General features: G+C 68.5%; 52 protein-coding genes and 1 pseudogene (2 of these 53 only partly in view). 31 read left to right on the top strand and 22 right to left on the bottom strand.

All coding sequences use genetic code 11. The features are described from left to right. Positions 1–530 carry the 3' portion of a MetQ/NlpA family ABC transporter substrate-binding protein gene (locus tag ASF26_RS10675; RefSeq protein WP_056253159.1) on the top strand. It extends 268 nt beyond the left edge of the window, so 530 of the gene's 798 nt are visible here — the last part of the coding sequence; the start codon falls outside the window, past its left edge; the stop codon is at positions 528–530. On the opposite strand, the gene ASF26_RS10670 is transcribed toward ASF26_RS10675, so the two are convergent. Together ASF26_RS10670 and soxC are read right to left on the bottom strand one after the other, a co-directional pair. Beyond that, positions 494–1,102, bottom strand: coding sequence for a c-type cytochrome (locus ASF26_RS10670; RefSeq protein WP_082477583.1), 609 nt, complete (start codon positions 1,100–1,102; stop codon positions 494–496). The genes ASF26_RS10675 and ASF26_RS10670 overlap by 37 nt on opposite strands. Continuing rightward, on the bottom strand, positions 1,092–2,345 hold the full coding sequence (gene soxC / locus ASF26_RS10665) for a sulfite dehydrogenase (RefSeq protein WP_056253156.1): 1,254 nt from the start codon (positions 2,343–2,345) through the stop codon (positions 1,092–1,094). Before soxC ends, ASF26_RS10670 begins: the two co-directional genes overlap by 11 nt. A 466-nt stretch (positions 2,346–2,811) precedes the next feature. Between soxC and ASF26_RS10660 the strand changes: the two genes are divergently transcribed. The 5 genes from ASF26_RS10660 (at position 2,812) to ASF26_RS10640 (ending at position 7,739) form a co-directional block, all read left to right on the top strand. Next, positions 2,812–3,933, top strand: a complete 1,122-nt coding sequence (locus tag ASF26_RS10660) for a methionine ABC transporter ATP-binding protein (protein WP_082477582.1) — start codon at positions 2,812–2,814, stop codon at positions 3,931–3,933. Continuing rightward, complete coding sequence (locus tag ASF26_RS10655; protein ID WP_056253149.1) at positions 3,923–4,588, top strand: methionine ABC transporter permease; 666 nt, start codon at positions 3,923–3,925, stop codon at positions 4,586–4,588. The genes ASF26_RS10660 and ASF26_RS10655 overlap by 11 nt, the downstream gene beginning before the upstream one ends. A 315-nt stretch (positions 4,589–4,903) precedes the next feature. After that, on the top strand, positions 4,904–5,935 hold the full coding sequence (locus ASF26_RS10650; protein WP_056253146.1) for an ABC transporter substrate-binding protein: 1,032 nt from the start codon (positions 4,904–4,906) through the stop codon (positions 5,933–5,935). An 11-nt stretch (positions 5,936–5,946) separates the two neighbouring features. Continuing rightward, entirely contained in the window at positions 5,947–6,852 is a 906-nt protein-coding gene (locus ASF26_RS10645; protein WP_056253140.1) for an ABC transporter ATP-binding protein, read from the top strand. Then, the gene (locus ASF26_RS10640) at positions 6,849–7,739 is read left to right on the top strand and encodes an ABC transporter permease (protein WP_056253137.1); all 891 of its coding nucleotides are present in this window, start codon (positions 6,849–6,851) and stop codon (positions 7,737–7,739) included. The genes ASF26_RS10645 and ASF26_RS10640 overlap by 4 nt, the downstream gene beginning before the upstream one ends. A gap of 16 nt (positions 7,740–7,755) precedes the next feature. On the opposite strand, the gene ASF26_RS10635 is transcribed toward ASF26_RS10640, so the two are convergent. Both ASF26_RS10635 and ASF26_RS10630 read right to left on the bottom strand, forming a co-directional pair. Next, the gene (locus ASF26_RS10635) at positions 7,756–8,385 is read right to left on the bottom strand and encodes an SCO family protein (protein WP_244475892.1); all 630 of its coding nucleotides are present in this window, start codon (positions 8,383–8,385) and stop codon (positions 7,756–7,758) included. Further along, a complete protein-coding gene (locus ASF26_RS10630; protein WP_056253134.1) occupies positions 8,378–9,496 on the bottom strand; it encodes an MBL fold metallo-hydrolase in 1,119 nt (372 codons plus the stop codon). Before ASF26_RS10630 ends, ASF26_RS10635 begins: the two co-directional genes overlap by 8 nt. Positions 9,497–9,906: 410 nt before the next feature. Between ASF26_RS10630 and ASF26_RS10625 the strand changes: the two genes are divergently transcribed. The 5 genes from ASF26_RS10625 to ASF26_RS10605 all read left to right on the top strand — a co-directional run bounded on the left by ASF26_RS10625 (position 9,907) and on the right by ASF26_RS10605 (position 14,142). Beyond that, complete coding sequence (locus ASF26_RS10625; protein WP_056253129.1) at positions 9,907–10,473, top strand: OsmC family protein; 567 nt, start codon at positions 9,907–9,909, stop codon at positions 10,471–10,473. Next, positions 10,470–11,432, top strand: a complete 963-nt coding sequence (locus tag ASF26_RS10620) for a sulfonate ABC transporter substrate-binding protein (protein WP_056253124.1) — start codon at positions 10,470–10,472, stop codon at positions 11,430–11,432. Before ASF26_RS10625 ends, ASF26_RS10620 begins: the two co-directional genes overlap by 4 nt. Before the next feature lie 211 nt (positions 11,433–11,643). Further along, entirely contained in the window at positions 11,644–12,363 is a 720-nt protein-coding gene (locus ASF26_RS10615; RefSeq protein WP_056253446.1) for an ABC transporter permease subunit, read from the top strand. Continuing rightward, the gene (locus ASF26_RS10610; protein ID WP_056253120.1) at positions 12,360–13,094 is read left to right on the top strand and encodes an ABC transporter ATP-binding protein; all 735 of its coding nucleotides are present in this window, start codon (positions 12,360–12,362) and stop codon (positions 13,092–13,094) included. The genes ASF26_RS10615 and ASF26_RS10610 overlap by 4 nt, the downstream gene beginning before the upstream one ends. 34 nt (positions 13,095–13,128) lie before the next feature. Then, complete coding sequence (locus ASF26_RS10605; RefSeq protein ID WP_056253117.1) at positions 13,129–14,142, top strand: NrtA/SsuA/CpmA family ABC transporter substrate-binding protein; 1,014 nt, start codon at positions 13,129–13,131, stop codon at positions 14,140–14,142. 102 nt (positions 14,143–14,244) lie between these two features. On the opposite strand, the gene ASF26_RS10600 is transcribed toward ASF26_RS10605, so the two are convergent. From ASF26_RS10600 to ASF26_RS10580, 5 genes are all read right to left on the bottom strand, one after another. After that, positions 14,245–14,847, bottom strand: coding sequence for a hypothetical protein (locus ASF26_RS10600; RefSeq protein WP_056253113.1), 603 nt, complete (start codon positions 14,845–14,847; stop codon positions 14,245–14,247). After that, positions 14,844–15,992 (bottom strand): YcxB family protein, encoded by a 1,149-nt coding sequence (locus tag ASF26_RS10595; protein WP_056253109.1) that lies wholly within the window; start codon positions 15,990–15,992, stop codon positions 14,844–14,846. The genes ASF26_RS10600 and ASF26_RS10595 overlap by 4 nt, the downstream gene beginning before the upstream one ends. A 475-nt stretch (positions 15,993–16,467) precedes the next feature. After that, positions 16,468–17,898 carry a phosphomannomutase gene (locus ASF26_RS10590; protein ID WP_056253107.1) on the bottom strand — a complete coding sequence of 477 codons (1,431 nt, stop codon included), beginning with the start codon at positions 17,896–17,898 and terminating at the stop codon, positions 16,468–16,470. A gap of 276 nt (positions 17,899–18,174) precedes the next feature. Beyond that, positions 18,175–18,738: a helix-turn-helix transcriptional regulator gene (locus ASF26_RS10585; protein WP_156462943.1), complete on the bottom strand. Its 564-nt coding sequence runs from the start codon at positions 18,736–18,738 to the stop codon at positions 18,175–18,177. A 596-nt stretch (positions 18,739–19,334) separates the two neighbouring features. Then, on the bottom strand, positions 19,335–20,303 hold the full coding sequence (locus ASF26_RS10580; protein WP_056253101.1) for a LysR family transcriptional regulator: 969 nt from the start codon (positions 20,301–20,303) through the stop codon (positions 19,335–19,337). Positions 20,304–20,445: 142 nt separating this feature from the next. Here ASF26_RS10580 and ASF26_RS10575 point away from each other — a divergent pair, with 142 nt between their 5' ends. The 6 genes from ASF26_RS10575 to ASF26_RS10550 all read left to right on the top strand — a co-directional run bounded on the left by ASF26_RS10575 (position 20,446) and on the right by ASF26_RS10550 (position 27,567). Then, positions 20,446–21,468, top strand: a complete 1,023-nt coding sequence (locus tag ASF26_RS10575) for a carbon-nitrogen hydrolase family protein (RefSeq protein ID WP_056253096.1) — start codon at positions 20,446–20,448, stop codon at positions 21,466–21,468. A 75-nt stretch (positions 21,469–21,543) separates the two neighbouring features. Further along, entirely contained in the window at positions 21,544–22,857 is a 1,314-nt protein-coding gene (locus tag ASF26_RS10570) for a substrate-binding protein (RefSeq protein ID WP_056253093.1), read from the top strand. 11 nt (positions 22,858–22,868) lie between these two features. Further along, entirely contained in the window at positions 22,869–23,744 is an 876-nt protein-coding gene (locus ASF26_RS10565) for a branched-chain amino acid ABC transporter permease (protein WP_056253091.1), read from the top strand. Further along, positions 23,744–25,660: a branched-chain amino acid ABC transporter ATP-binding protein/permease gene (locus ASF26_RS10560; RefSeq protein ID WP_056253088.1), complete on the top strand. Its 1,917-nt coding sequence runs from the start codon at positions 23,744–23,746 to the stop codon at positions 25,658–25,660. The genes ASF26_RS10565 and ASF26_RS10560 overlap by 1 nt, the downstream gene beginning before the upstream one ends. Next, on the top strand, positions 25,647–26,351 hold the full coding sequence (locus ASF26_RS10555) for an ABC transporter ATP-binding protein (protein WP_056253085.1): 705 nt from the start codon (positions 25,647–25,649) through the stop codon (positions 26,349–26,351). Before ASF26_RS10560 ends, ASF26_RS10555 begins: the two co-directional genes overlap by 14 nt. Before the next feature lie 214 nt (positions 26,352–26,565). Then, positions 26,566–27,567 (top strand): polysaccharide pyruvyl transferase family protein, encoded by a 1,002-nt coding sequence (locus ASF26_RS10550; protein WP_056253080.1) that lies wholly within the window; start codon positions 26,566–26,568, stop codon positions 27,565–27,567. Positions 27,568–27,875: 308 nt separating this feature from the next. Here ASF26_RS10550 and ASF26_RS10545 read toward each other — a convergent pair whose 3' ends face one another. After that, a complete protein-coding gene (locus ASF26_RS10545) occupies positions 27,876–28,535 on the bottom strand; it encodes a 3-oxoacid CoA-transferase subunit B (RefSeq protein WP_018043206.1) in 660 nt (219 codons plus the stop codon). A gap of 20 nt (positions 28,536–28,555) precedes the next feature. Continuing rightward, on the bottom strand, positions 28,556–29,284 hold the full coding sequence (locus ASF26_RS10540) for a CoA transferase subunit A (protein ID WP_056253077.1): 729 nt from the start codon (positions 29,282–29,284) through the stop codon (positions 28,556–28,558). A 442-nt stretch (positions 29,285–29,726) separates the two neighbouring features. Between ASF26_RS10540 and ASF26_RS10535 the strand changes: the two genes are divergently transcribed. After that, positions 29,727–31,658 carry an AsmA family protein gene (locus ASF26_RS10535; protein WP_056253074.1) on the top strand — a complete coding sequence of 644 codons (1,932 nt, stop codon included), beginning with the start codon at positions 29,727–29,729 and terminating at the stop codon, positions 31,656–31,658. On the opposite strand, the gene ASF26_RS10530 is transcribed toward ASF26_RS10535, so the two are convergent. The 4 genes from ASF26_RS10530 to ASF26_RS10515 are packed head-to-tail and all read right to left on the bottom strand — an operon-like array spanning position 31,646 to position 35,089. Continuing rightward, positions 31,646–32,431 carry an ABC transporter permease subunit gene (locus ASF26_RS10530; RefSeq protein ID WP_056253071.1) on the bottom strand — a complete coding sequence of 262 codons (786 nt, stop codon included), beginning with the start codon at positions 32,429–32,431 and terminating at the stop codon, positions 31,646–31,648. The genes ASF26_RS10535 and ASF26_RS10530 overlap by 13 nt on opposite strands. After that, on the bottom strand, positions 32,428–33,315 hold the full coding sequence (locus ASF26_RS10525; RefSeq protein ID WP_056253068.1) for an ABC transporter permease subunit: 888 nt from the start codon (positions 33,313–33,315) through the stop codon (positions 32,428–32,430). Before ASF26_RS10525 ends, ASF26_RS10530 begins: the two co-directional genes overlap by 4 nt. After that, positions 33,315–34,400: an ABC transporter ATP-binding protein gene (locus ASF26_RS10520; protein WP_056253065.1), complete on the bottom strand. Its 1,086-nt coding sequence runs from the start codon at positions 34,398–34,400 to the stop codon at positions 33,315–33,317. The genes ASF26_RS10525 and ASF26_RS10520 overlap by 1 nt, the downstream gene beginning before the upstream one ends. After that, entirely contained in the window at positions 34,397–35,089 is a 693-nt protein-coding gene (locus ASF26_RS10515; RefSeq protein WP_018043200.1) for a Crp/Fnr family transcriptional regulator, read from the bottom strand. The genes ASF26_RS10520 and ASF26_RS10515 overlap by 4 nt, the downstream gene beginning before the upstream one ends. 400 nt (positions 35,090–35,489) lie before the next feature. On the opposite strand from ASF26_RS10515, the gene ASF26_RS10510 reads away from it, so the two are divergent. Further along, on the top strand, positions 35,490–36,377 hold the full coding sequence (locus ASF26_RS10510) for a UDP-3-O-acyl-N-acetylglucosamine deacetylase (RefSeq protein WP_348271082.1): 888 nt from the start codon (positions 35,490–35,492) through the stop codon (positions 36,375–36,377). A 20-nt stretch (positions 36,378–36,397) separates the two neighbouring features. Here the strand turns inward: ASF26_RS10510 and ASF26_RS10505 are convergent, their stop codons facing one another. After that, the gene (locus tag ASF26_RS10505) at positions 36,398–37,333 is read right to left on the bottom strand and encodes an AEC family transporter (protein WP_056253062.1); all 936 of its coding nucleotides are present in this window, start codon (positions 37,331–37,333) and stop codon (positions 36,398–36,400) included. A 106-nt stretch (positions 37,334–37,439) separates the two neighbouring features. Here ASF26_RS10505 and ASF26_RS10500 point away from each other — a divergent pair, with 106 nt between their 5' ends. The 6 genes from ASF26_RS10500 (at position 37,440) to ASF26_RS10475 (ending at position 44,579) form a co-directional block, all read left to right on the top strand. Beyond that, positions 37,440–39,314, top strand: coding sequence for an ABC-F family ATP-binding cassette domain-containing protein (locus ASF26_RS10500; protein ID WP_056253058.1), 1,875 nt, complete (start codon positions 37,440–37,442; stop codon positions 39,312–39,314). 72 nt (positions 39,315–39,386) lie between these two features. Then, positions 39,387–40,403, top strand: coding sequence for an alpha/beta hydrolase (locus ASF26_RS10495; protein ID WP_056253055.1), 1,017 nt, complete (start codon positions 39,387–39,389; stop codon positions 40,401–40,403). Between the two features lie 74 nt (positions 40,404–40,477). Next, entirely contained in the window at positions 40,478–40,912 is a 435-nt protein-coding gene (locus ASF26_RS10490) for a heme-binding protein (RefSeq protein WP_056253052.1), read from the top strand. An 8-nt stretch (positions 40,913–40,920) separates the two neighbouring features. Beyond that, the gene (locus ASF26_RS10485; RefSeq protein ID WP_056253050.1) at positions 40,921–42,519 is read left to right on the top strand and encodes a peptide ABC transporter substrate-binding protein; all 1,599 of its coding nucleotides are present in this window, start codon (positions 40,921–40,923) and stop codon (positions 42,517–42,519) included. A gap of 13 nt (positions 42,520–42,532) precedes the next feature. After that, on the top strand, positions 42,533–43,456 hold the full coding sequence (locus tag ASF26_RS10480) for an ABC transporter permease subunit (protein WP_056253047.1): 924 nt from the start codon (positions 42,533–42,535) through the stop codon (positions 43,454–43,456). A 10-nt stretch (positions 43,457–43,466) separates the two neighbouring features. Next, positions 43,467–44,579: an ABC transporter permease gene (locus ASF26_RS10475; protein WP_056253440.1), complete on the top strand. Its 1,113-nt coding sequence runs from the start codon at positions 43,467–43,469 to the stop codon at positions 44,577–44,579. A 224-nt stretch (positions 44,580–44,803) separates the two neighbouring features. Here the strand turns inward: ASF26_RS10475 and ASF26_RS10470 are convergent, their stop codons facing one another. Then, positions 44,804–46,528: a sensor domain-containing diguanylate cyclase gene (locus ASF26_RS10470; protein ID WP_018043191.1), complete on the bottom strand. Its 1,725-nt coding sequence runs from the start codon at positions 46,526–46,528 to the stop codon at positions 44,804–44,806. A gap of 535 nt (positions 46,529–47,063) precedes the next feature. After that, positions 47,064–47,318 (bottom strand): hypothetical protein, encoded by a 255-nt coding sequence (locus tag ASF26_RS10465; RefSeq protein ID WP_056149030.1) that lies wholly within the window; start codon positions 47,316–47,318, stop codon positions 47,064–47,066. 124 nt (positions 47,319–47,442) lie between these two features. Here ASF26_RS10465 and ASF26_RS10460 point away from each other — a divergent pair, with 124 nt between their 5' ends. Then, positions 47,443–48,921: an MFS transporter gene (locus ASF26_RS10460; protein ID WP_056253043.1), complete on the top strand. Its 1,479-nt coding sequence runs from the start codon at positions 47,443–47,445 to the stop codon at positions 48,919–48,921. A gap of 33 nt (positions 48,922–48,954) precedes the next feature. On the opposite strand, the gene ASF26_RS10455 is transcribed toward ASF26_RS10460, so the two are convergent. Both ASF26_RS10455 and ASF26_RS10450 read right to left on the bottom strand, forming a co-directional pair. Continuing rightward, on the bottom strand, positions 48,955–49,656 hold the full coding sequence (locus ASF26_RS10455; protein ID WP_056253040.1) for an SDR family NAD(P)-dependent oxidoreductase: 702 nt from the start codon (positions 49,654–49,656) through the stop codon (positions 48,955–48,957). 64 nt (positions 49,657–49,720) lie between these two features. Then, positions 49,721–50,194: a nucleoside deaminase gene (locus tag ASF26_RS10450; protein WP_056253037.1), complete on the bottom strand. Its 474-nt coding sequence runs from the start codon at positions 50,192–50,194 to the stop codon at positions 49,721–49,723. A 139-nt stretch (positions 50,195–50,333) separates the two neighbouring features. On the opposite strand from ASF26_RS10450, the gene ASF26_RS10445 reads away from it, so the two are divergent. The 4 genes and pseudogenes from ASF26_RS10445 (at position 50,334) to ASF26_RS10430 (ending at position 54,599) form a co-directional block, all read left to right on the top strand. Beyond that, the gene (locus ASF26_RS10445; protein WP_026175827.1) at positions 50,334–50,537 is read left to right on the top strand and encodes a CsbD family protein; all 204 of its coding nucleotides are present in this window, start codon (positions 50,334–50,336) and stop codon (positions 50,535–50,537) included. A gap of 139 nt (positions 50,538–50,676) precedes the next feature. Then, a complete protein-coding gene (locus tag ASF26_RS10440) occupies positions 50,677–52,845 on the top strand; it encodes a pseudouridine synthase (RefSeq protein ID WP_156462942.1) in 2,169 nt (722 codons plus the stop codon). Then, a complete protein-coding gene (gene rsmD, locus ASF26_RS10435) occupies positions 52,842–53,399 on the top strand; it encodes a 16S rRNA (guanine(966)-N(2))-methyltransferase RsmD (protein WP_056253031.1) in 558 nt (185 codons plus the stop codon). The genes ASF26_RS10440 and rsmD overlap by 4 nt, the downstream gene beginning before the upstream one ends. 66 nt (positions 53,400–53,465) lie before the next feature. Further along, positions 53,466–54,599 (top strand): annotated as a pseudogene (locus ASF26_RS10430) (spore photoproduct lyase family protein). 42 nt (positions 54,600–54,641) lie between these two features. Here the strand turns inward: ASF26_RS10430 and ASF26_RS10425 are convergent. Beyond that, the gene (locus tag ASF26_RS10425; RefSeq protein WP_056253436.1) at positions 54,642–55,046 is read right to left on the bottom strand and encodes a helix-turn-helix domain-containing protein; all 405 of its coding nucleotides are present in this window, start codon (positions 55,044–55,046) and stop codon (positions 54,642–54,644) included. Between the two features lie 76 nt (positions 55,047–55,122). On the opposite strand from ASF26_RS10425, the gene ASF26_RS10420 reads away from it, so the two are divergent. Then, positions 55,123–55,734, top strand: a complete 612-nt coding sequence (locus tag ASF26_RS10420) for an FMN-dependent NADH-azoreductase (RefSeq protein ID WP_056253029.1) — start codon at positions 55,123–55,125, stop codon at positions 55,732–55,734. Here ASF26_RS10420 and mutL read toward each other — a convergent pair. Beyond that, a protein-coding gene (gene mutL, locus ASF26_RS10415) for a DNA mismatch repair endonuclease MutL (RefSeq protein WP_056253026.1) crosses the window boundary here: on the bottom strand, positions 55,731–55,991 show its 3' end. It continues 1,707 nt past the right edge of the window; the window shows 261 of its 1,968 coding nt (coding positions 1,708–1,968); its start codon lies beyond the right edge, outside the window — the gene reads right to left on this strand; it ends in the stop codon at positions 55,731–55,733. The genes ASF26_RS10420 and mutL overlap by 4 nt on opposite strands.

Genomic DNA, 55,991 nt, shown 5'->3' with positions numbered 1-55,991 from the left:
AACTCGGCACTCGCTTCGCCGTGACGGCGAGCGTGCATGTGGAGCCCCTCGGGCTCTATTCGCGCCGCGTCCGCGGCCTCGCCGACCTGGCGAAGGGGGCGACCGTCGCCCTGTCCAACAACGTCACCAATTTCAGTCGCGGCTTGAAACTCCTGCAGGAGAACGGCCTCATCCGTCTTCGGCCCGGCGGCGACGGCACCTTCGCCACGGCGGGCGACATCGCCGAGAACCCGAAATCCTTGAGCTTCGTCGAGGTGGCGCCGCCGCAATTGCCGCGCTCCCTCGACGACGTCGCCCTCGCGGTCATCAACGGCAACTACGCCCTCGAATCCGGGCTCGACCCCGCCAAGGATTCCCTCGGGCTGGAGCGGGCGGAGGGCAACCCCTACGCCAACGTGCTGGTGACGACGCAAGGCCTGGCCCAGGATGCGCGCATCCTGACGCTCTCCTCCCTCCTGCAATCGGCGGAGGTCGCCGGCTTCATCCGCGAGCGCTATCGCGGCGCCGTGATCCCCGTGAGAGGCGCCTGACCGGCGCGCGCCGGTACGTCGGGGCGGCTGTCCGTGGTGAAGCCGTCCCGGTTCGGCATCCGTATCTTCGGCAGGGAGGCGGCATCGAGTTCGGCTCCCTCCGGCAGGATGCCGTTGAGATGCAGCACATAGGCGCTGAGGGCGTAGGTCTCGTCGGCGCTCAGGGATTGCGGCGCGTCGTAGGGCATGGCGCGGCGGATGTAGTCGAACAGGGTGGTGGCATGGGGCCAGAAGCTGCCCACCGTCCGCACCGGCTTGCCCGTCGCGAGGGTCCCCTGGCCGCCAATCAGCCTGTCGGCGGATGCACCCTCCCCCTGCGCCCCGTGGCAGGCGGCGCACCGCGCGCCGAACAGGGCTTCCCCCTGGCGCACGTTGCCATGGCCGGCGGGCAGGCCCTGCCCGTCGGCCCGCACGTCGATGTCCCACAGGGCGAGGATGCTTTGGCTCGCCGGCTGCCCGATCGCCAGAGGGCCGAGCCCGTTGCCAGGGAGGGAGACGGGCCCGGACGGGTCCGCCAGGGCGGCGCCCGTCGCCGTCAGGCAGGCGAGAAGGCCGAGACCGCTAAACCGCATGGCTCACGCCTCCCTCGGCGGCGATGTGCCAGCCGGCAATTCCGTTGTTGTGGTAGAAGGATTGGGTGCCCCGCACCGAGACCAAAGCCGCGCGCGACGGCTGGACGTAGCCCGTCTCGTCGGTTGCGCGGCTGAGGAGATGCGCCGGGCCGCCCTCCCAGCGCCAAGGGAGCCGGAACCGGGTGAGGCATCTGGGCAGGATCGGACCCTCCAGGGCGGCCGCCTGCCAGCGCGCACCGCCATCGGTGGAGACCTCGACACCCGCGATGCGGCCGCGCCCCGTCCAGGCGAGGCCGCGGATCTCGCGAAAACCGGGCGTGCGCAACTGTTCGCCGCCCGACGGCGTGGTGATGACGGATTTGGCTTCCATCGCGAAGGTGAACTGCCGTGCCGACCCGTCCGGCATCAGGTCCGTGTATTTCGAGGTTTCCTCGCGGGTCTGGAACGGCTGGTCCCCGACTTTAAGCCGGCGCAGCCACTTGATGCTGAGATTCCCCTCGACCCCCGGTACGAACAGCCGCAGGGGGTAGCCCTGTTCCGGGCGGAGCCGCTCCCCGTTCTGGGCATAGGCCAGGATCGCGCCGTCCCGCGCGAGGTCGAGGGGAATGCTCCGGGTCATCCCGGCGGCGTCCGCGCCCTCCGCCAGGATCCATGCGGCGCCGGGCTTCACCCCGACTTCGTCGAGCAGGGTCGCCAGTTCAACCCCGGTCCATTCGGCGCAGGAGAGGAGACCGTGGCTTTCCTGGATGGTCCAGCCCGGCTTGGCCCCGAGCCACGGCGTGTTGCCCGAGCATTCGAGGAAATGGATGCGCGAGACCGACGGCATCCGTACGAGATCGTCCATGGTGAGGACGAGGGGCCGTTCCACGAGGCCGTGGATTGCCAGCCGGTGGCGCTCCGGGTCGATGGCCGGGACACCGGCATGGTGGCGCTCGAAATGCAGCCCATTGGGCGTGATGATGCCGTGCAGGTGCTGAAGCGGCGTGCCGGTGGAGGAGGCGCCGGGAAAAGCCGGCGGCGTCCGCGATTTCCGGCCTAGAACTTCGTAGGGCGATGGTTGTCCATAGGGCGGCGATGCGGACGGCGCTCCGGGCGTGCGGCTCCATTCGGGAACGGCCAGGGGATCGCCGGTATCCAGGGCGTGGGCGGCGGTGGCGATCCCGCCCGCCGCGCCGCCGGCTAGCCGAAGGAAGCCGCGCCGGCTCGAAGACCGGCGCGGTGCGCGCGATGTGTCAGACGGCATGAGGACGGTGTCCGAATGGGCGTTCGCGCGAGAACGCGAAGCGAGACGTGGGGGTGACGGCGAAAGAAGAGCGCAGCTTCGTCTCTCTCGATGTCCTTCATTGGACCGTGTCTAGCCTTCGCAATCAACGGCATGGATTTTTCAATTCTTGCAGAGAAGCGAACACATCTTCCATCGACCCTGGATATCCAGGGGCGATTTTTCCGGATCGCGCCATGCCGATCGAGCGGCGCCGGGTTTGCCGCGCCGGGCGCCGCGCCTTCGGCCCGGCCCGAATGCTGGGCGACGTGGAGGATCGTTCTCTCGTGATAGATGTGCGGGGATCGATCTTGCTGGATGGGCGAAGGATTCGACAGCCGATTCCATTGATTGCGCCAAGTATAGTTCGTAGAATTGCAGCATAGACGATCATCGTTCCGTTCGACCGCTCGGTACCTGCGCGTGCCGGGCGCATGAGGTGTGGCGAGTGCCTGGAATTCAGATCGACCGCGTCGGCGATGCCGTCCCGCCGCCGGATGCGCTGATCCGTTTCGAGCAGGTGGCGAAGACCTACGCCACCCGCGACGGTGCCGATGTCTCGGCGCTCAGCGGGATCGACCTGTCGGTGACGGCCGGTTCGGTGCTGGGGGTGATCGGCCGGTCGGGCGCCGGAAAGTCGAGCCTGATCCGTCTGATCAACGGGCTGGAACGCCCCAGCGCCGGTACGATCAAGGTCGGGGATGCGGAAGTCTCGTCCCTCGACGAGCGCGCGCTGCGCCACGTGCGGCGCCGCATCGGCATGATCTTCCAGCACTTCAACCTGCTCTCGTCTCGCACGGTCTCGGGCAACATCGCCCTGCCGTTGGAGATCGAGGGCCGGGCCAAGGCCGCGATCCGCGCCCGTGTCGGGGAGTTGCTGGCCCTGACCGGGTTGGAGGAGCAGCGTGACCGCTACCCCGCCGAACTCTCGGGCGGCCAGAAGCAGCGGGTCGGCATCGCCCGCGCGCTCGCCACGGGACCGAGCGTCCTCCTCTCCGACGAGGCCACGTCCGCCCTCGATCCCGAGACCACACGGTCGATCCTGGCGCTGCTGCGCCGGATCAATCGCGAACTCGGCCTCACCATCGTGCTCATCACTCATGAGATGTCGGTGATCCGCGCCGTGGCGGATCGCGTCGCCGTGCTGGAGGCGGGCCGTATCGTCGAGCAGGGCGGCGTGTTCGAGGTCTTCACCCGGCCGCAGGCGGAGATGACGCGGACACTCCTGGCCGGGGAGATGGGGCTGACCCTGCCGGCAGCACTCCGCGCCGGGATCGAGACCCGACCGATCGCGGGAGGCAGGGCGGTCCTGCGGATCGCTTTCCGCGGGCCTCACGCCAACGACCCGATCATAGCGCGGCTCGCGCGAGAGACCGGCATCGAAGCCAGCATCCTGTCCGGCACCGTCGACGAGATCGCCGGACAACCCTTCGGCTCACTGACGGTGGGCCTGCAAGCGGGGCCGGACGTCGTCGGCCGGGCCCGCGCCTTCCTCGACGCACACGGCCTCGTCTCCGATCTCCTCGGCTACCTGCCGGCCCACAGCGCGGAGGATCGCCGTGTCGCCTGAAATGATCCGCCTGCTGCTCCAGGCCACCGGCGACACCCTGTCCATGGTGGCCGTGGCGGCCGTGCTGTGCACGCTGTTCGGCCTTCCGCTGGGCGTCTTCCTGGCGACCAGCCGGCGTGGGGAATTGCTCGCCGCGCCCTGGCTCAACGGCGTGCTGGGCCTCGTCGTCAACGCCACCCGCTCGACGCCCTTCATCATTCTGGTGGTGGCCATCATCCCCTTCACCCGCCTCATCGCCGGAACTTCCATCGGGATGTGGGCCGCCACGGTGCCGCTGACGGTGGCGGCGACGCCCTTCATCGCCCGCCTCGTGGAGGCGGCGATCCGCGAGGTCGATGCCGGGCTGGTGGAGGCGGCGCGCGCCTTCGGGGCCGGCCCGCTCACCATCATCCGCAAGGTGCTGATCCCGGAGGCGCTGCCCGGCATCCTCCTTGGCCTGACCCTCGCGGTGGTGTCGCTGCTCGGCTACTCGGCCATGGTCGGCGCCGTCGGCGGCGGTGGGCTGGGCGATCTCGGAATCCGCTACGGCTACCAGCGCTTCCGGCCCGAGATGATGCTGGCCGTCGTCGTCGTGCTGATCGTGCTGGTCCAGGCGGTCCAGACCGTCGGTGAGCGTCTGGCCAGCCGGCTCAACCGGCGCGTCCGCCGGGCGTGATCCCGCGCCTGTAGGTTTCGTCAGGGCACTCACCCGATAATCCGCCCGCAATGTCCCATATAACGAACGGCGGGCGTGAGGAGATAATTCGACGTTCTCCGGCATATCAGCGCTCGGCCTGAAATATTCTTCGCATTGCTGCGACGGGCTCGATAATGACTACGGTTCGCCTGTTCTAGAGATGGATCATCTCCTTTGTCTGTTCTATAAAGAGAACGATTTCATTGACGGCGGGGACGCCGCCGAGCAGATTTGAAGGAGATTTTCTCTACCCGGCTCCGCGTCCCGCGTCCGAGTTCGACAGCAGGTTTCCTCATGACGATCCGACGCCTTTCCCTCTCGCCCCGGAAGGCTGCGGCTCTTCTGGGTGGATTCGCCCTCTCCCTGGCGAGCCTCGGCCCTGCGGCCGCCAATGAGGGCCAACTGCGCATCGCCAAGCAATTCGGCGTGGTCTACCTGCTCCTCAACGTGGTCGAAGACCAGAAGCTCATCGAAAAGCACGGCAAGCAGGCGGGCCTCGACATCAAGGTGGACTATGTCCAGCTCTCCGGTGGTTCGGCCGTCAACGATGCGCTGCTGTCCGGCAATATCGAGATCGCCGGCGCCGGTGTCGGCCCGCTCTTCACCCTCTGGGACCGCACCCGGGGACGGCAGAACGTCAAGGGCGTCGCGTCGCTCGGCAACTTCCCCTACTACCTCGTGACCAACAATCCCGACGTGAAGACCATCGCCGACTTCACCGAGAAGGACCGCATCGCGGTCCCGGCCGTCGGCGTCTCGGTCCAGTCGCGCATCCTGCAGCTGGCATCGGCGAAGCTCTGGGGCGACAAGGATTTCGCCAAGCTCGACAAGATCAGCGTCGCGGTCCCGCATCCCGAGGCCGCCGCCGCGATCATCAAGGGCGGCACCGAGATCTCCGGCCATTTCGGCAACCCGCCCTTCCAGGAGCAGGAACTCGCCGAGAACCCGAAGGCCCGGATCGTGCTCAATTCCTATGACGTGCAGGGCGGGCCGGCCTCCTCCACCGTGCTCTACGCCACGGAGAAGTTCTACAAGGACAGCCCGAAGACCTACACGGCGTTCCTGGGCGCCCTCGACGAGGCCGCGACGTTCATCACCCAGAACCCGGAGAAAGCCGCCGAGATCTACGTTCGGATCAACGGCAGCAAGATCGACCCGGCGCTCCTGACGACGATCATCAAGAACCCCGCCGTCTCCTTCAAGGTGACGCCCGAGAACACGCTCGGCCTCGGCACGTTCATGCACCGGGTCGGCGCCATCAAGGCGGAGCCGAAGACCATCGGCGACTACTTCTTCGACGACCCGCGCATCAGCAACGGCAGCTGAGGCGGCACGCGATGATCTCTACGGCTCCCCGCTCCGACTTCGCCATCACGGGGCTTCCCGATCCCCGCGCATGGTCATCTGCGCGGCGTGAGGATGCGCGCGCCCATTCCCCCGTCGCGGCCGAGGCATCGCCGCTGTTGCGGATTAAGGGCGTGACCCTCGAATACCGCACGCCGGAGCGGGTGGTGCGCGCCACCCATCGCATCGACCTCGATATCCATCAGGGCGACCGCTTCGTCCTGCTCGGGCCGTCCGGCTGCGGCAAGTCCACTCTTCTCAAGGCAGCGGCGGGCTTCCTCCGCCCCGTGGAGGGGGAGATCACCCTCGCCGGCGTGCCGGTTCGCGAGCCCGGCCCCGACCGCATCGTGGTGTTCCAGGAATTCGACCAGTTGCCGCCCTGGAAGACGGTGGCCCAGAACGTCGCCTTCCCCCTGCGCGCGGCCCGTGCCCTCGGCCGGCGCGAGGCCGCCGAGCGGGCGCGGCACTACATCGACAAGGTCGGGCTGACGCGCTTTGCCGACAGCTACCCGCACCAGCTCTCGGGTGGCATGAAGCAGCGCGTGGCGATCGCCCGGGCGCTGGCGATGCAGCCGAAGGTCCTGATGATGGACGAGCCCTTCGCCGCCCTCGACGCCCTGACCCGGCGCCGGATGCAGGAGGAATTGCTGACCCTCTGGGACGAGGCCCGCTTCACCTTGCTCTTCGTCACCCATTCCATCGAGGAGGCCCTGGTGGTCGGCAACCGGGTGGCGCTGCTCTCGCCCCATCCGGGCCGTGTGCGGGCCGAGATCAACAGCCATGCGTTCGATCTGACCAGCATCGGGAGCCGCGATTTTCAGGGCGCGGTGCAGCGTCTGCACAACCGCCTGTTCGAGACTGCTCCCGAACCCGAAGCATCCACGGAGGTTTCGGCATGAGCAATGCCACTCTCGCGGGCCGGCCCCTCGTGCCGCCGATCCGACCGGAATACGACCATGTGCTCGCCCCCTTCGTGGAAGCCCCGGTGGAACGGGTGCTGCCGTTCTCGACCCGGCTCTGGCAGCAGGATTGGCTGCGCAAGGGCCTGATCATCGTCGCCCTCGTCCTCGTCTGGGAGGGGCTGGCGCGCTGGCAGGACAACGACCTGCTGCTGCCCGGCTTCGGCGCCACGATGTCCGCCCTGGCGGAAGGCCTCGTGAACGGTGAATTGCTGGACCGGGTGCGGATCTCCCTCGTCGTGCTGCTGCAGGGCTACGTCACCGGCATCGTCCTGGCCTTCCTGCTGACGACGCTCGCCGTCTCGACCCAGTTCGGCCGCGATCTGCTCTCGACCCTGACGGCAATGTTCAACCCGCTGCCGGCCATCGCCCTGCTGCCGCTGGCCCTGCTCTGGTTCGGCCTCGGGTCCGGCAGCCTGATCTTCGTCCTCATCCATTCGGTGCTGTGGCCGATGGCGCTCAACACCTATGCGGGCTTTCAGGGCGTGCCCGAAACCTTGCGGATGGCGGGGCGCAACTACGGTCTGCGCGGCCCGTCCTACGTGATCCAGATCCTCATCCCCGCCGCGCTGCCGGCGATCCTGTCCGGCCTCAAGATCGGCTGGGCCTTCGCCTGGCGCACGCTGATCGCGGCCGAGCTCGTCTTCGGCGCCTCCTCGGGGCGCGGCGGTCTTGGCTGGTACATCTTCCAGAACCGCAACGAACTCTACACCGACCGCGTCTTCGCCGGCCTCGTCCTCGTCGTCGTCATCGGCCTCGTCATCGAGAACGTGGTCTTCGCGGCCTTCGAACGACTCACCGTGCGGCGCTGGGGCATGGCGCGATGATCGTCGGGCCGGTCGTTCATCCCGGCGGAACCGGCATGTCCCAAAGATGGGGGCGGATGATCGTGAGCATCCGCTCGGCCGAGGTGCCCGGCGGGAAGAAGCCGAGATAGGTCCCCGACCGGTCCATCAGGTAGATGAAGGCGGAGTGGTCGATGGTGATCTCGCCGTTGGCGCCCACGACCCTTTCAAAGAAGACCCGGTAGGCATCAGCGGCCTGACGGATGGAAGCGGAATCGCCCGTCAGACCGACGAGCCGGGGCGAGAAGTTCGGGACGTATTCGGCGAGATGCGCGACGGTGTCCCGCTCCGGATCGAGGGTGACGAACAGCGGCTGGACCGAATCTGCCTCCGCGCCCAGCAGGGTTAGCGCGCGGGCGATCTCCATGAGGTCGGTGGGGCAGATGTCGGGGCACGAGGTGTAGCCGAAATAGACGAGGAGGAGCTTGCCGCGAAAGTCGGTCTCCGAGCGCTTGCGCCCCTCGTGATCGACCAGGGTGAAGGGCCCGCCCACCGGCTCGCGGTTCCACATCAGCACGTCCATCAACTCCGCCGCCGAGCGTCGCGCCGGCTCCGCGGCTTTGGCCGGCACCATGGGGTGCGAGGCCAGGAGCGACAGGACGAGCGCCGCGGCTTTGGACCTACGCACCGAAGGTGAGGCGGCTGCCCGTGGTCGTCACGATCACGTTGGCGGGCATCTGCGCCTGGGCTTCCAGCGCGAAGTTGAGGCCGCTGCAATGCATCGGGATGACCACGTCAGGGTCGAGCTTGCGGATCTCGGCGACGATCTGGGTGAGATAGTCCTTCGGCGCCGGCCCGAGATGGAACCCTCCGACGATGGCGTGGACCTTGTCGACACCCGAGACGGCCTGCGCCTGCCGCACCGAATTGACGATCCCTACATGGCCGCAGGAACTGATGACAACGAGGCCCTTGCCCTTCACGTTGAAGCAGGTGGCGTGTTCGTGGACATGCTCGTCGGGAACGATCTGCCCCTGCAGTTCGGCGGGCGAATAATGGCTGGCATCGCAGCCGAGGCCGTCCTTGATGCCGCGTTCCACGAAGGTGTTGGGCAGGATGCGCTCGATGGAGGATCGCTTGATCTGGCCCGTGGTGAAAGCGTGCCCGGCCACCACCGTGGGCGTCTCGCACAGGACGGTCCTGATCTTCTGCGCCGTCAGTTCGCGCCGGTCGAGCTGGCCGAAATCCGTGAACTGCCCCTGCACCTTGCTCGGGCTGACGCGGTGGCAGAAATTGTCCTCGCCGCCGGCATAGAGGGTCAGGTCGGCGGGGAGCGAGGCGCGGTACTTCTCCAGGAAGCCGTTGAGGCCACCGTAATGGTCGTGATGGCCGTGGCTGACGATGAGGGCGTCGATCCTGGACGGGTCGACCTGCAGGATCTCGATGTTGTTCAGGAGCGCGTCGGGGCTGTAGCCGAAATCGAGCAGAATCGTGCGCGCCTCGTTCGCACGCTGGGATTCCGCGAAGAGCGACAGGCCCCATTGGTTGTGGAGGACCTTGCGGTAGTCGCTGCCGCGCCCGTTGCCGGGCGGTTGATGCACGACGCCCTGCACCGTCGCCGGCTTGAGGAACTGGTCGTGGGAGGAATCGATCAGCACGCGCAGGCTGAGCCTGTCCACCGTCGGCACCTCGATGCCCGCGGCGTTCGCGATCTCGATGCAGGAGAACCCCGCGGTCGCGCTCGCGGCGAAGGCCGCCGAAGCCCTCAGGAAGCCGCGCCTGTCGATCTCTCCGGCCATACCATCCTCCGTGACGCCAAGACGGCGCATGTCTCTCTATAATGTCCTTTATAGCCGAGCTTGTCCCGGTAGGTATTCTGTATTTCCATGACAGCGAAGGTGTTCGTTCTGTATTCGATAAAGTTCATAGAATTTCAATCCATGGGAATGTGATCCCGCCGCATGGGCGACGCTCCGCGTCAGCAGGGGGGGCACATGCACGTCGCCTGCCTCCCGCCTGCGGACGGAGCGCCGCGCGTCTCGGTGCGGGGCGAAGGCAAGGAAAAGCTAGGGCGCACGCGTGAGTCGGAAGAGCGTTCCCACCTTTGCAAGAACAACGGAAGCTCATTCTGTCTCCGCCGGACTATACAAACGTCTTCACAAGACGAAGACGGGGCTGCCTGGTTCATCATCCAAGAGACGGCGGGCCGATGGGCGACATAGACTCGTATCTCGGGGCGAAGCGTCGCACGCTCGACCTCCGCACCCGGCGAATCCGCGAAGGCGAGGTCTCTGCCGTGTCCCTGGCGGCGCGGGCGACTGTGGAGGGCGGCAGCGGCGTGCGCCGGATCGGAATCCGCCGGCACGCCATCGTCAGCGACAGCGGCCCCGATCTCGCGGGCTTCGATCTCGGGCCGAGTTCGCCGGAACTGCAACTCGGGGTTCTCGGGTCGTGCCTCGCGCATACGGTGCTGATCCAGGCCGCGCTTCAGGACGTGCCGATCACGTCGCTGGAGGTGGAGGTCTCGGCCACCTTCGATCCCCGTGCCGGCGCGGAGGGGTACGAGGACGTCCCCGTCCATCCGCACGACCTGTCCTACGAGGTGCGTCTCGATTCACCGGCCGATCCGGCCCGGATCGCGGCGCTTCACGCGCGGGTCGAGACGGCCTGCCCCATCCTCAACCTCTTGCGCCTGCCGCAGGACGTGAGCGGACGCTTCACCAATGCCGCACCGGTTGGCCGGGCGGATGCAGACCTTAAGGAGATCAATCCGTGACGATCACCAGACGCCGCGTGCCGAGCCTGCTCTTCGCGCTCGGAGCCAGCCTCGCCGCCCTCACCGGGGCGGTCGCCCAGGAGACGGCGCCGAAGGAGTTCCGAATCGGCTACCAGAAGATCGGACTCATCGTCGTCGCGCGGCAGCAGGGGGTGATCGAGAAGCGCCTCGCCGCGCAGGGGACCAAGGTGCAGTGGGTCGAGTTCCAGGCCGGGCCTCCCCTGCTCGAAGCCTTGAGCGCGGGCAGCATCGATTTCGGCTATACCGGCGACGCGCCGCCGATCTTCTCGCAGGCGGCGGGCGGCAACCTCGTCTATGTCAGCGCTTCGGCGCCCTCCGGCGACGGCGAGGCGATCCTGGTGAAGGAGGCCTCGCCGATCCGGTCGGTCGCCGACCTGAAGGGCAAGAAGGTCGCGTTCGGTCGCGGCACGAGCGCGCACAACCTCATCATCGCCGCTCTGGAGAAGGCCGGCCTGACCTTCGCGGACATCGTGCCCGCCTACCTGACGCCGGCGGATGCCGGCTCGGCCTTCGCCAACGACAGCGTCGACGCGTGGGCGATCTGGGATCCCTACTTCGCCGTCGGGCAGGCGCGGAGCAAGACCAGAATCCTGGCGACCTCCGGCCAGACCCTCGACGTGTCGGCCTATTTCCTGGCCAACAAGACCTTCGCCGACAAGCATCCCGGCGTCATCGTCCATAGCCTGGCGGGTCTCACCGAGGCTGCCGCCTGGGCCGACGGGCACCGCGACGAGGTGGCCAAGGCGCTGAACGCCGTGACGGGCATCCCCTACGAGATCCAGAAGGTCGCGGCGGACCGCACCCAGTTCGGGGTCCGGCCCCTCACCGACGCGATCCTGTCGGGGCAGCAGGCGACGGCCGACCGCTTCCACCGTCTCGGGCTCATCCCCCGCGCCATCCAGGTGCGCGACGCCGTCTGGACCCCGCCGCGCACCTGATCCCCTCGACCTGCAAGCCCCTTGGAGCCCCGCCAACGTGACCACCCTCGACCCCCTCGCGAGTCTGACCCTGCCGGGAGCGGGCGCCCCGCCCCGGCGGGTGCCGCCCAAGGCCGTTTCCCCCTCTCCCTCCCTCTCACGCCAGCCGGTCCAGGCCGGGTTCGGCCCCTACGGTCTCTTCGTCGTCTCGTGGCTCGCCCCCGTCGCCCTCGTGGTGGCCTGGGAAGTCCTCGCCCGTGCCGGCTGGATCTCGCCGCAGGTGCTTCCGGCGCCGAGCAAGGTTCTGGCGACCGCCTGGAAGCTGACGCTGAACGGTTCGCTGCTCATCGATCTCGGCACCAGCCTGCTGCGCGCGGCGGTGGGCTTTGCCATCGGCGGCGGCATCGGTTTCGCGCTCGGCACCCTGGTCGGGTTCTCCCGTCTCGCGGAGGCCGCCATCGACCGGAGCGTCCAGATGATCCGCGCCATCCCGTTCCTCGCCCTGCTGCCCCTGGTCATCGTGTGGTTCGGCGTCGGCGAGAGCCAGAAGATCTTCCTCGTGGCGCTCGGGGTCGCCTTTCCGATCTACATCAACACCGTGCTCGGCATCCGGCAGGTGGACCCGAAGCTCGTCGAACTCGGCCGGGTCCGGAACCTCTCTCCGATCCAGCTGATCCGCCGCATCATCCTGCCCGGTGCCCTGCCCTCGATCCTCACGGGCATCCGCTATGCCCTGGCGACGGCCTGGCTCGCCCTGGTGGTGGCCGAGACGATCGGCGCGCAATCCGGACTCGGTTTCCTCGCGATGGATGCCCGCGAATTTCTGCGCACCGACGTGATCGTCCTCGCCATCGTGCTCTATGCGCTGATCGGCATCGCCGCCGATTCCATCGCCCGGCACCTGGAGCGTTCGCTCCTCGCCTGGCACCCGAATTACGGGGACCGCCGATGAGCCGCGCCCAGGCCGGAAGCGCTGTCGCCGCGTACCCTCCCTCGCGTCCCGCCGTCGTCGTCACCGACCTCACCCGCGCCTACGGCAAACGCGTCGTCATCGACGGTCTGAACCTCGTCATCGAGCGCGGTGAATTCGTCGCCCTGCTGGGCGAGAGCGGTTGCGGCAAGACGACCCTGCTGCGGGCCCTGGCCGGGCTCGATCCCGTCGAGCATGGCCGCATCGACGCGCCCGGAGAGGCCGCCGTCGTCTTCCAGGAGCATCGGCTGCTGCCGTGGGACAGCCTCTGGCGGAACGTGGCGCTGGGCCTGCCGGACCAGGGGGCTCGGGAGCGCGCCGCCGCCGCGCTCTCCGAGGTCGGGCTCGGACACCGCCTCGACGATTGGCCGCGCAATCTCTCCGGCGGTCAGGCCCAGCGCGTGGCCCTGGCCCGCGCGCTCGTGCAGGAGCCGGAACTGCTGCTGCTCGACGAGCCTTTCGCGGCCCTCGACGCGCTGACCCGCATCCGCATGCACGGGCTCGTCAAGGAACTCGTGGCCCGCCACCGGCCGGGCGTTCTCCTCGTCACCCACGATGTCGACGAGGCCATCTCGCTTGCCGACCGCGTGCTGGTGATGCGGGCGGGGATCATCGCCGCCGAGCACCGGCTCGACGGCTCCGGTGATCGGGTGGCCCTCCGCCTCCGCCTCCTCGCCGAACTCGGCGTTCACGCCGAAGCCGAGCCCGCCTGAACTCTCCCTCGTAGTCGATCGACCAGAGACTCTCATGACGACCTCGTTCCGCTCCCCGTCCTCCGGCCCCTCCCGCCGCCGTTTCCTCGAGACGTCCCTGCTCGGTGCCGGTGCCCTCGCTGGTGGTCTCGCGGGCCATTCGGCCGCTGCCGCCACCGGCCGCACGACCGACACGCTGCGCCTGACCTGGGGCTATACCGGCCTCACCTTCATCGCCAAGGAGCGCGGCGAGTTGGTGAAGACGCTCGCCAAAGACGGGATCAAGGTGGAATGGGTCGGCCCGTTCCCCAACCACGCGCCGACCCTCCAGGCGGTCACCGGCGGCACCGCCGATTTCAGCTTCGGCGGCAGCACGACCCCGGCGCTCGCCGCCATCTCCGCCGGCTCGCCGCTGGTCTTCACCCAGTTCCTCATCTACAGCCCGCGCACCACGGCCATCATCGCCAAGGACGGGTCCGGCATCGACAAGGTCGAGGATCTCGTCGGCAAGTCTGTGGCGGTGAACCGGTCGGGGCTCGGCGAGTTTCTGGTGGTGGCGGCGCTGGAGAAGCACGGCATCGACCGGTCCAAGGTCAAGTTCGTCTATCTCAACCCGCCCGATGCCGCCCCGGCGCTGGCCTCCGGCAAGGTTGATGCGTGGTCGATGTGGAGCCCCGGCGTGGACATCGCCCGCTTCGACTACAAGGCCCACGACATCTTCCTCGAAGAGCGCGACCTGCCCTTCCAGATCGATTTCACCTCCTACCTGACGCGCCGGGATTACGTCGCGAAGAACCCCGATCTCGTCCGCGCCTTCCATGCGGCGCTGAAGAACGACGCCGATTGGGCGTCCGCGAACACGGAAGAGGCCGAGCGGCTCACACAGGCCAAGGCGGGCTACAGTGACCGGGTGCGCGACCACTTCATCGGCCTGCGCAAGCAGTACAAGCTCTACGCGACGGACGATCAGGCCTTCCTATCGGAGCTCCAGAAGGCGGCCGAATGGCTGGTCACGCGCAAGGTCCTGCCCGAGCCGGTGACCGTCACCGATCACCTCGTCCGGGTCTGACGGGATCGTCACCCCGTGGCAGGCCCCGGTCCTCGCGTCCCAGCGGCGGACCTCGTATCTCACTGGAACGGGCCGGGAGCCGATGCTTCCCGTCGGCCGGACCTATTCCGAACGTCTCGCACTCCCGAGCAGCGCGCGGGCGGCTTCGTGACGGATCTCGCCCGTCTCGCAGGTCTTGCAGATCGCCCCGAGATAGCGACCGTCGATCACCGTCGCGGCGAACAGCCCAGACTTGAAGCGGTTCGCGGCCTGTGTCTCCACGGCGTACCAGAGGCGTGTCCCGAACCGCACCTTGCCGAATTCGCCGCGCAACGTCGCGTCCTTGCTCGTGCTTTTCAGGGCGCTGCGGATGCGGGTGTAGCGGGAGGTGGGCGAGGCGTAGAGCCCGTCGAGACGGGCCGTGTCGTCGCCGTCGTCTCCGACGGGATCGCGTCTCAGGAACAGGGTGCAGACCTCCAGGGTGCGCTTGCAGGAGAGCGTGCCGCAGACGAGACGCACGGTCATCCGGCCCGTGGCGTCACCGGTCGCCTCGGCGGGATCTTCCAGGGTCCATCCCTCCGGGATATCGATGACGAAGCCCTGGTCCAGACGGACCGTCCGTGTCCTCGCGGTCTCCCCGCCCCAGGCCGCTCCCGCGACGGTCAGTGCCGGGAACACGCATGCGAGGGCGAGCCAGCCGGAGCGGCGTTTCGGAGCACGGCTCATGACGGTCCGCCGTCCGAAAGCAGATGGCGCGCCGCGAGCGCCTCGAAACGGGCGAGTGCGTCCGGATCGAAGGCGCGTGTCGGGAGTGGCAATACGCTGCCCCAGCGCATCGGCAGGACGATGAGCTCGCCCAGGCGCTCGCAGCCCCGGAAGTTCGTCCAGCCGAGGCGTGCCCAGGCTCCTCCTTGGGCGACCGAGAGGCCCCGGGCGTCGGCATGGGCATAGGACGTGCCGGGCCGTGCCTCCCTCGCGAGATCCCGTCCGAGCTCGCGCGCCGCCCAGCGACGGTTCCAGGGACCGAGCGCGAGGACGAGCAGGACCACCGCCGCGGCCCCTATGGCCGGCTTCAGGAAATCGGTTCCCGCCATCTCGAGGAAGAGCGGGAACGCGATGGAGAACGGGACGCGGTAGGGGTCCACCGCCCAGACGAAGGCGACGATGCCGGGAACGAGCAGGCTCAGACCGACGAAGAGCAGCACTGCCCCGCGCATCCGTGCTCGCCGCATCGCCGGCCGGTCGAGGGTCCTGGTCACGAGCGCCGCCCGATCCTCCGCCGTGAGCGTGAAGGCGATGCGCACCGCATCCCCGGCTTCGTCGGCGAAGGGATCGGTGTCGTCGGGCGGGTGGGGCGACAAGGGCCGCCCGGCGGCGGTCCAGGCCCGAACGCCGTCGGCCTGCGCCGTCGTGAGATCGGCCTTGGCGAGGACGATGGGTTCGCCCTCGACATCCGTCAGGACGAAGAGGTGGAGACGGTCCTCGTCCAGCCCCTTGATGAGATGCCAGGGCAGGAAAGCCTCCAGATCCGCACTCGTCTGCGTGATCCCGGCATCGTCGAAGCGGTAGGTCATCGGCACGGGCGTGTCTTCGCCGGGGGGGCCGATCGCGGCGACGAGCCGCTGCTGCAGCAGCCACGGGTAGGCCGCGTGAAGGGTGAGGCAGGCGAGTGTCACGACCGCGAGGAGCGCGGCCAGCGGCCAGAGCGACAGGTCGGGGAGGTCCTGCAGAAACCCGGACATGGTCTTGCCTTTACGGCCACCCTCCGTCGCCCAGGTCGAGACGAAGCCGAGCAGGGCGAAGAACCATAGCGCGGGTAGTCCGACCGTCAGGATACGCCGCCGGAATGCCGCCGAGCGAGGTCGGTGCATCCAGGCGATGCCGGCGAGTCGATGGGTGAAGCGAAGCGGGGCGGCGAAGACGAGGGGCGCGCCGGGGGATAGCGGACGTGCCGAAATGGATGGGACGACGGGCAGGGTTGCATCTCCTACGACGCGCGGCGCGCGCTCATGGCGCTACGCGGGTTTCGCAAAAGTGATCGCTGGTTGTGCGGCCGAAAACCTGCGACGCTCCAAATGCCAATGCGGACCCGCACAGGTCCGGCAGTCCTCCATCGTGCCCGGACCGGGCGGCTGAGACAACCGCTGACGACACGGGGTGGTTGAGAGCATCGCGGGATTCGAACGCCCGCGCGCCGTATTTGCCGCCGGCGGCCGCTTTCGGGCGTGACGACACGCGAGCGTGCGAGGCCCGATCCGACGAGACCGGGCCGCAGGCGAATTTCCTCCTCAACCGAGCGGTCCGAAGGGCCGCGTCGACCGAGGGGCCTGGCTCACCGAGCCGGTGCTAGACCCGCCCGGCTGCGTCGTTCATCGCCGCCGCCGCCGCGGCCAGTCCCCAGCGGACCATCTTCTCCGCGTCGGCGGCCGTCCCCGCCTCCGCGTAGCAACGCAGCTCGGGCGCATTGCCGGATGCACGGAAGTGGATCGTGCGTCCCCCGTCGAGTTCGACTCTGACACCGTCCTGTTCGTCCACGGATTGCGGCGTGCCGAGCGGGCGGAAGAAATCCGCGCGGAAGGTCTCCCGGCCGAGCTGGCGCAGCAAGGCGCCGCTCTTCTCCGCAGGCGTTTCGGGCAGGCGGTCACTGGCGGTCTCGCCGACCTTCAGGGAAACGACGAGTTCGGCGAGCGTCAGGCCGGCGTCCCGTGCCGCCGCCAGGGTCGCCACGATCGGAAGGATCGCATCGCGCGTGGGCAGGGCCGCGAGGATCCTGTCGCCGACGGCAATGTCCGAACCGAGGAGGAAACCGCCATTGGCTTCGAAACCGACGACGCTCGTGGCTCCGTCTTTCTGCGCCAGGCCCATCCCCGCGATGACGAACGGCGAGCCGACCTTGGTGCGCAGCACGCGCCGGAAGCCGCCCGCATGCTCGATGGCCGAGCCCGCCGTGACGGGGACGACGACCGTGTCGACACCGAGATAGCGTGCGGTGATCAGCCCGAGGACATCGCCCCGGACGATCCGACCGGCGGCGTCCGCGAGCAGCGGCCGGTCCGCATCGCCATCGGTCGTCACCAGCGCGTCGAAGCCGCCCGATGCCATCGCGTCGCGGATGAACGCGATGTCTTCGGGGCGGTGGGCTTCCGTGTCGATGGGCACGAAACTGTCGGAGCGGCCGATAGCCACGACCTCGGCCCCGAGGGCGGCCAGCACGTCGGCGAGGAGATCGCGCGCCACGGAACTCTGCTGATAGACCGCGATCCTCTGGCCGGCCAGGATGGTGGACGGGAACGCCTCGGTGTAGCGCTGGCGGTAGCGGTCGATCGCCCCCGGTTCCGGCGTGGCGGCGTCAGTCGGCGGCATGTCGCCGACCCTAGAGATGTCGCCCAGGGCGGCGAGGATCGCGACCTCGTCGGTTTTCGTGATCTCGCCGTCGGGCCGATAGAATTTCAGGCCGTTGCGATCCGACGGAATGTGGCTGCCGGTGACCATGACGGCGCAGGCCCCGCGCCGGAAGCCTTCCAGCGCGAGGGCGGGTGTCGGCAAGGCGCCGCAATCGAACACGGTCAAGCCGGCTCCCGCCGCGGCGGCGGCCACCGTCCCTGCTATCCCCTCGCTGCTGTCGCGCAAGTCCCGGCCGATCACGACGTCGCGGCTGCCGCCGGTCGTCGCGGCGATCGAGCGGAAGAACGCGCTGGCATAGGCGTAGCTCGGCCATCCCACGAGGTCGGTCACCAATCCGCGCAGGCCACTGGTCCCGAATTTCAGACTGCTCATGAGCTTTCCACTTGCGATGGGCGCGACGGTGCGACGAGCCCCGCTTTTAGGTGGAGTGTGCCGCCGCCTCAATCGGTTCCCGGCAGGGTGTCTCGATCGATTTCAAGCGCCGGGGCGGATTGCCATGCGACCACCGGGCGTTGGGGAGTGCCACGCTCACCCTCACCACCGCTTCCGGCTCCGGGCACGATGGCGCAGCGGGAGCTTCGTGAGCCGACGCGTCATGTCGGAATGACGCCACTTCAGGTCGGTTGTGGCCGCAGGCTGTAGGCCGCTTCACGCGATCGCGGTGATCCGATGGAGAAGCGACATCAGATCGGATTGGCGCCGCGTCTGCGTCTTCGAGAAGATCGACGCCAGATGTGTCCGCACGGTCCACAACGTGATGCGTTTGTCGGATGCGATTTCCGCGAGTGTCTTTCCAAAGCAAATCTGCTTGGCGATACTGGACTCGGTCTGCGTAAGGCCGAACATCTTCTGCATGACCTCGTTGCTAGGGTCCGGGTTCTCGTTCAGATCGACAATCGTCACGAGCGTATAGCCGTAAGCATCCGTCTCATCGCCAGCGGGCATGGCATGAATGGCCAGCGAGCGCTTTCCCTGGCGAGGCACCATGATCCACGACTCGGACCTGTGCCGGAACCGTGTTCCCCCCGCTTCGAGCACGTTCTTGAAGCCGGCCCTCAGGTCCACGGACTTGGGCGTTTCCTCGTCGTTGAATTCCTGGATGGCTCGGATAGCCGCCTGATTGGATTCCACCACATCCCCGTCGGAATCCAGAAGCAGAGCGCCACAACCCATGCGATCCAAAACGCCGAAGAAACGGCTATTGAGCGACACGATTTGCTCCCCAATGCAGCTTTGTTCAGTATTATTGTGTCCGACGCTTGCTACGTCTTCGACGCTACAGGGACGGGGCCGGCCTGATTTGCCTCACGAGCGGACAGGCCTGCAAGGCGAGGGGAAATCTCCAAGGTCCGCATTCCCTCGTCCAACTACTTAAGTAGCCATCATGGCGACTCGCCAAAAGCTGCAAGCGCCGCGAACTCATCCACGCATGCCTTATAGCGATTGTTTCCACAACGAAACGTGCATGTCCATAATTCTCGCACGCTCCGATGGTTGCTAGTCCACGTTACGGGGCGGACCAATATTTTTCCATCCCCATGATAACTGATTGACCGACGTGGGAAATTCTCGATTTTCAACAGATCGGGGATCATGGCTCGATCTCTGCTCGAGGGATGATTTCGGTTTGTCATCCCTCATATGAGGGAGGCAGGCGAGATTTTATTTGTGGGTCGCTCCCTCGGACGTGCGATGTCAGACGCTTCCCCACGGATTAAGCTATAAATTGCATTTTTTGAGATTGCGACCAGTGACGTCCCCCCTCCCTTTTTTTGGCGGGCCGCCTCCGTCGGGTCCACCGGGCGCGCTCATCCCGCATGTTGCAACCCATCCGGGGCAAGGGTGCGGAGGCAGGGAAGTGACGGTGACGGCATCCCGACCTGCAGCGATGGATCGGCGCGGAACAGCCGCTTCAGGAACCCCGTGACCGCCTGGATGCGGGGGGAGAAGCGCAGGTCCGTATGCACGTTGAGCCAGAGATCGCGACTGGTCGAGGCGGTCTCATGGAGCACGGGGACGAGGTCGTCGCGCGCCTTCACGGCGAAGCTCGGCAGAAGCACGAGGCCGAGACCGCCCGCGGCGGCGTTCTTCTGGGCGATCATGCTGTTGGAATGGAACACGATGTGACGGTCGAGCACGACGTCGTCGAGCCAGCGGACGCAATCCACCTGGATGAGGTCGCTGATGTAGGAGACGAAGGCGTGATGGCGCAGATCGTCGACGCTCTGCGGCATGCCGGCCCGGGCGAGGTAGGCAGGGGCGCCGTAGAGGCCGAGCCGGAAGCGTCCCACCTGTTCGGAGACCAGCCCCTGGCCCGGCGGTTTGAAGAAGCTCAGGAAGAGGTCGGCCTCGCGCCGGTTGACGTAGACGGTCTGGGACGAGGTGACGAGTTCGATTGCGAGATCCGGGTGGGTCTCACGCAGGCGCATGAAACGCTCGGCGAGGTAGAGCGAGGCGATGCCCTCCATCGTCACGAGCCGCACCCGCCCGCTGGCCTGTGCTGCCGAGGGAGAAACCTCCTCGCCCATGGCGATGACCGCGCTCTCGACCCGCTCGGCATGTCCGAGGAGGCGCTGGCCCGGCTCGCTCAGGCGAAGCCCTGACGGCACGCGCTCGAAGAGCGCGATGCCCAGCGCACTCTCCAGATGGGCGAGGCGGCGGCTCACCGTCGATTGATCGCCCCTCAGGCGCTTGGCCGCCCCGGCGAGGCTGCCGCCCCTGGCGGCGTTGAGGAAGACTTTCAGGTCATCCCAGTCGAGCAGATCGAGCGCAGCCATGGGGATCTTTTGGCAAGACTCGCGCCAAGCCCGGCCATTTGGTCGCCGCCGACGCCGGGTCCCTTCCGCAAGGCGCCTTGCAGATTTGCCCACTTCGCGCGCGCCGGGCGCCGGCTAGGCTGGTTCACGAAAGGGTGAATTCATGCTTCCACGCTTCAAGGCCGCGGCGATCCACGCTGCCCCCGTCTTCCTCGACGCCGCCGCCACCACCGACAAGGCGGTCTCGTTGATCCACGAGGCGGCGCGGGCGGGGGCGGGCCTCGTCGCCTTCCCGGAGACCTTCATCCCGGCCTTTCCGGTCTGGGCGGCGCTCTCGGCTCCCATCGACAACCACGATCTCTTCGCCCTCATGGTCGAGCAATCCGTCCTGGTCGACGGGCCGGAGATCGGGCGCATCCGTCAGGCGGCGCAGAAGGCGGGCATCGTCGTGTCCTTGGGGCTCAGCGAGCGCTCGCCCGTGAGCGTCGGCTGCCTGTGGAACGCCAATCTCATCATCGGCGCGGATGGCGCGATCCTGAACCATCATCGCAAACTGATGCCGACCTATTACGAGAAGCTCATCTGGGCCCCGGGCGACGGCGCCGGGCTGAAGGTCGTGGAGACCGGGATCGGGCGTATCGGCCAGCTCATCTGCGGCGAGAACACCAACCCGCTGGCACGCTATGCCCTGATGGCGCAGGGCGAGCAGTTCCACATCTCGTCCTGGCCCCCGGTCTGGCCGACGCGGCGACCAAAGGGGGGCGGCAATTACGACAACCTGGCGGCCAACCGCCTGCGGGCCAGCGCCCATTGCTTCGAGGCCAAGGTCTTCGGCCTCGTGACGGCGGGCATGCTGGACGGCAAGGCTTACGATTTCCTCGCCGCCCGCGATCCCGGCGCCGCCGAAGTCCTCGACGGGACGCCGCGCGCCGCCTCGTTCTTCGTCGATCCCACGGGGGCGCAGATCGGCGAGGCGCTGCAGGAGGAGGGGATCCTCTATGCGGAGATCGACCTCGACGCCTGCATCGAGCCCAAGCAGTTCCACGACGTGGTCGGCTATTACAACCGCTTCGATGTGTTCGACCTCGGCGTGAACCGCCAGCGGCTCGTTCCCGCCCGGTTCCGCGACGGCCCGGAGCTTGCTGCCGCATCCGAGCCCCCGGCCCCTCCGGCGAACGGCGCGTAAGCTTCCGAACCGGAAGTCCGCCCCGATCCTCCGCCTCCGATCCTTCGCTTCAACCACCCAGAATGGAGATGTGCCATGACCATCGACCGTCGCAAGCTCATCCTCGGAGGTGCCGCCGGACTGATGCTGCCGGATCTTCGTGGAGCCTTCGCCCAGAGTCCGGCACAGATCGGAACGTTCCCGGGCGGCGTCGGCGCGGATTCGGTCTTCATCGGCCTCAACATGCCGCTCACCGGGGTCTTTTCCGGCGATGGAAGCGACCTGAAGCTCGGCTATGAACTCGCCATCGCACAGATCAACGCGGGCGGCGAGATCCCCGCCGCATGGGGGCTCAAGGGCAAGGGCGTCCTGGGCCGCCAGATCCGCCACAAGATCGCCGATACGGAGGGCAAGCCCAACGTGGCGGTCCAGGCCGCGACGCAGTTCATCCAGCGCGACAAGGCCATCATGTTCCAGGGCTCCGTGAGCAGTGCGGAGGCCATCGCCCTCGAGGAGCTCGCGAGCCGCGACAAGGTCCTCTACATGGTCGGCATCGCCGGCTCGAACGACGTCACCGGCAAGAACTGCCAGCGCTACGGCTTCCGCTCGCAGCAGAACGCCTACATGGCCGCCAAGGCCCTCGCCCCCGTCGTCGCCAAGGCGCTCGGCAAGACGCTCAAGGCCGCCTTCCTCGTTCCCGACTACACCTACGGCCAGACGGTCTACGATTCCTTCTCCAAGTTCTCGAAGGAGCAAGGCTGGACGCAGGTCCTGAAGGAGACGGTCCCCCTGGGGACGGCCGATTACAGCTCGGCGCTTCTCAACATCGCCAACAGCGGCGCCGACGTCTTCGTCAACATCTGCTTCGGCTCGGATGCCGTGGCCTCCACGAAGCAGGCCGAGCAATTCGGGGTCCTGTCCAGCATGAAGCTCGTGGTGCCGAACCTGTCCTCGTTCCAGGACAAGGAGGTCGGCCCGGAACTGATGCAGGGCGTCTACGGCTCCTGCGACTTCTGGTGGACGCTGCAGGATCGATTCCCCCTCGCCAAGACGTTCGTGGAGGCCTTCCTCGCCCGGAACGCCTATCGCCCGCGCTGGGGCGCCCACATCGCCTACATGCAGACCTATCTCTGGGCGCTCTCGGTGGAGAGGGCGGGCGGTTTCAACCCCGTCGACATCATCAAGGTGATGGAGGGCTCGAAGGCGCAGCCCTACGAGACCACGATCGGCCGCGTCTATTTCCGCGCCGAGGACCACCAGATGGTCCGGCCGATCCCGATCCTGCGCGGCAAGGCGCCCTCGGCCATGAAGGGGCCGGAGGATTTCTACGAGGTCGTCGACCTCGTGGACGGCGAGACCGTGATGAACCCGCCCGACCTGTTCGGGTGCAAGCTCGGCCCTTACAGCTGAGGCGCGCCGTCATGCCGAGCACCGCCGTCCTCCTCTCCCAGGCCTTCAACGGCCTCGCCCTCGGCAGTCTGCTGGCTCTCGTCTCCAGCGGGCTCACCATCATCCTCGGGACGCTCGGCGTCCTGAACTTCGCCCATGGCGCGCTGTTCGCTGTCGGCGCCTACACGGCCTTCGTGATGATGCAGGCCACGCACTCCTTCGTGCTCGCCATGCTCGGCGGCTGCGCCATCATGCTCATCATCGGCTTCACGATGGAGCGGCTCGTGATCCGCCACTTCTACGCCCGGCCGGACGAGGACCAGATCCTCGTCACCTACGGGATCGGCATCGTCCTGGTCGAGGGATTGCGGGCCGGGTTCGGCGGCAACAGCCAACGGGTTCCGGTGCCCTCCTGGGGCACCGGCGCGACGAAGCTCGGGTTTATGATCTACCCGACCTATCGCCTGCAGCTCATCGGCATCGTCGCGGCGCTCCTCGTGGGCCTCTACCTCGTGCTCTACCGGACCTCGGTCGGCCTCGTGGTGCGGGCCGGCATCGAGAATGCCGGCATGGTCGGCATCCTCGGCATCGACGTGCGGCGGACCTTCCTGCTCGTCTTCGCGGTGGGCATCGTCGCCGTCGGCCTCGCCGGCATGCTCTACGCCCCCGTGGTGGCGGTGACGCCCGACATGGGCGCGAGCTTCATGGTGCAGTCCTTCGTGGTCATCGTGCTCGGCGGCCTCGGATCCTTTCCCGGCGCCATCGTCGGCGGACTCATCGCGGGCGAGATCATCAGCCTCACCAGCGCCTTCGATTCCGCCTACTCGGAAGTCATGCTCTACGGCCTGATGGCCCTCGTCCTCGTGGCGCGGCCGCAGGGCCTGTTCGGTACGGAGGGACGCGTCTGATGACACGCGGCCCCCTCCGGGCGCTGTTGCCCGAGCTCGCTCTCTTCGTCGTTCTCGTCGCCGCCCCCGTCCTCCTGCCCCCGCTCGGCTTCTCCCACGACCTGCTGTCGCGGGCGCTGAACTGGGCCCTGTTCGGCCTCGGCTTCGACATCCTCTTCGGGCTCGCCGGCCTGCTCTCCTTCGGGCAGGCGGCCTTCTACGGGGCCGGCGGTTTCGTCGCCGCCTACCTGCTGGTCTCGGGGACGATCCAGAGCGTCTGGCTCGCCTTCCTCATCGGCACGCTGGCCGCCGGCCTGTTCGGCATCGCCGTCGGCTGGCTCGCCGTGCGGCGGATCGGTATCTACTTCGCCATGATCACCCTGGCCTTCGGCCAGATGGCCTACTTCATCCAGAACTCGTCGCTGTCGGATTACACGGGCGGCGAGAACGGGATCGCCGGGGTGCCCGTGCCGGTGATCGGCTTCGGCGAGGGCGCCCTCCGGATCACGGCGGGCCTGCCGATGTATGCGCTGCTGGCCGCGACCTTCTTCCTCGGGTTCGTGCTGGCCCGGCGCATCGTGCGGTCGCCGGTGGGCCTGATCCTGAAAGCCATCAAGGAGAACACGCCCCGCGTGGCCATGCTCGGCCACGACGTCCCCGCCTACAAGCTCGCGGCCTTCACCATCGCGGCGCTTTATGCGGGCCTCGCCGGCGCGATGCTCGGCTCCTTCCAGAGCTACATGCCGCCGGACGCCTTCGCGCTCGAGACGTCGGGCCAGCTCGTGGTGCAGACCATCGTCGGCGGGGTCGGCACCCTCGTCGGCCCCCTGATGGGGGCGGCGCTTTGGCTCTGGCTGCGGGACAACCTTCAGCTCATCCCCGGCCTGGGTCCTCTCTGGAAGCTCATTCTCGGGGTCGCCTTCATCGGTCTCGTGATGGGCCTGCGCCGCGGCATCTGCGGCGAGATCCTGCATCGTTGGGAGCGTCGTCGCGATGCGGCGTTCCTGCGTGCCGCCGAGGCCCGCACCGAGGCGATGGAGGCGGCGACCGGCGCGGTCACTCTCGAAGTCCCGGCCGAGGTCGCGCTGCCCATGCCCCGGCCGGCCATCGACGGCCGCGCGTCGCATGCGGAGATCGCCCTGGAGGCTCAGGATCTCGCCCGCCATTACGGAGGCTTGAAGGCCGTGGACGGGGTCAGCTTCCGGGTCCGGCGAGGATCGATCCATGCGGTGATCGGCCCGAACGGCGCCGGCAAGAGCACCCTCTTCAAGATGCTCTCCGACGAGGTGAGCCCGAGTGCCGGCTCGGTCCTGCTGTTCGGTGAGCGGCTCACGGGGGCGGGGGTGACCCGCGCCGCCCAGCTGGGCGTCGCCAAGAGCAACCAGCTCAACCAGCTCTTCCTCAACCTCACGGTGCGGGAGAACCTGCGGGTGGCCGCCCTCGCCCGGGCGCGCGGCAGGTTCCGCCTCGATCTCCTCGCCCCCTCGGTCGGGCGGGCGGAGGTGGAGGAGCAGGTGGAGACCATGCTGGCCATCCTCGATCTCGGCCCGCGGGCGGAAACCCGCGCCAGCATCCTGGCCTACGGCGAGAAGCGCCGCCTCGAAATCGGGATGGCGCTGGCGACGAGCCCCAACGTCCTCCTCCTCGACGAACCGCTCGCGGGGATGAGTCCCTCCGAACGGGTCGCGACCTGCGCGCTGATCCGGCGGATCGGACGGTCCTGCACGATCCTCATCGTCGAACACGATCTCGATGCCGTCTTCGACCTCGCCGAGCAGGTCACCGTCCTCAGCGACGGGCACCTCCTCGCGGATGGACCGGCCGAGGATGTGCGCCGCGATCCCGCCGTGCGCAAAGCCTATCTCGGCACGGGACCGGACGAGGACGGGACCGGCGAGGCCACTCGCATCCGGGGAGCCATGAATGAGCCTGCTTGAGGTCGAGAGCATCAACACGCTCTACGGGGATTCGCACGTCCTGTTCGACGTGTCGCTCCGGGTCGAGGAAAACGAGGTCGTGGCGCTTCTCGGCCGCAACGGCGCGGGCAAGACGACGACGCTCCGGACGCTGATGGGCGCCCTGTCTCCGCGCAGCGGGACGATCCGTCTCGACGGCAAGCCGATCCACGGCCTGCGGCCCGAGAAGATCGCGCGTGTCGGGATGCAGCTCGTCCCGGAGGAGCGCGCCGTCTTCGGCACTCTCACGGTGGAGGAGAACCTGCGCGTCGCCCGCCTGACCGCACAGAAGCCATGGTCCCTCGACCGGATCTGGGAGGTTTTTCCGCGATTGAAGGAGCGCCGCACGTCGCGGGGGCGCACCCTGTCGGGTGGCGAGCAGCAGATGCTCTCGATCGCCCGGGCGCTCATCCGCGATCCCCGGATCATCCTCCTCGACGAGCCGTTCGAGGGCCTGGCCCCCCTCATCGTCCAGGACCTGATCGCCTTGACCCGACGCCTCGCGCAGGAAGGCCGGACGATCGTCGTGGTGGAGCAGAACGTTGCGGCGGTGCTGAGCTTCGCCCAGCGTGTCTACGGTTTCAACAACGGCCACGTCGTCTACGAGGGGCAGGCCGCCGATCTCCGCGCCGATGCAGCGCCGATGCGGGCCTTCATGGGCCTCGCCGCGTAGAGCGTCTGTCCCAAATGGCGGGTTGTGGCTGACCGGCCGGACGACGCGGCATGGGTGGGAAGCACGATGAATCGCCTCGACAGGGGCTTTGCGCCCTGAGATAAGCCACCGGCGACCGCTGGATGACGAGGCGTTTTAAGTCTTTGTCGCCGCGTCGCATTTTTCCGAGAAGCGGCTCCGGATCCCGAGCCGGCTCTGTAGGGAGAGGCGAACATTGGCGATTGATGAAGAGGCTATTGCCGAGAAGACGTTCCTGACCTTCCTTCGCAATGGAGAGCGGGACGCCTTCCTCCAACTGGAAGCCGAGTTGCTGGGCCAGTCCGTCGAGAAATGGGGCGCCCTGGTCGCAGCGTATCACTCCCTGCTCACCCTCGACGACATCGCGGCGGAGGCCGGGCTCGACGAGCGGTTTCGTCCGAAGATCTGGTGGATGCGCAGTCCGTTCCCGGGGAATTTCGGCGATATCCTGACGCCCTACGTGCTCTGGCATGCCTTCGGCGTCATGCCCCGGTGGTACAATTCGAAACAGGCGGACGGGCTCTGCATCGGCAGCATCGCCAAGTTCGCCCGGCCCGGCATGCATTTGTGGGGGACCGGCATGCCCCGCAGCACCGACGACATCTGCCCGACCGCGATCTATGCGGCGGTTCGCGGCCCGCTCTCGCGCGACGCCGTCCTGGCCGCCGGTGGGCAATGCCCCGAAATCTACGGCGATGCCGCCATCCTGCTGCCCGAGCTCTACGCGCCTGCGGTGGAGAAGACTCACAAGGTCGGCATCATCGCGCACGTCCTGCAGGAAGCGCGGATCCGCAAGGCCGTGGAGGCGGTGGGCGCCGACCACGTCAAGGTCATCTCGCTCCTCGCCGTGTCGTTCGAAGACATCGAGCGGGTGATCCGCGAGATCCTCTCCTGCGACGAGATCGTCACCACCTCGCTGCACGGCCTCATCGTAGCGCATGCCTATGGTGTCCCCGCCCAATCGGCGCGGCTGTCGGAGGGCAAGAAAGAGGCGAAGGATTCCTTCAAGATGCGGGACTACAAGCAATCGGTGGGTCTCTCCGACGACGCCTTCGAACTTCCCCGCACGTTCGGCGACGTGGCTTGGCTCGAGCGCCGAGCCTGCGTGCTGCCGCCCTCCCCCCTCGATACGAAACCTCTGCGGGCTGCCTTCCCGTTCCCGGTCCGGTTTCAGGAACCACCGGCCGCGAGGGCTTAGAGCTCACGCGGAAAGACCGCTCCCGTCGCGGAAAGGGTTCCCGCTGCGAATGCGGCGGGAGCCCTTTCATGTTGGATCGTCGGGGTCGGGCCGCGGCGCTTTCGGAGTGCATCTTTGATTGGATTTTTCGGCGGATTTTCCCGCCGAAGCCGATCCTCCAATCAGATTCCCTCATCCTGAGGTGCCCGCGTCAGCGGGCCTCGAAGGCGCCCTCCAGTGGTCGCGTGATCCCTGGAAGCCTCCTTCGAGGCCGCCATGCGGCACCTCAGGATGAGGTAAAGCCTTGGAAAAACAACTCAAACAGGGTCTCAGTTCAGCGCCACGGTGAAGGCGCCCTGGGTCTTGGAGCGGATCTCCTCCTCGGTGACGCCATCGGCGAGCTCGACCAGGACCATGCCGCCATCGCCCTTCTTGTCGATGGTGAAGACGCCGAGATCGGTGATCACCATGTCGACGACGGCGGTGCCGGTCAGCGGCAGGTCGCAGGCGGTGAGGAGCTTCGGGCTTTCCGATCCGTCCTTCCCCTTGGCGGTGTGCTCCATCACCACCACCACCTTCTTCACGCCGGCCACGAGATCCATGGCGCCGCCCATGCCCTTCACCATCTTGCCGGGGATCATCCAGTTGGCGAGGTCGCCGTTCTCCGCCACCTGCATGGCGCCGAGGATCGACAGGTTGATGTGCCCGCCCCTGACCATGCCGAAGGAATCGGAGGACGAGAAATAGCTCGTGGTCGCCAATTCGGTGATCGTCTGCTTGCCGGCATTGATGAGGTCGGGGTCTTCCTCACCCTCGTAAGGGAAAGGCCCCATGCCGAGCATGCCGTTCTCGGATTGCAGCTGCACCGACATGCCATCGGGAATGTAGTTCGAGACCAGGGTCGGAATGCCGATGCCGAGGTTCACATAGTAGCCGTCGCGCAGCTCCTTGGCGGCGCGCGCCGCCATCTGTTCGCGGGTCCAGGCCATGGTGGTGTCTCCCTAGGATGTCAGACGGCGGCGGAAGAGGTGGCGGCCTCGCCACGCTTGCGCGTGGTGCGCTGCTCGATCCTCTTCTCGCGGATCGCCACGTGGATGATGCGCTTGACGAAGATGCCCGGCGTATGGATCGCGTCGCCGTCGATCTCGCCCGGCTGGACCAGATGTTCCACCTGGGCCACCGTCACTTTGGCGGCGGTGGCCATCATCGGATTGAAGTTGCGCGCGGTCTTCCGGTAGACGAGATTGCCTTCGGTATCGCCCTTCCAGGCATGGACGATGGCGAGATCGGCGAAGAGACCGCGCTCCATCACGTAATCCTCGCCGTCGAACTCGCGCACCTCCTTGCCCTCGGCGATGAGGGTTCCGACGCCGGTCTTGGTGAAGAAGGCCGGGATGCCCGCCCCGCCGGCGCGGATGCGCTCGGCCAGGGTGCCCTGGGGGTTGAACTCGATGGCGAGTTCGCCGCCGAGATACTGGCGGGCGAATTCCTTGTTCTCGCCGACATAGGACGAGATCATCTTGGCGATCTGGCGGGTCTGCAGGAGCTTGCCGAGGCCGACATTGTCGATGCCGGCATTGTTGGAGATGACGGTGAGATCCTTGACCCCTGACGCCTGGATCGCGTCGATCAGCTCGTCGGGGATGCCGCACAGGCCGAAGCCGCCGGCCATGATCGTCATGCCGTCCTTGAGCAAGCCGGCGACCGCCTGCGTGGCGTCGGAATATACCTTCTTCATCTCAAGCCTTCCTCCCGAAATCTGGTTCCTGGCGCCGTTTCGGGCTGCCCTGCGAAACGCGAGCCAATCCCGCCTCCCCGGCCCGGCTCACGCGGGGCTCGGATCGACAAGGGAGGGCCGCGTCCGTCTGTCCTGTCTTTGCGCCAGAACATGCTCTGCGCCAGGACATGGCGTTTCGGCAAGATCCTGCGGGAGAACATCGTGGTGGAAAGGATAAGGGTCACGAGACCTGTAGCAGGTTGAGCCGTCGGGGAAGGTCGGCTCCAAGGACGAGAGCCCGTTTCCGAATCCTCCACTGCGGAGAAATGATGCATGGCAGACAAACCCCGTCCGGCTCGCTATGGAATGAAACGGGGGGCAGGTTTTCGAAGATCGACCGCAGCGGCTGGGCGAGGCCGCGCGCGGGACCGCGCGTTGCGGTTTTGCTCCGATAGGGAGAAACATGCCGCTCCGTCGCCTCCTGCCGGCCGTCTGTATCGGCAGCCTCGTCCTCGCCCTGATCGCTGCCTGCCTGCCCTGGTCCGTGGCCTCCGCGCGCCTCACGCGGGGCGTCGGCAAGGCGCTGGCGACCAATTACGGGATCGCGATGACGGCCGAGGGGCGGGCGGGCATCGCCCTGCTTCCCATTCCAAGGCTGGATTTCGAGGGAGTCCGTCTCAGCGCCGGGACGGTCGACGGGCCGCTTCTCGCCGAGGGCGGAACGCTCACCCTCAAGCTCGGCATCCGCGCCCTCCTCGCCGGCCGCATCGAGATCGACACCCTCTCCCTCGAGCGCACCACGATCACCCTCCCCGTCGATGACGGGGATCGGCGCTGGGTCGAGCCGTTCCGCCGGCTGAAGGCGCGCCTGACCGAGGGCGGCGCGTCGCGTCCCCGTCGCATCAGCCTCACGGATGCGACCCTGGTGGGGCGCGATCCCCGCGACGGCAGTGCCCAGACCGCCAGCGACGTCGATCTGGTCCTCGCCTGGCCGTTCTGGAGTTCGCAGACCAACGTCGCGGGAAACTTCGTCTGGAACGAGACTCCCACCCGGTTCTCCCTCTCCGGGGTTCGTCTGGACGAGCTGTTCGCGGGCCGTGAATCCCCGTTCTCCGCCAGCGCGACTTGGCCCGCGGGCCAGATGACGGCGGAGGGAAGCGGAAGCCTCTCCGACGGGGTGTCGCTTCGCGGCCAGGGCAGCCTGCAGACCCGTTCCCTGCGCGAGACCTTGGCCTGGGCGGGGACGGACATCGCCCTGTCGCCCTTCCTCGATACCTTCGCCGTCGACGGCACGTTCGAGAGTTCGGGCCGCAACCTGCTCCTGCCGACCATGCGTCTGCGGCTCGGTGACAACAGCCTGGAAGGTGCCGGCTCGATCAGCTTCGGCCAGGGCCGCCCGGCCCTGCAGGCGACCCTGGCGGCGGAGAGCCTGAACCTCGCCCCCGTTCTGGCCACCCTGGTCCGGGTCTTCGGCTCGGACGACACGTTGAACGCCAACGGCTGGAGCCGGCAGAGCCTGGCCCTGCGGCCCTTCACCGGCGGCGACCTCGACCTGCGTCTCTCGGCGGGCAGTGCCCGCCTCGGCCCGGTGGTGATGGAGGATCTCGCATCCAGCCTGCTGGTGCGCGACGGCAGCGTGGAGGGCTCTCTCGTCCGCGCGCTGGTGAGGGGCGGCCTCGTCAAGGGGCGGTTCGGCCTCACCACCTCCGCCACCGATCGCGGCGAGACCGAACTGCGCGCGCAGGGGGCTTTCGACCAGCTCGATCTTGGCGCCCTCCTGGTCGATGTCGGGCAGGAGGGCTGGATCCTGGGCAACGCCCAGGGGCAGTTCACCCTGGAGGGATCGGGCCGTACCGCCGCCGGGCTGATCGCTCACCTCAACGGACGTTCGTCCTTGGCCATGGAGAACGGCACCCTCGCCGGCCTCGACCTCGCCGACGTGATCCACCGCAACGGCGTCGCCGCCGATGGCGCCCTGGTCCGCCGGAACGGCCGTACGCCCTTCGAACGCGCGGGGGTGATCCTGCGCTTCGTCGACGGGATCGGCGAGATCACGGATGGAATGCTGAAGACCACGTCGTTGTCCGCATCGCTGCGCGGAACCCTGTCGCTGCCGGAGCGGACCCTCGCCGCCAGGGCGGAACTGACACCCCGTGCCTCCACCGACACCGTCCTGCGGCCGGTCTCACCCCAGACCCTGTCTTCGGCCCCGGCGCAGGGGCCGCTCTTCGACATAGACGGCCCCTGGGATGCCGTCGCCGTTCGCATCATCCCGCGCGAGGGCGGTTCCGACCTCGACTCCCGGGGCGGCTCGATCCTGTCGCCCGATGCGATACAGGGGCCGCGGACGGGGGCGCTCGACCTGCCGACGCGCGTGCGCGCCTACGTGCCCTGAGCGCCGGCGGAGGGGCGGCCGGTGAGGAAGGACGCCGTCAGTACGACGAGGGTGACGCCGCCGACCAGTAGCGTCGAGGCGGCGTTGATCTCCGGGTTCACGCCGAGACGGACCTGGCTGTAGAGCCGCATCGGCAATGTCGTCGCCCCCGGCCCCGAGACGAAGCTCGCGATGACGAGGTCGTCGAGGGAAAGGGTGAAGGCGAGGAGGAACGCCGCGACCAGGGACGGTGCGATCAGCGGCAGGGTAACGGTGGCGAAGACGCGGATGGGTCCCGCTCCCAGATCCGCCGCCGCCTCCTCCAGGGAGCGGTTGAGCCCCTTCAACCGGGCGCCCACCACCACGGCGACGAAGCCGAGGCCGAGGGTGGCGTGGGCGATGACCAGGGTCACGAGGCCACGGTCGAGGCCGAGCCCGACGAAGAGCAGCAGCAGCGACAGGCCGGTGATCACCTCCGGCATCACCATCGGCGCGTAGACGAGGCCGGTGAAGGCACCCCGTCCGGTAAAGCGGCCGCTGCGGTCGAGAGCCAGCGCCGCCAGGGTGCCTAGGACGGTCGCCACCAGGGCGGCGAGCGACGCCACTTTCAAGGAGACGAGGGCGGCGGCGATGAGCGGGCCGTCGTTGAGGAGTACCCCGTACCAGCGTGTCGAGAACCCGCCCCAGACCGTCACGAGGGACGACGCGTTGAACGAGAAGACGACGAGGACGGCGATCGGCGCGTAGAGGAAGGCGAGCCCGAGCCCGAGGCTGATCCGGTTGAGCCGGCTCATCGGCCGACCTCCCCTCGCCCGCGTTCGGCATCCCGGAACAGCACGATCGGTCCCACGATGAGGACGAGGAGCAGCACCGCCACCGCCGAGGCGAGGGGCCAATCCCGGTTGGAGAAGAACTCGCTCCACAGGACGCGGCCGAGCATCAGCGTGTCCGAGCCGCCGAGGAGATCGGGGATGATGAACTCGCCCACCATCGGAATGAAGCAGAGGAGCGCACCCGCGACGATGCCGGGCCGGGCCAGCGGCAGCGTGACGGTCCAGAACGCCCGCGCCGGTGAGGCCCCGAGATCGGCGGCGGCCTCCGTCAGGGTTGGGTCGAGGCGGGAGAGCACGGCATAGAGCGGCAGCACCATGAAGGGCAGGTAGGCATAGGTCAGCCCGATCATCACCGCCGCCGGCGTATTCAGGATGTCCAGGGGGCGGGCGATGAGACCGGTCCAGATGAGGCCCGCATTGAGCAGGCCCTCGGGCTTCAGGATCGCGATCCATGCATAGATGCGGATGAGGAAGCTCGTCCAGAACGGCACGATCACCAGGGCCACGAGAAGCGGCTGGAGCCGGGCCGGCGAGCGGGCCAGCGCATGGGCGACGGGCGTGCCGAGGATCACCAGGATCGCGGTCGCCGTGGCCGCATAGACCAGGGAGGACAGGGCCGCGTCGCGATACAGGCTGTCGCCGGCCAGGGTCTCGAAATTGGCGAAGTCCAGGGCTTCGAGGAACGCGCCCCATCCGTCGATGCCGGCGCTCCAGTCGAGTACCGGCAGGTAGGGCGGCTGCGCCGTCGCCGGCGAGGACAGGCTGATCTTGAGGGTGATGAGGCAGGGCAGCAGCACGAAGGCGGCGAGCCACAGATACGGCGCAACCGGGAGGAGCCGCTTCATCACGCCGCCATGACCGTCGCGGCGTCGGGGGCGAAGGACAGGCGCACCGGGGCGCCGCCGGCGATCCCGGCTCCGGCGGGCAGGGTCGCGCGGATCGTGGTACCGTCCACCATGCGGATCTGGAGACGGATGCGGTCGCCGAGATAGGTCGAGGCCTCGACGTACCCGTCGATGGCGTTGCGATCCCCGGCGGCCATCGAATCGATGGGTGAAGCCCCGATGCGCTCGGGGCGCAGGGCGACCAGCGCGGGGACGCCGGCGGCCGGGGCGCCTTCCCCGAGGACGAGGACCGGACCGAGGGCGGTCTCGACCCGCACCAGCGCCCCGTCGGCGTCCTGGACCGTCCCTGGGATGAGGTTCACGTCGCCCAGCAGGCCGGCGACGAAGCGATTGACGGGTCGTTCGTAGAGCGTCTCGGGCCGGCCGATCTGAACGAGACGGCCCTTGTCCATGACGCCGATCCGGTCCGCGAGCGCCATGGCCTCGGAAGGGTCGTGGGTGACGATGATGAAGGCGGTGCCGAGGCGGCGCTGGATCGCGCGCAACTCCCCCTGGGTCTCCTCGCGGAGCCCCCGGTCGAGGGCGCCGAGGGGCTCGTCGAGGAGGAGGACCTTCGGTTCGCGCGCCAGGGCGCGTGCGAGGGCGACACGCTGGCGCTGGCCTCCGGACAGGGTCTCAGGCGCCCGGTTCCCAAAAGCGTCCATCCGCACCAGGCGCAGCAACTCGTCCACGCGGGCGGAGGCGGCCGAACGTCCGAGGCCTTTCAGCCCGTAGGCGATGTTGCGCGCGACGCTGAGATGGGGAAACAGCGCGTAGGACTGGAACATCATGTTCACCGGCCGCCTGTGCGGGGCGAGGCCGGTGAGATCGGTGCCGTCGAGGCGGATCGCCCCGCCCGTGGGCGTCTCGAACCCGGCGATCAGGCGAAGCAGGGTGCTCTTGCCGCAGCCGGAGGGGCCGAGCAGGCACAGGATTTCGCCCGACGGCATGTCGAGCGAGAGATCCGCCACCGCGTCATGGGTGCCGAACGTCTTCGTCAGCCGTTGGAGGGTGAGGAACGGGACCACGGCGTTCCGCGCCGTCAATTGTCCTCGCGCAAGGCTTCGGCCACCCGCGCCTCCAGCAGGTCCGGCCGGCGGATGACGAGGGCGCCCCTTGTCCGGTCGATCAGGCCATCGGCCGCCATCACGGTGAACTCGCGGGTCACCTGCTCGCGCCGGCAGCCGATGCGGGCGGCCAGTACGTGGTGATAAGGCGGCGGCGTCACCACCCGTTCGCCGTCGCCGCCGGCGCGCGGCACGGACAGGCGCAGCAACTCGGCATAGAGTCGGTGGCGCAGGTCGAGGAGCGCGTGTTCCATCAACCGTGTGTTGAGTTCGCGTACGCGCTTGGCGAGCAGCCGGAACAGACGGTCGGCGATGGCCTCGGAGGCGAAGATCATCTGCCGGAAGATCGGGGCCGGGACGACGCAGACCTCGCCGCGGGTCAGGGCGGTGACGTTGGCCGAGCGGCCGATCCCGTCGAGGGCCGCGAGCTCGCCGAAGAACGCGCCGCCCCGCATCTCGCCGAGGATCACTTCCTTGCCCGACTGCGACCGGTTGAGGATGCGGACCTCGCCGGAGGCGAGAAAATACACGTCGGTGGAGATGTCGTCGTAATCGACGAGGACTTCGTTCTCATCGAACCGGCGCCAATGGCAACGGGTCTCGTAGGTCGACAGCTCTATTCCCGGCTCCTTGAAGAAGGGGATTGTCGCCAGCCGTCCTGCGGTCACGGGTATCGTCTCCTAAAGCGCGTGATCGTTAAGCTGCCGGTCCCGTGGGTCAACCCATTCCGGCGGCCCATCCCTACCAAAAAGTCGGTCCGCCGGATTTTGGGGTCCGCTGCGGCCCCGCGATCGTGCGGAGGAAAGCGCCCTCTCCTCGCGCGTAGTTTACCTGCCTTTGCGATCGCGCGGGGTTACGATACGCGCATACCGGAAATGAACACGCTGTCTCATGACAATCCCGGTTGATCGCTCCGGGAGCCGAGAAGTGCTGGTAAGGTCAGCGTCATCGAGAGGAGTCGCAGGCGCTACACGTCAGCCAGGGCCATCCAGGATCGAGGCGGAAGTCCCCTCGCCGTGGTGGACGCAAGACGTCGCGGCCAAATCCCCCGCCCCATCGATCCAGGCCGTGCACGACGTGGCGTCGGCGAGTGCGCGCCAACGGCAGGCGACCCTGTCCGCTAGCTTCCGTCTGACGGGCTACGGCCTACATACCGGGCGCCGCGTCACGGTCACCGTCGCGCCGGCCGGCGACGACCACGGCATCGTGTTCCGACGCGACCTCGGCCGTGGCCGCACGGTGGATGTGCCGGCCCTCTGGACCTTTCGCGAGACGCAACCGCTCTGCACCGCCCTTCGCTCGCCCCACGGCCCCCTGGTCCGGACCGTGGAGCATCTTCTGGCCGCGCTCTACGCCCATCGCATCGACAACGCGCTGGTCTGCCTCGACGCGGAGGAACTGCCGATCTTCGATGGCGGCGCTCTGCCCTGGTGCGAGGGCCTGCTCGCGAGCGGCCAGACCGAGACCGACGCTCCGCTGCGCAGCATCCGGGTGCTGCGGCCGGTCGAGGTCCGCCAGGACCACCGGACGTTGAGGATCGCGCCGGCGGATGCGCTCCACCTCTCCGGTCGTCTCGCACTCTCGCGTTTCGACCCCATGCACTGGTCCGGCACGATCACCCCGGAGGTGTTCACCGAGCAGTTGGCTCCCTCGCGCAGCTTCGGGCGGGCCAAATGGGCGATTCCGGCCAAGATCTACGGCACGCTGCTGGGCAAGCCGCTGCTGCGGGGGGCGAACCTCTCCTCGACCGCCTGTATCGTCGGCGGGCGGATCCTTGGCGGGATGACGGTGCCCGACGAGCCGGTGCGCCATCGCATGCTGGATCTGATCGGCGATCTGGCGCTGGCGGGATACCCGATCCTCGGCCGGATCGAGGCCGCGCATACGGGGCACGAACTGAACCACGCCCTGGTCGCGGCCCTGATGAACGATCCCGCCGCCTGGGAACTGACCTGACTAGGGGCCGCGGGGGCGTCTCAGCCGAGTCCGGCCAAGGCCAGCACGATGGCGAGGACGAGGGGGAGCGCCACCCCGGCGATCACGGTCTGGATGGCCGTGATCCCTGCCATCAGCGGCGCGTCCCCACCGAGCTGGCGCGACATGATGTAGGACGACGAGGCGGTCGGCAGGGTCTGGAACAGCAGGGCCGTCACCGCGGCCGGACCCTTGAGCCCCAAGGCGAGGCAGGCCGTCACGGTGGCGGCCGGCATGAGCCCGAACTTGATCAGGGACGCCACGGCGACCGGCCTGATCCAGCTTCGCGCCGATCCGAAATCGAGGGCGGCGCCGACACAGAGCAGACCCAGCGGCAGCGAGGCCTGACCCAGGGCCTTCAGCATCGGCTCGAGTCCCGGCGGCAGGCCGAGCCCGGAGGCCTGGAGCGCGATGCCGCCGAGGCTGCCGAGGACCAGCGGATTGAGGGCGATCTGCCGCGCGAGGCCGAGGGCCGAGGGGCGGCCCGCCGTGCCGAAGCGGGCGAAGACCAGAACGCAGAGGACGTTGACCGTTGGCACGATCGCGGCGTTCGCCACCGCCGCCAGCGCGATGCCCTGGGCGCCGTAGAGACCCGCCGCCGCCGAGACCCCCACATAGTTGTTGAACCGGACCCCTCCTTGGAACACGGAGGTGAAGGCCGGTCCACCGAAGCCGAGGCGCGGGCGTGCCGCCAGCACCAAGCCCGCCACCACAAGGGTCGAGAGGACCAGGACCAGGGCGAGCGCACCCACGGGCACGTCGGCGAGGCGCGCGGTGGCGAGGCTGTCCAGGAGAAGGCTCGGAAGCAGCACGTAGTAGGCCAGGCGTTCGGCCTGCGGCCAGAAGGTCTCGGCGAGAAAGCCGAGGCGGCGCAGGGCCGCGCCGAGCCCTATCAGGAGTGCGATCGGCACGAGGGCGGCGAGAAGCGTCAGGGTCATGGCGGCCGGATTACAGCGCTCCGCCCCCGCCGGATACGGCACCCTGCTGCCCTCACCTCGTGACGCTCCCCTTGCAACCCTTGCCGCGCGCCGCCAGAAGCCTCTCATGCTCCGCGTCAACGACCTCACCTACCGCATCGGCGAGCGCCTGATCCTCGACGGCGCCACCTTCGTCATTCCGGACCGGGCTCGCGTCGGGCTCGTGGGCCGCAATGGCGCGGGCAAGACGACGCTGTTCAAGGCGATCCTTGGCGAATTGCCCACCGAGGGTGGCACCGTGTCGATGCCCAAGGGCATGCGCATCGGCGCCGTGGCGCAGGAAGCTCCGGCCGGTCCGGAAACGCTGCATGCCGTGGTGCTCGCCGCCGATACCGAGCGAGCTCGCCTGATGGCGGAAGCGGAGCATGCCGACGGCCTGCGCCGGGCGGAGATCGAGACCCGGCTCGTGGACATCGAGGCGCATTCGGCGCCCGCCCGCGCCGCCGCCATCCTGCACGGCCTCGGCTTCGATGCCGAGGCGCAGGGGCGACCCTGCTCCGACTTCTCGGGGGGATGGCGCATGCGCGTGGCGTTGGCCGCCGTGCTGTTCTCCGAACCCGACCTGCTGCTCCTCGACGAGCCCACCAACTACCTCGATATCGAGGGCACGATCTGGCTTTACGACTATCTCGAGCGTTATCCGCGCACCGCCGTCATCATCTCCCACGACCGCGACCTGCTCGACGAATGCGTCGATCACATCCTCCATCTCGATCGCGGCAAGCTCTCCATCTATCGCGGCGGCTACACCTCCTTCGCCCGGCAGGTTGCCGAGAAGCGCGTGCTGCAGTCCAAGGCCAAGGCCAAGCAGGATGCGGAGCGGGCGCATCTCCAGAGCTTCGTCGACCGGTTCAAGGCCAAGGCGACGAAGGCGCGCCAGGCCCAGTCCCGCGTCAAGCGGCTGGCCAAGATGGAGATCATCGCCTCGGTGATCGAGGACGACGTGCCGGCCTTCCGCCTGCCGAGCCCGGAGCGGCCGCTGTCGCCGCCCATCGTCGCCATGGAGCGGGTGCAGGCGGGCTACCCCGACCGGATCGTGCTCTCGGGGCTCAACCTCAGCCTCGCGCCCGACGACCGGGTCGCGCTGCTGGGCGCCAACGGCAACGGCAAGTCCACCTTCTGCAAGCTCATCGGCGGGCGCTTAGCCCCGTTGAGCGGGGAAATGCGGCGTTCGGGCAAGATGGAGGTGGCCTATTTCGCCCAGCACCAGCTCGACGAGTTGCGCCCGGCCGAGAGCGCCTACGCCCATGTCCGCGACCTGATGCCGGACGTGCCGGAATCGAAGGCCCGCGCCGCCGCCGCCCGCCTCGGCTTCTCGGGGACCAAGTCGGAGACGCCAGTCTCGCAGCTCTCGGGCGGTGAGAAGGCACGCCTGCTCATGGGGCTGGCAGCCTTCAAGGGGCCGCATCTCCTCATCCTCGACGAGCCCACCAACCACCTCGACATCGAGAGCCGGCAGGCCCTGGTGGAGGCGATCAACGACTACGAGGGTGCCGTCATCCTGGTGAGCCACGACCGCTTCCTCGTGGAGGCCTGCGCCGACCGGCTCTGGCTCGTCTCGAACGGCAGCGTGAAGGCCTTCGATGGGGACATGGACGATTACCGCCGTTTCGTCCTCGCCGGTCCCGAACGTGAGACTCAGACGAGCGCGTCCGAGGCGACGGGCGGGGTGAAGGCGGTGGAGCGCCGCTCCAATGCCGACCGCCGCGTGGCTCTGGCTCCCCTGCGCAAGAAGCTGGAGGGAGTCGAGGCGCGGATGAAGAAGCTCACCGACGCCATGGCCAAGATCGACGCGGCGCTCGCCGACGGCACCGCCTTCCAGACCAACGCCGCCAAGGCCGGCGAACTCGCCAAGATGCGATCCGATGCGGCTGCCGCCCTGGAAGCGGCCGAGGAGGAATGGCTGGAACTCAGCGGCGAGATCGAGGGCGCGACGGCGTAACGAGGGGAAGGCCCGGATCAACCGGGGACGCTTCGCGTTTCCCGCAACACCCTCCCTAAGCCGGACGAGACGATGCCAGAACCGATCCGCCGCGACAGGTCCGCATCCCGCGTGAGCCTCGCCGCCAAGCTCGCCCTCCCGCCCCTCGGCGCGGCGGGCGCATGGATCGCATGGAGCCGGTTGGGGATCGACCACGATCAGACGCTGCATCCCGCCCTCCCGGGACGGCACGAGCGCCTGAAAACACCGGCCGGGGATATCGGCCTCTATGGATACGCCTCCGCGCCGGGCGTGCCGCTGCTGCTGATCCACTCGGTCAACGCGGCGGCCAATGCCTACGAGATCCGCCCTCTCTACCGGCACTATGCCGGTAGCCGCCCGGTCTACGCCCTCGACCTGCCGGGCTTCGGTTTCTCCGAGCGCAGCGACCGGGTCTACGCGCCCCGCCTGATGTCCGATGCGATCCGGGCCGTCACCGCCGAGATCCGTGCTCGGCATGGCGACGGACATATCGACGCCGTCGCCCTGTCCCTGTCCTGCGAGTACCTCGCCGCTGCCGCTCTCGAGGCGCCCGGCGATTATCGCAGCCTCGGTCTCGTCAGCCCCACCGGCTTCGATTCCCGCTTCGTCGGCCGGCATCGCGACCGGACCCGGCACGGCGGCGCCGTCGCCCGCGCCATGCTGAACGCACCGCTCTGGGGGGAGCCGCTGTTCGATCTCCTCGTGAGCCGGCCGAGCATGCGCTTCTTCCTGGAGAAGACCTGGGGCTCGAAGGACATCGACGAGGGCCTCCTCGCCTACGACCACGCCTCGGCGCATCGTCCGGGTGCGCGGCATGCGCCGTTCTCGTTCCTGTCCGGCGCCCTGTTTCCCGACGCGCCGGGCCGCCTCTACGAGTCGCTCACCCTCCCGGTCTGGATGATCCACGGGATGCGCGGCGATTTCGTCGATTACCGCCATGCCGACCGTGTCGCTGGCCGCCCGAACTGGACCGTCGACGTCCTGCCCACCGGGGCCTTTCCGCATTTCGAGGATCTGGGGGCGGTGACGCGGCGCTACGATGCGTTCCTGGCCGACCGCGACGGGTAGGGCCGGGGCTGGTCCGGCATCGACGGGCGGGGTACGTCCGGTATGACCCGTGAACTCATCCCTAGGTTAAGCCGATGCCCGACCTCACCCTCGCCGCCGCCCAAACCATCGTCGCCACCGCCCTCGAGACGGCGCGCTCGCACAGCCTGAAGCCCCTCGCGGTGGTGGTCTACGATGCGCGCGGAGCCCTGAAGGCGCTGGGCGCCGAGGACGGGACGTCCCTGCGCCGCGCGGAGGTCGCCATGGGCAAGGCCAATGGCTGCCTGGCGCTGGGCCTCGGCGGGCGCGCGATCCACAAGCGGGCCGAGGAGCAGGCCTATTTCGTCGCGGCCGTGAGCCATCTCGTCGGACCCGCCGCGCTGGTGCCGGTGCCGGGCGGCGTCCTGATCCGCGACGGCGATGCGGTCGTCGGCGCCGTGGGCATTTCGGGCGATACCTCCGACAACGACGAACTCTGCGCGCTCGCCGGGATCGAGGCGGCCGGCTTCACCGCGCAGACCGGCGCCTGAGCGCCGCCATGCGCATGGACCGGCGCGCCTGCCTTCTCGGTGGCGGCGCCCTGCTCGTGGCAGGAACCGGTCCGGCGCGTGCGGCGGCGTCGCCCGTCTACCGGCGCGGCAACGATGCCGATCCGGAAACCCTCGATCCGCACAAGTCCTCCACCGTGGCGGAGGCGCATATCCTGCGCGACCTCTACGAGGGGCTGCTGACCTACGACAATCACGGCGCCATCATCCCGGGTGCCGCGACGCATTGGACCGTCTCGGACGACGCCCTGACCTACACGTTCCACCTGCGCGAGGACGGGCGCTGGTCGAACGGCGACCCGGTCGTGGCGGCGGATTTCGTCTTCGGCCTGCGCCGGATCCTGCACCCCGCGACGGCGGCGAAATATGCCGAAGTGCTGTATCCGCTAAAGAACGCCCGCGCCGTGAACCAGGGCGAGGCCGCGCCGGAAACGCTTGGCGTGACGGCGCCGGAGGCGCGGATCCTCGTCGTCACCCTCGACCGGCCGACGCCCTACCTCCTCGAACTCCTCACCCACCAGACCTCCCTGCCGGTGCATCCGCCCTCGATCGCGCGTTTCGGTGATGCCTTCACCCGGCCGGGCAACCTCGTCAGCAACGGTGCCTACGCCCTCGTCGATTGGGTGCCGAACGACCGCATCACACTGACGCGAAACCAGTTTTTCCATGCGGCGGCCGGCGTCTCGATCGAGACCGTGGCCTTCCTGCCGACGCCCGACCTGTCCAGCGCGGTCCGCCGCTACGCCGCCAGCGAGATCGATTCCCTGGCCGACCTGCCGGGGGACCAGATGGCCTCGCTGAAGGAGAGGTTCGGCGATCAGGTCGTCCTCGGCCCGGCGCTCGGGCTCTATGCCCTGGCCGTCAACACCCGCAAGCCCCCGTTCGACGACGCCCGCCTGCGCCGGGCCCTGTCCCTGGTGATCGACCGGGAATTCCTGGCCGAGAGGCTGTGGGGCGAGACCATGGCGCCGGCCTATTCCCTGTGCCCGCCGGGCCTCGACAATTACCGCGCGCCGCCGGAACTCGAAGGCCGCAGCGCCCTGCCCATCGACCGCGAGGAGGAGGCGCGGTCACTCCTCGCCGAGGCCGGCTTCGGCCCGGGCGGCAAGCCCCTCCACATCGAGTATCGCTTCAACAGCACCGACAACAACCGCAACGCGGCGGTCGCTATCACCGACATGTGGCGGGGCATCGGCGTCGAGACGCGCCTCGTCTATACCGATGCCAAGACCCATTTCGCCCATCTGCGCGACGGCGGCGATTTCGACGTCGCCCGCATGTCCTGGTTCGCCGATTACTCCGATCCGCAGAACTTCCTGTTCCTGCTGGAGACCGGCAATGACGGGCTCAACCCCGGCCGTTACAGCAATCCGGCCTATGACGGGCTGATGCGCGAAGCGGCCGCCGAGCGCGATATCGCGGCACGTGCCGACATCCTGTTTCGCGCCGAGACGATCGTCCTGCGGGACCTACCCTGGATCCCGGTGCTCCATACCCGCTCGAAGGCGCTGATCTCGCCCCGTCTCACCGGCTACCATCCGAACCTGCGCAACGCATCGCCGACGCGCTTCCTGAGGCTCGAACCGTGAGGCCGGCGGCGGCATGATCGGTCTCATCCTGCGCCGCCTCGCCCAGGCGGTCCCGACCCTGTTCCTCGTGGTCACCGGCAGCTTCTTTCTGATCCGCCTCGCCCCCGGAGGGCCGTTCGACCTGGAACGTCCGCTGCCGCCGGCGGCGATGCGCAACCTCGCTGCCGTCTACGGCCTCGATCAACCGCTGATCGTTCAGTACGGGCGCTATCTCGGCGCGCTGATGCGGGGCGATCTCGGCCCGTCCTTCTCGTTCCGCGATCTCACCGTCGCGGATCTCTTCGCGCGCGGCCTGCCCGTCTCCATGACCCTGGGCGGCCTCGCCCTCGTCCTCGCGTTGGCCTGCGGGATCGGCCTGGGAAGCTGGGCCGCTCTCCGTCGCGGCGGATGGATCGACCGGGCCATCGGCCTTCTCGCCGGGATGACCCTGGCGGTGCCCAACTTCGTCGTGGCGCCGCTGCTTCAGATCGTGTTCGGGCTGACCCTGCGCTGGCTCCCCGTGGGAGGCTGGGAGGGCGGCGCGCCGTCGCATCTCGTGCTTCCTGTCCTCACCCTCGCCCTGCCGCAGGTCGGCGCCATCGCCCGCCTGACACGGGTCTCGCTCAACGAGACCCTGAACGCCCAGCCGGTCCGCACCATGCGCGCCATGGGCTTGCCGCCCCACCGCATCGCCCGCCACGCCCTGCGCGGGGCGCTGCTGCCCGTTGTGTCCGTCCTCGGACCGACCGCCGCCGCGCTGCTCACCGGCTCCGTTGTGGTGGAGACGATCTTCGGCCTGCCCGGTATCGGCCGCGCCTTCGTCGATGGGGCGCTCAACCGCGATTACACCCTGGTGATGGGGACCGTGGTGCTGGTGGCCGTGTTCGTCACCCTCCTCAACATCGTCGCCGACATCGTCTGCGCCCTCCTCGATCCGCGCCTGAGGACGGCCCAATGAGGCGCGCATGATGAGGCACGCTTGGACCCGGTTCGCGCGCAATCGCGGCGCCCTCGCCGCCTTCCTGCTTCTCATCGCGATGACGCTCGCCTGTCTCGTCGGGCCGCGTCTCACCGGCCACGAGCCGGGGCGGATCTACCCCGACCTCGTGCGCACCGCGCCGGGCCTCGCCGCCCATCCCGAGCCCGACGAGATCGCCCCCGCCCTCACGCGCCTCGCCTTCCGCATGCGGCTCTCGGTCTCGGACATCGCGGTCACCGGCGACACGGTCCGCATGGTGTTTTCGGGGATCTCCAAGCCCGACGATGCCAAGTCCTTCGAGACTAAGCCCATCGACGAACGGGTTTTGGTCTACCTGCCCCGCTCGGACCTGTTCGGCCCCGCCTCCATCGTCGAGCGCCGGGACGGGGGGCGCCGCCTCGTGGTGGAGGCTCCTCTGCGGCGTCTGCGCTTTCTCATGGGCACCGACATGCTGGGGCGGGACGTCCTCACGCGGAGCCTCGTGGCCGGGCGTGTCTCCCTCCTCATCGGGGCCGTCGCCACGGCCGTGGCGCTCCTCATCGGGATCGCCTACGGAGCGCTCGCCGGCTATCTCGGCGGCGCGGTCGACGCGGTGATGATGCGTGTCGTCGACATGCTTTACGCCCTGCCCTTCGTCTTCTTCGTGATCATGCTGCTGGTGTTCTTCCGCTCCGGGCTGGGGCTCATCCTGGTGGCCATCGGCGCGGTGGAATGGCTCGACATGGCCCGCCTCGTCCGTGCTCAGACCCTCTCCCTGCGGCATCGCGATTTCGTTCGCGCCGCCGAGGCCCTTGGCTTGTCCACGGCGGCGATCCTGCGCCGGCACATCGTCCCGAACACCCTCGGTCCCGTCACGGTGGCGGCGACCCTCCTCGTGCCCAAGGTGATCCTGCTGGAGAGCTTTCTGTCGTTCCTCGGCCTCGGGGTGCAGGAACCGGCCACGAGCTGGGGCGCGCTCATCGCGGAGGGCGCGCGCGCCCTTGAATCCGCCCCGTGGATGCTCGCCGGACCCGCGGCCTTCCTCGTCTCGACCCTGGTGGCCCTCAACGTCCTCGGTGACGGCCTCGGCGACGCCCTCGATCCGCGGATCGCCGGGAGATGACGGCCTGAGGGCCGTGGCCCTACAGGATACACGCATTTGCTCGACAGCCGTTCCCTCGATTCAAAAGGGTTCGGCATGAGGCGCAGCGGAACTCCCTCTTCTTCCAGGAGAGGGGACCCGTGGTGCCCGCCAGATGTGTGAATGCCGTAGGCCGCGGCCCGACCGAACCGGTATGGATCCCGCCGACCTCGAATGGGCATCGACCCTATGCTCCCGAGGGTCGGCTATGCCACCGATCTCAGGTCGGCGATGTCCGCCGTGAAGGTGTGGATGCAGTTGCGTCCCCGCGATTTCGCCTCGTAGAGGGCACGGTCCGCGCGCTCGATGGTGTGGTCGATGTCCTTGTCGGACGAGTCCGCCTCGGCGATGCCGATGCTGATCGTCGCCAGAAGGCGATTGTTGTCGGGCTCGAACACGGTGCTGGCCACGCTCTGGCGAATGCGCTCCGCGATCAGCGCCGCGCCGACGGCGCTGCTGTCGCCGAGCAGGACGATGAACTCCTCGCCGCCGAAGCGCGCGACCTTGTCCGTCGTCCTGATGGTGTCGCTGATGATGGAGCCGACCTTGCGGATGACCACGTCGCCCGCCGGGTGGCCGTAACGGTCGTTGACCCGCTTGAAATGGTCGATGTCGATCATCAGCACCGCGATGGGGCGGCGGTAGAGCTTGAAGGCGTTCAAGGCTTCCTTCGCGAGGGGAAGGAACGCGCGCCGGTTGAGGAGGCCCGTGAGAGCGTCCTTGTTGGCGATGAGCTGCAGGGCGTGGAGGTCGTCGCCGATGCGCCTGACCCGGTCCTGCGCGGCCTGCACCGCCCGGGACGCTTCGGTCTCGACGTCTCGCGCATCGGACTCGGCGGTGCCGATCCGTCTCAGCAGCGACCTGACGGCGGCGGACAGGCGCAGCACCTCGGGCGAGCCATGGACCCGCTCCGTCATCGTCGCATTCGGCTCGCGGCCGATCCGGTCCACCGCATCCGTGAGGTTCACGAGCGGGCGGCTCAGGCGCGTCACCACCAGGAAGATGCCGAGAACGCCCACCGCACCCGCGCCGAGGCCGATCAGGGTGATGAGGAGGGTCAGGCGATTGGCTCCCGCGAGCGCCGTATCCTCCGGCTGGAGGGCGACCACGATCCAGCCGAGACCGCTGTAGTCGCCCCGGCCGCGGGTGGCCGACACGGCGGCGAGCCGTTTGCCGTCCGGGCCGCTCGCGATGAAATGTCCCGCCGCGAGATCGGCGGGGGAGTAGGGTGTCGTCCCGAGGTCCGGCCCGAGGAGCACGCGGCCGGTCCGGTCGAGGACGACGATCTCCTCCTTCAGCTCCGGCCTGCGCGAGGACAGGACTTCCCGTCGCACCACGTCCGCCCAGCTCCAGCTGAGATGGCTTCCCAGGACGCCGATGATCCGGCCCGACGCATCGGTGACGGGAGATGCGAAATCGACGAAGCGGAACGGGGTCTTGTCCCCGCTGGGCTTGAGCAGGCTCTGCAGCAAGGCCGCGACGTGAACGTCCTCGGCGACCGCGCCCTTCATCCCATCGATGAACCAGGGACGCTGGCCGACATTCGCGCCTTCCAGGATGCCGCCGGTCGCCGCGCGGACTTTCCCGGTCTCGTCGGCAAAGCCGATCCAGGCATAGTCCGGAAGGGTTTTCTGCATCGTCTGCAGCACCTTGCGCAGACTTCCGGTCTCTTCCATCCAGTGGGGCTGGAGCGGATCGAGGGCCGCCACGTTGCGAATCTCGCGCAGGCGCTCCGCCATGTCCTGGTCCAGGCGATCGGCGACGGAGCGGGCCACCTGCAGCAGGGCGTTCTGGGCCATATCGGTGGCTTGCCCGCGCGCCAGGAGCGCGGAGCCCAATGTGCTCGCGGCTACGATGGACAGGCCGACCGCACCGGCGAACAAGCTGATCTGGTGCCGCAGGGATATCTTGTCGGCGAGCCGTCCCAGCATCGATCCTGACCCTCAATCAGACCCGACCCTGCAACTCATAGGCTTGCGGGAACGTCAATCCATAGAGTCAATTTTTCGTATAAATGGCAGTTGTCGCATATCGGACATAGACGATGGGATGGTCCATTCGGCGGTGGTCGAGCATTGCAGGGCGACTGCAGTCACACTTTAATCTATTGACGATGATACTATCAGTATATTTGCAATATGTAATCTTTAGGATGCTATTTTCATCATAGGTTTATCTAGGATGCAGTTGCTTCTATCTATATGTCCGCATTCATATGTAAATCGCTCGCATTAAGGCAATGTAGGGCAGATAATATGAGTCATTCAACAGCATCAATATTTTGATTATTGAGTTTGTTTCATTATTTACCGTTGTCCCGGTCGTATTACGCTGTAGTGGCGAGCCGCCATTGAGTCGCGCGAACCAGTCGCTCTTTGCCGGGCGGAGCGGCCGCCGAATGGTCGACCCAAGGTGGAGGCTCGTATCCGCGCCGTCGGCGCGCGCCTGCGCGGCCGGGCCGGATGCTCACCGGTCGGCCAGGAGGCCGGGATAGACCACCCGCACCGTGCGCCGCTCCGCCGGGATGTCGGCGCTCGGGCGGTCCTTGATCGCCGCACCGGTACTTCCCGTCGTCGTCACGTCGGCGGGGCGCAGGCGCCAGCCTTCGGCGCCGCGCGGCGGCCTGTGTGACGCCTCATTGGCGCGCAGCGGCGGCGGCGCGAGCGCGGCACCCGTAAGCACCGTGGTGGCGAGGATGGCGGAGAGGAGGCGGGGATTCATCGGTCGAGGCACCCGGAGACGCATGCTCCGAGTGAAGCGTGAACAGGTAAAGACGCCGACGGAACCGCGAGGCTTGGCCGTTCATTGCCAACAACATTCGTGTCCGAGAGTTAACGAGGCGTCGATGACGAGTATGGTCGAGGCAAAGCCGGGCTCCGCCCCGCCGGAGCGGGTTCCGATGGGCACGGTGATCGACACCGATATTTCCGCTCGTCTCGACCGGCTGCCCTGGGGACGCTTCCACATCCTCGTCATCGTGGCGCTGGGCATCACCTGGGTGCTCGACGGCCTCGAAGTCACCCTGGCGGGCTCCCTCGTGGGCGCCCTGCGGGCCGAGCCCATGAGCTTCACCGAGTTCGATATCGGCCTGGCGGCGAGTTCCTATCTCGTCGGCGCGGTGGTGGGCGCGCTCGGCTTCGGCTGGCTCACCGACCGGATCGGCCGCAAGAAGCTGTTCTTCATCACCCTGGCCCTGTACCTCGCCGCCACCGCGGCCACCGGCCTGTCCTGGAACATCTACAGCTTCTGCATCTTCCGGTTCCTCACCGGCGCGGGCATCGGCGGCGAATACACCGCCATCAACTCCACCATCCAGGAACTCGTCCCGGCCCGTGTGCGCGGCTGGACCGACCTCGTCATCAACGGGTCGTTCTGGATCGGGGCGGCCTTGGGCTCCTTCCTCTCCATCGCCGTGCTGCGCCCCGGCATGATCGACCCGGCCTGGGGTTGGCGCATCGCCTTCTTCGTCGGCGGCGGCATCGGCCTCGTGATCCTGCTGCTGCGGACATGGATCCCCGAGAGCCCGCGCTGGCTCGCCACCCACGGCTACGTCGCCGAGGCGGACCGGGTCGTCACCAGCATCGAGAAGCGTTTCACCGACGAGGGCATCACCCTGCCGCCGGTGGACGAATCCAAGCGGATGAAGCTGCGGACCCGCAGCCACACGCCGCTCAAGGAAGTCTTCGGCACCATGCTGGTCGGCTATCGCAAGCAGACCCTGGTGGGCCTCGCCCTGATGATCGCGCAGGCGTTCTTCTACAACGCGCTGTTCTTCACCTACGCCCTCGTGCTCCAGCGCTTCTACGGGGTGTCGGGGGACCATGTCGGCTGGTACCTGCTGCCCTTCGCGCTGGGCTCCTTCCTCGGCCCGCTGCTGCTCGGCCGGCTGTTCGACACGATCGGCCGCCGCCAGATGATCGCCTTCACCTACGGCATCTCGGCGGTGCTGCTCACCATCACCGGCTACCTGTTCAAGATCGAGGTGTTCGGTCCCGTGGGCCAGACGGCGGCCTGGATGGTGGTGTTCTTCTTCGCCTCCGCCGCCGCGAGCGCCGCCTACCTCACCGTGGCCGAGACCTTCCCGCTGGAGATCCGGGCGCTCGCCATCGCGGTGTTCTATGCGCTGGGCACCGGCATCGGCGGCGTCTCCGGCCCGCTCCTGTTCGGTGCCCTGGTGGAGACGGGGTCCCGCGACAACGTGCTGATCGGCTACGGCATCGGTGCCGCGCTGATGCTGACCGCCGCCATCGTCGGCGGCATCTGGGGCACGGCCGCAGAGGGCAAGTCCCTGGAAGATGTCTCGAAGCCGCTGGCGGCGGCCTGACGGCCGGGCGGTTCCGAGGCGCTCCCAAATGCCTCAGAACCGCTCCACCCATGGTCGCAGCGCGACCTCGGAGGTCCAGGCGCTGCGATCCTGCCGCAGGACGTCCCAATAGGCCGAGGCGATGGCGTCGGGATCGAGCAGGCTGTCGGGGGCATCCGCCGGCTCCGGGCGGGAGGCGCTGCGGATCCCGCCGTCGATGACGAAATGGGCGACATGGATGCCCTTCGGGTGGAGTTCCCGCGCGAGGCTCTGCGACAGGCCGCGTAAGCCGAACTTGCCCATGGCGAAGGCGGCGGATTCGGCATAGCCCTTCACGCTGGCCGACGCCCCCGTGAACAGGATGGCCCCGTGGCGACCCGGCAGCATGCGTCTTGCTGCGGCCTGGGCCACGAGGAAACCGCCATAGGCCGAGACCATCAGGGCGTGACGCACCGCGTCCGGGTCGAGATCGGCGACGGGGCCGCGCAACCGGCCGCTGGCATTGTAGATCACCACGTCGGGCGGGCCGCCCAGGGCCGGTTCCATCCGGGCGAACAGTGCCTCCACCTCCGACGGGTCGACGGCATCGCAGGAATGCAGGGCGGCGCCGGTCTCGGCCGCCAGTTCTTCGAGCTTGCCGATGGAGCGCGAGGCGAGGCCGAGGCGAAGGCCTTCGCGGGACAGGCGGCGCGCCAGCGAGGCGCTCAGGCCTTCGCCGGCGCCGACGATGAGGGCACGCTGGTAGGTCGGGACCATGGGGCATCTCCGGATGGCGAGGGTCTGTTGCCGAACGTCCCAGGGCCTAGGAAGGCTCCTGGCTTCAGCCCTCCCGCCGATCGCGAAAAAAATCGCGCAGGAGCGTGGCGGCCTCCGCCTCGCGCAAGCCGCCATAGACCTCCGGCGCATGGTGGCAGGTGGGCTGGTTGAACACCCGTGGCCCGTGTTCCACTCCGCCGCCCTTCGGATCGAGGGCCGCGAAATAGACCCGACGGATGCGCGCGAACGAGATGGCGCCGGCGCACATCGGACAGGGCTCCAGGGTGACGTAGAGGTCGCAGCCGATGAGGCGCTCGTCGTCGATGGCGGCGCAGGCGGCGCGGATCGCCAGGATCTCCGCATGGGCGGTGGGATCGCGCAGCGCGCGGGGGCGATTATGGGCGACGCCGAGGATCGCGCCGTCCCGCACGATCACGGCCCCCACCGGCACCTCTCCTTCGTCGGCCGCGCGGCGGGCGGCATCGAAGGCGAGGCTCAGAGGGTCGGTGGCCGTGCTGGGGGAGAAGGGGGCATTCACTGTCGTCGAACCCAAGATCTGTCTTCATCGAGAAACCCGGCGGGTCGAGATCCCGTGATGGCCCGGCAGGAACATCGCGGCGATGGAGCCGTTTCCTTCCCGACGCGGCAAGGCCGCAGGATCTTTTCAGGAGCAGACGATGAGCAGCACCACCGACAAGATCAAGGGTCTCGCCAACGAAGCCGTCGGCAACGTGAAGCAGGGCATCGGCAACGCCACGGACAACGACAAGCTCAAGGCCGAGGGCAAGGCCCAGGAACTGAAGGGCGAAGCCCAGAAGACCGTCGGCGATGCCAAGGACGGCGTCAAGAACGCCGCCGACACGGTGAAGAGCAAGCTCTGAGCTTCGGCACCGGACATTAGAGAAGGCGGCCGGGAGGCCGCCTTTTTCGTATGCGGCTGCAACGCCCCCTTGCGCGGCGGGCGGGCCGCTCCACGCGCAATCGCTCGCAACCTCGCCTCCGCTCTGTTATGGGGCTCGGATGAGCGACAAGACAGACGAACAGACGGGCGGGTCCGAGGACGCGCCCGAGACCAACAACGTTTCCGGCGAGGTGTGGTCCCCGGCCACCGATGCGGGTGTGCCCGGCCCGTCCGCCGAAGAGCAGCCGGCCCCGCGCCGGGCCGCGCCCCCCAGGGGCGGCGACGCCCCCCTGCGCCGCAAGGCGGCGTTGCCGCGGCCGGCGGCGAAGGCCGCTGATGCGGGTGCCACCGGTGACTCCGATTCGGCGACGCCCGAGGGCGACCGTATCGCCAAGGCCATCGCGCGCGCCGGCATCGCGTCCCGCCGCGACGTCGAGGCGATGATCGCCGAGGGCCGCGTCACCCTCAACGGCAAGGTTCTGACCTCGCCGGCGATCAACGTGACGGATGCGGATGAGATCACCGTCGACGGTGAGCCCCTGCCCGCCCGCGAGCGGACCCGGCTGTGGATCTATCACAAGCCGCGGGGCCTCGTGACCACGGCCCGCGATCCGGAAGGGCGCCAGACCGTCTTCGAGGCCCTGCCCGAAGATCTGCCGCGCGTCGTCGCCATCGGGCGTCTCGACATCAACACCGAAGGCCTGCTGCTGCTCACCAACGATGGCGGCCTCGCCAAGGTGATCGCCCATCCCGATACCGGATGGCTGCGGCGCTACCGCGTCCGCGCGCATGGCGACACGACTCAGGCCGAGCTCGACAAGCTGCGCAAGGGCGTCACCATCGACGGCATGGATTACGGCCCGGTGGATGCGGTCCTCGACCGGGCCTCGGGCGACAACCTCTGGCTGACGCTGGGCCTGCGCGAGGGCAAGAACCGCGAGGTCAAGCGCATCCTCGAACATCTGGGTCTGGCCGTGAACCGGCTGATCCGCCTGTCCTTCGGCCCGTTCCAGCTCGGCGACCTCGAAGTCGGACTGGTGGAAGAGATCCGCACCAAGGTGCTGAAGGAGCAGCTCGGGCCGACCCTCGCAGACCAGGCCGGCGTCGATTTCACCAGCCCCAACCGTGAGCCCATCGCCCCGTTCGGTTCGCCGAAGGCCGCTCAGCAGCAGGCGAAGCAGCCCGCCCGCAGCGCCTCGGCGGCCGCGGCCAGGAGCGCCGGGCGCAGCTACGACGACGCCCCGCGCGGCGGTGACCGTGGTGGCGACCGCGACCGTGGCGGCGACCGCCCCCTGCGCAGGCCCGCCGAACCCGCACGAGTTCCCACCGGCGGCAACAGTGCCGGTCCCCGCCGCTCGGTCTGGCGCGCCGAAGAGGCCGCGCCGCAGGAGGACGGGGCTCGCCGGGTCAAGATCCCCCGTCGTGGCGCCGATCCCAAGGCCGAGCGTGAGGCCTCCGCCGCCCGAGGCCGCGAGCGCGTCGGCGCGATCAACACCGGCGAGCGCCGGGTTCTGGTGGAGCGCCTGAAGGCGAGCCCGCAGGAGCCGGCCCCCGAGCCGCATCGCCGCGACCGGGGTGCCCGGCGTGACGAGACGGGCGCCGCCGAGCGCCCGGTGCGGACGCTGCGCCAATCCGATGCCAAGGCGGCCCGCCGCGAGGAGGCCGATGCCCGGCCGCCGCAGCGTCGGTTCGACGGCGATGCAAGACCTCCGCGAAGCGATGCAAGACCTCCGCGCCGGGACGATGCTCCGCGCGGCGGTTTCGGGCGGCCCGATGGCGCCGAGCGGCGCGGTCCGCCCCGTGGCGGCGACGAGCGCCCCCGCAGTTTCAAGCCGCGCGACGGCGGCGGCTTCAACGACCGCGCGGAACGTCCGGCCTTCAATCGCGGCGAGCCGCGTGGGGACAAGCCGGCGGGATTCCGCGGTGATAAGCCGGCCTTCAATCGTGGCGGCGACGATCGTCCCGGCGGCGGCCGGCCGGGCGGCTTCAAGGGAGCGGGCTTCAAGGGCCGCTCCGACGACCGCCAGGGCGGCGACCGTGACATCGGCGCCGAACGCTCGGGCGCCGATCGCGGCGGCTTCCGCCCAGGCGGCAAGCCCGGCGGGTTCGGCAAGCCCGGCGGATCGGGCAGGCCCGCCGGGGCCGGCAGGCCGGGCGGCTTCAAGGCCGGTGGTTCGTCCCGTCCAGGCGGTTCGGCCAAACCCGGTGGGTTCGGCAATCGTGGCGGTGGCGCGGGCGGCAAGCCCGGTGGCGGGGGCGGACGTCCGCCCCGCGGCGGCTCGCGGTGAGGATCGTCGGCGGCGACCTGCGTGGACGCCGCCTCGCCACCCCGAAATCGGACGCGATCCGGCCGACCTCGGACCGCCTGCGCGAGGCGCTCTTCAACGTTCTCGCCCATGCCTATGACGACGCGGTGGCCGGTGCGCGGGTTCTCGATCTCTTCGCCGGAACCGGGGCGCTGAGCTTCGAGGCCCTGTCCCGCGAGGCGAGCTACGCCCTCCTGGTGGACGAGGGCGCCGAAGCGCGGGGTCTGATCCGCGAGAACATCGATGCGTTGGGCTGCGCCGGCAAGACGCGGCTGTTTCGCCGCGATGCGACCAAGCTCGGCCCGGCCGGCACCAGCGGGACCTTCACTCTCGTCTTCTGCGATCCCCCCTACAACCGGGACCTCGCACCGGCCGCTCTCGCCAGCGCGTCCCATGGCGGGTGGCTCGCCCCCGGTGCCCTGGTGGTGGTCGAAGAGGCGGCGGGCGCCAATGTCGCGCTGCCGCCCGGCTTCACCGAATTGGAGCGGCGGGTCTACGGCGACACCGCCCTGGCCTTCGCGCGCTTCCAGGTCTGACGCGTCGACCCTGCGACCCCGGCGCGCGCCGGGAACCCCGGGGCATCGCCGCAGCGTTGCTCCGCCATGCTCCTCGATGACGCCACACGCGATTCCGTCACGGTCGAACCGGCGAAGGCCGGGCCGGTGAAGCGTGCGCGCGACTCGCGGCTATGGCGGCCCCGCCGTGTCCTGGTGACGCCGGCGGCCCTGGACCATGCCCATGGCCGCGCGATGCTGGCGCGGGCCGAGGCGCTCGGTCTCCCGGTGGAGCGCCTGACAAGCAACCGCCTCACCGGCCTGCGCGATGACGATCCGCGCCGCGCCTATCGCGAGGCTAAGGCGACCCTCGCCATCGTGGCCGCGCCCCCGAGCAGGCTGCGGCTGCAGCCGATCCCGCCCAGTGCCGACTGGCGCTTCGATCTCGCCGAGGGCTGCCCGGCCCATTGTCAGTATTGCTACCTCGCCGGCTCCCTGTCCGGCCCGCCGGTGACGCGGGCCTATGCCAATCTCGATGCGATCCTCGGGAACCTGCCGGCCTATCTCGGCGAGGGCGGCGTCACCTCGGCCCAGGCCGGCCGGGTCGATGAGGGCACCACCTTCGAGGCCTCGTGCTACACCGACCCCCTCGGTATCGAGCACCTGACCGGCTCGCTCTCGGCGGCGATCACGCATTTCGGCGCCTGGGACGCGGCGGTGCAATTGCGGTTCACGACGAAATTCGCCGCCGTCGAGCCGCTTCTCGCGCTCCCCCATCGCGGCCGGACCCGCGTGCGATTCTCCCTCAACGCGCGTCCCGCCGCGCGCTACGAGGGCGGCACCGCCAGTCTCGACGCCCGCCTGCAGGCGCTCGGCGCCATGGCGCGGGCCGGCTACCCGGTGGGGCTCACCATCGCGCCGATCATCGCGGTCCCGGATTGGCCGGATGCCTATGGGGGGCTCCTGCGGGAGGTGGCGTAGGCGCTGTCCGGCGTGCCCGACCCCGACCTCACGGTGGAACTCATCACGCACCGGTTCACGCCGGGGTCGAAGGACGTTCTCCAGGGCTGGTATCCCGGCTCCGACCTGCCGATGCGCGAGGACGAGCGCAGTCGCAAACTCACCAAGTTCGGTTCGGTGAAGTATGTCTATCCCCGCGATCTGATGCGGACGATGCGGGAGACGATCACCGCCGCCGTCGCGCGCGAACTCCCCTTCGCCCGGATCCTCTACTGGACCTGATCGGCCGATCCGCCCAAGGCTCGGCTTGCGAACGTCCCCGTATCAGCCCGGACCCGCCTTGCCGTCTGCATCGAAACGTCTCCGCGCGGCCTGGATCGTGGGCAGGTTCGCGAAGGCCCAGGAGCCGAGCGCCTGGACCGGCACTTGCAGCGAGCGGCCGAGCTCGGTGAGTTCGTAATCCACGCGGGGTGGGATCGTCGGCGTGACCGTGCGCAACACGAGGCCGTCTCGCTCCAGGCCGCGCAGGGTGAAGGTGAGCATCCGCTGCGAGATGCCGCCGATGATCCGCTTCAATTCGTTGAAGCGTCGGGGGCCGTCCGTGAGCGTCATCACCACGAGGATGCTCCACTTGTCGCCGACCCGCGCCAGCACCGTACCGACCACCCGGCAATCGCCGGGGCGGTGAATGGGCTGTGCCTCGGTTACCTCCGTGTGTCCGGGTTCCACGAATGTGCCTCCTTGCGCGAGCAACGCTCCGGTACTCTATAGCGCCTCGGTATCATTCTGATACCGAGGATCGAACATGAATCTTCTGCACATCGACAGCAGCATCCTGGGCGAGCATTCCGTCAGCCGCGCCGTCTCGGCCGCCATCGTCGCCCGTCTCCAGGCGGGGGCACCGGACCTCGAGACGACTTATCGCGATCTGGCCGCCACGCCGATCCCCCACCTCTCGGGGGCCTATCTCGCGGGCCATCAGCCCAATGCCACCAACACGCCCGACATCCAGAACGACGTCGCGCTCGGCCGCACGGTCCTGGCCGAATTCCTGGCCGCCGACATCGTGGTGATCGGCGCGCCGCTCTACAATTTCACGATCTCGTCCCTGCTCAAGGCCTGGATCGACCGTATTCTCGTGGCCGGCCAGACCTTCAAATACACCGAGAACGGCGCCGTCGGCCTCGTGCCCGAGAAGCGCGTCATCGTGGCCGTGGCGCGTGGCGGTCTCTACGGTCCGGGTTCGGCCGCCGCCTCGGCGGAGCATGCCGAGACCTATCTGCGGGTCGTCCTCGGCTTCATCGGCGTCACCAACCCGGAATTCATCGTCGCCGAGGGGATCGCCCTCGGTCCGGAAGCCCGCGAGAAGGCCCTCGCTGGGGCGCTCGAAGCCGCCTCCGCGCTGCCTGTCGCTTAGCGCCGGCCGAACAGCCGCTCGATGTCGTGGAGCTTCAGTTCCACGAAGGTCGGGCGGCCGTGGTTGCAGGTGCCGGCGAAGGGGGTCGCCTCCATCTCGCGCAGGAGCGCGTTCATCTCCTCGGGGCGCAGGCGCCGGCCGGCGCGGATCGAACCGTGGCAGCTCATGCGCGAGAGGATCGCGTCGAGGCGCCGCCCGAGGGGGCCGCCCTCGGTGCCGTCCGCACTCCCCTCCTCCAGTCCGCTCTCGTCGAGGGC

Origin of the sequence: Methylobacterium sp. Leaf93, assembly GCF_001422345.1 — a bacterium.
In the GTDB taxonomy this organism is placed as follows: Bacteria; Pseudomonadota; Alphaproteobacteria; order Rhizobiales; family Beijerinckiaceae; genus Methylobacterium; species Methylobacterium bullatum.
Note: the sequence above shows the minus strand (reverse complement) of the source record. Positions and strands in the feature narration are given on the sequence as shown.

Excerpts from the sequence above, each read along its gene's own strand:
- ASF26_RS10460 (WP_056253043.1), top strand. The coding sequence starts at position 47,443 with ATGACGAGTATGGTCGAGGCAAAGCCGGGCTCCGCCCCGCCGGAGCGG.
- ASF26_RS10480 (WP_056253047.1), top strand. The coding sequence starts at position 42,533 with ATGATCGGTCTCATCCTGCGCCGCCTCGCCCAGGCGGTCCCGACCCTG.
- ASF26_RS10420 (WP_056253029.1), top strand. The coding sequence starts at position 55,123 with ATGAATCTTCTGCACATCGACAGCAGCATCCTGGGCGAGCATTCCGTC.
- ASF26_RS10645 (WP_056253140.1), top strand. The coding sequence starts at position 5,947 with ATGATCTCTACGGCTCCCCGCTCCGACTTCGCCATCACGGGGCTTCCC.
- ASF26_RS10505 (WP_056253062.1), bottom strand. The coding sequence starts at position 37,333 with ATGACCCTGACGCTTCTCGCCGCCCTCGTGCCGATCGCACTCCTGATA.
- ASF26_RS10670 (WP_082477583.1), bottom strand. The coding sequence starts at position 1,102 with ATGCGGTTTAGCGGTCTCGGCCTTCTCGCCTGCCTGACGGCGACGGGC.
- ASF26_RS10470 (WP_018043191.1), bottom strand. The coding sequence starts at position 46,528 with ATGCTGGGACGGCTCGCCGACAAGATATCCCTGCGGCACCAGATCAGC.
- ASF26_RS10475 (WP_056253440.1), top strand. The coding sequence starts at position 43,467 with ATGAGGCACGCTTGGACCCGGTTCGCGCGCAATCGCGGCGCCCTCGCC.
- ASF26_RS10525 (WP_056253068.1), bottom strand. The coding sequence starts at position 33,315 with ATGAAGCGGCTCCTCCCGGTTGCGCCGTATCTGTGGCTCGCCGCCTTC.
- ASF26_RS10540 (WP_056253077.1), bottom strand. The coding sequence starts at position 29,284 with ATGAAGAAGGTATATTCCGACGCCACGCAGGCGGTCGCCGGCTTGCTC.
- ASF26_RS10630 (WP_056253134.1), bottom strand. The coding sequence starts at position 9,496 with ATGGCCGGAGAGATCGACAGGCGCGGCTTCCTGAGGGCTTCGGCGGCC.
- ASF26_RS10490 (WP_056253052.1), top strand. The coding sequence starts at position 40,478 with ATGCCCGACCTCACCCTCGCCGCCGCCCAAACCATCGTCGCCACCGCC.
- ASF26_RS10495 (WP_056253055.1), top strand. The coding sequence starts at position 39,387 with ATGCCAGAACCGATCCGCCGCGACAGGTCCGCATCCCGCGTGAGCCTC.
- ASF26_RS10605 (WP_056253117.1), top strand. The coding sequence starts at position 13,129 with ATGACGACCTCGTTCCGCTCCCCGTCCTCCGGCCCCTCCCGCCGCCGT.
- soxC (WP_056253156.1), bottom strand. The coding sequence starts at position 2,345 with ATGCCGTCTGACACATCGCGCGCACCGCGCCGGTCTTCGAGCCGGCGC.
- ASF26_RS10565 (WP_056253091.1), top strand. The coding sequence starts at position 22,869 with ATGCCGAGCACCGCCGTCCTCCTCTCCCAGGCCTTCAACGGCCTCGCC.
- ASF26_RS10455 (WP_056253040.1), bottom strand. The coding sequence starts at position 49,656 with ATGGTCCCGACCTACCAGCGTGCCCTCATCGTCGGCGCCGGCGAAGGC.
- ASF26_RS10570 (WP_056253093.1), top strand. The coding sequence starts at position 21,544 with ATGACCATCGACCGTCGCAAGCTCATCCTCGGAGGTGCCGCCGGACTG.
- ASF26_RS10500 (WP_056253058.1), top strand. The coding sequence starts at position 37,440 with ATGCTCCGCGTCAACGACCTCACCTACCGCATCGGCGAGCGCCTGATC.
- ASF26_RS10575 (WP_056253096.1), top strand. The coding sequence starts at position 20,446 with ATGCTTCCACGCTTCAAGGCCGCGGCGATCCACGCTGCCCCCGTCTTC.
- ASF26_RS10530 (WP_056253071.1), bottom strand. The coding sequence starts at position 32,431 with ATGAGCCGGCTCAACCGGATCAGCCTCGGGCTCGGGCTCGCCTTCCTC.
- ASF26_RS10590 (WP_056253107.1), bottom strand. The coding sequence starts at position 17,898 with ATGAGCAGTCTGAAATTCGGGACCAGTGGCCTGCGCGGATTGGTGACC.
- ASF26_RS10485 (WP_056253050.1), top strand. The coding sequence starts at position 40,921 with ATGCGCATGGACCGGCGCGCCTGCCTTCTCGGTGGCGGCGCCCTGCTC.
- ASF26_RS10465 (WP_056149030.1), bottom strand. The coding sequence starts at position 47,318 with ATGAATCCCCGCCTCCTCTCCGCCATCCTCGCCACCACGGTGCTTACG.
- ASF26_RS10595 (WP_056253109.1), bottom strand. The coding sequence starts at position 15,992 with ATGCACCGACCTCGCTCGGCGGCATTCCGGCGGCGTATCCTGACGGTC.
- ASF26_RS10580 (WP_056253101.1), bottom strand. The coding sequence starts at position 20,303 with ATGGCTGCGCTCGATCTGCTCGACTGGGATGACCTGAAAGTCTTCCTC.
- ASF26_RS10440 (WP_156462942.1), top strand. The coding sequence starts at position 50,677 with ATGAGCGACAAGACAGACGAACAGACGGGCGGGTCCGAGGACGCGCCC.
- ASF26_RS10600 (WP_056253113.1), bottom strand. The coding sequence starts at position 14,847 with ATGAGCCGTGCTCCGAAACGCCGCTCCGGCTGGCTCGCCCTCGCATGC.
- ASF26_RS10535 (WP_056253074.1), top strand. The coding sequence starts at position 29,727 with ATGCCGCTCCGTCGCCTCCTGCCGGCCGTCTGTATCGGCAGCCTCGTC.
- ASF26_RS10545 (WP_018043206.1), bottom strand. The coding sequence starts at position 28,535 with ATGGCCTGGACCCGCGAACAGATGGCGGCGCGCGCCGCCAAGGAGCTG.
- ASF26_RS10640 (WP_056253137.1), top strand. The coding sequence starts at position 6,849 with ATGAGCAATGCCACTCTCGCGGGCCGGCCCCTCGTGCCGCCGATCCGA.
- ASF26_RS10555 (WP_056253085.1), top strand. The coding sequence starts at position 25,647 with ATGAGCCTGCTTGAGGTCGAGAGCATCAACACGCTCTACGGGGATTCG.
- ASF26_RS10650 (WP_056253146.1), top strand. The coding sequence starts at position 4,904 with ATGACGATCCGACGCCTTTCCCTCTCGCCCCGGAAGGCTGCGGCTCTT.
- ASF26_RS10610 (WP_056253120.1), top strand. The coding sequence starts at position 12,360 with ATGAGCCGCGCCCAGGCCGGAAGCGCTGTCGCCGCGTACCCTCCCTCG.
- ASF26_RS10625 (WP_056253129.1), top strand. The coding sequence starts at position 9,907 with ATGGGCGACATAGACTCGTATCTCGGGGCGAAGCGTCGCACGCTCGAC.
- ASF26_RS10560 (WP_056253088.1), top strand. The coding sequence starts at position 23,744 with ATGACACGCGGCCCCCTCCGGGCGCTGTTGCCCGAGCTCGCTCTCTTC.
- ASF26_RS10445 (WP_026175827.1), top strand. The coding sequence starts at position 50,334 with ATGAGCAGCACCACCGACAAGATCAAGGGTCTCGCCAACGAAGCCGTC.